A 57,671-nucleotide genomic window follows, 5' to 3' on the forward strand; every position below is an offset into this window, starting at 1 on the left:
ATCCTTTATACCAGCCTGATATCTTTTTGGGCCGGTGATCACATAAAGCTGTTGGATAGGTAGTGCCGGCCATATGCCTGCAATCAGAAAAATATCAATTGTAAAAAAAGTATTTTGATCATTAAAGCTGCGTCTTCCGGCCTTTAGCTGTATTCATATTAAAAAATGCTTGTCTTCAGTTAGCTTTTCCTTTTTTTGACTGATTTTCTATAAAGCGCAGATTGATTTTCATCAAATCAATTTCTTGGTTGTTATTTCCATAACCGTTCTCAATAGTCTATATTTGCTGTTCGATTATTTATATTCTTGCAAGGCATCACTTCTTTTCTCAACCGTTACTATCGTACAGCATTTGGTATTATTTGCCTGATGTTGATTTTTGTTTATAGTAAAAGGTTTGGTTACATACTTTTCCATACTTTGGTTGAACTCTTTTCCATCGTGATAGCTTTCGCAGTGTTTATTGTTGCGTGGAACTCGAGGAAAATGCAGGATAACAAATACCTGCATGTGGTAGGGATTTCCTATCTTTTTATTGGCGCGCTGGATTTATTACATACATTGAGCTATAAAGGAATGAATGTAATCCCCTTATCGGGATATCCTGCCAACCAGTTCTGGGTGGCCACACGTGGTATGGAGGCGGTGATTTTTTTAGGCGGTTTTTTAATGATTGGACGGAAACGAAAAATTAATACCGAACTACTTTTCCTTTTATACTTTTCAGTGTCTTCACTTATCGCTGCGAGTATTTTGGTATGGGGAGTGTTCCCTGTCTGTTTCGTGACTGGCGCTGGTCAAACCCTTTTTAAGGTGATATGTGAATACATGATCATCTTACTCTTGTTGGTAAGTTTGTTTTTGCTATACAGGAGAAGGGCTAACTTTGATCGGAAAACTTACCGCCTTCTTTCCGGTTCTATTATCGTTGCAATCTTAAGTGAATGTTGTTTTGCTACATACACGTCTAACTATGGCATGCTAAATGAATGGGGACATTATGGTAAACTGATTTCTTTCTTTTTGATTTACAAGGCTAATGTGCAAATGGCTTTTGAGAAGCCCATGGCCAGTATTTTTCGTGAGCTTAAGGCCAGCGAGACAGAGTATAAGACTTTGGCTGAAAATCTTCCGGATCTGATCATGCGTTTTGATGAAAACCTGGATTGCATCTATATCAATCAGGATATCGGCAAGCTTCCGCAATTTGCAGATTACGATGTTCAATCGTTAAGCAAACGGATCGGTAATGATTTGAGGCAGGCACTTCTAACAAGAAAAAATATTGCAGGAGAACTGGAAGTGAACAGGCAGCAAAGCCACTATTATTATTCATTCCAGATCATTCCGGAACTTTTCGATCATGCTTCTGAAATCAGGCTTTTGGTTATTTTCAGGGATATCACTATTGTCAGGAAGGAAAAACTCCATCTGTCCAAGCTTCTGGATACCCTTCCGCAACAAGTATGGACGGCCCGGGCCGATGGTACGATTGATTATGTTAACGGTGTGATCATCCGTGATTTTGCGCTTGAACCCGATTCCCCTTTTGGTTTGGGCTGGCAACACTATGTTCATCCTGATGACTTGCAGGAATGTATTAAGGTATGGATGCTTTCCCTTAGCAATGGTACCGAATACCAGGTTCAGTTTAGATTGAAAATGGCAGATGGTCAATATCTCTGGCATTTGGGCCGGGCCGTGCCTATCTTTGAAAATGGTGAGGTTGAACTATGGATTGGTTCGAATACCAATATAGACCTGCAAAAGAAAGGGCAGGAGCAACGGGATGAATTTATTTCTATTGCCTCGCATGAATTGAAGACACCGTTAACCAGTATTAAGGCATTTAACCAGCTGCTTGCCAGGACGAATGATCTTGAGCGGGCAAAATCTTACTTGCAAAAAGTAGACGTTGCTACGAATAAACTTGAAAGTCTGATTAACGATCTGCTGGATGTGAGTAAGATCAATGCAGGTAAGCTCCAGTTCAATAAAACCACTTTCAACCTCAACCAGCTGATTCAGGAGTGCTGCGAAAACCTTCAGCTAAGCGTTAATACCCACCGGATCATTTTTACCGCGAACGAACAAATAAATATATATGCCGATCGTTTCAGGATGGAACAGGTAATCGATAATTTACTCAGTAATGCCGTTAAGTATTCCCCTGGTGCGGATGTGGTAAATATTACGTTCAGAGTTGAACAGGAATCGATTATTATCGCTGTCGAAGATCATGGTATAGGGATAGGTAGTGAGGAGCTTGAAAAGCTTTTCGATCGTTATTACCGGTCAGATAATGCTGCGGGGCGCTTCGGTGGACTGGGTTTAGGTCTTTTTATTTCATCAGAAATTATTAAAGCTCATCAGGGAACATTCTGGATCGAAAGTGAGCTTGGGATAGGAACTACCGTTTACATCCGCGTTCCAATGAAAGAAATAGTGGTTAGAAATGACTTGGTTACAAAAGGGCAGAACTACAGCAATAAATACCTAACCATTAGTTATAACCATCAGCAAGACTGGATGGAAGCAAACTGGACCGGGCATCAGAATTTTAAAAGTGTGCAAAACGGGTGTCTTCAGATGATAGAGATGCTTAAAAGCTCCGGGCTTAAAAAGGTGCTTAATGATAACAGAGAAGTGCTCGGGAATTGGTCGGAGGCATCAGACTGGGTAGGAAAGGTTTGGTTTCCGATGATGATTGAAGCTGGGCTTCAGGATTTTGCATGGATTTTTTCTCCAACTATCTTTGCGCAACTTGCTGCTCAAAAAAGCTTCGATGTATCGGACGGTAGCGCTAACGTTCGCTTTTTTTACGACGTAGAGGAAGCCAAATGCTGGTTGAATGAAATCAAAAAAGATTAAGTCTTATGATTATTAGTAAGGTCTGAATTGAAGATAATCCCAACAACAGGATTTATCTTCAATATATTACTTTTTTATATCCTATCTTATTTTATGCTCCCAATCTCTGGGAAGGTGCAGATCGCATGCATTTGCCATTTCCCGCACAAATGGTAATCAGTTTCAAAAGCTTAAAACAAACGTTTTGCAGAAAACAGGCGTGCAAAATCATCAAAGGTTTTACGGAAACTTCGACCCACTGGAATGACTGTTTTATCAATCAATACCTCATGGTTGCTAAGAGCGGTTACCTGGTGCTTATTGATGACAAATGACCGGTGAATTCTTAAAAATCCTTTCTGCTGAAGATGTACGGCGAGTTCGGAAACTGACGTTTTGGAAACCATGGAAAGCTCGTTTTGAAGCACCACTTTAATATCGTTCCCGATACTTTCAAAATAAAGAATATCTTTTAGCAAAAGCTTGCGGCTAAATCCTTCTGATTTACAAATCAGGAAATCATCTTCGTTTTCCTTTTTGATATTTCTAAGGACCCTGTCTACAGATTTGAAAAAGCGTTCGAAAGTGATGGGTTTCAGCAAATAATCTACTGCTTCAAGCTCAAAGCCTTCGATGGCAAATTCCCGGTAAGCGGTGGTAAAAATAGTAGCCGGCTTTTTATTCAGCGACCTCAGAAACGCTACGCCATTGAGATCGGGCATCTGAATGTCCAGAAAAAGAAGATCCACTTCCTGCGTTTGTAAAATTCTATAAGCCTCCAGTGCATTTGCTGCTGTAGCTACCAGCTTTAGTTCCGCAATCTTTTAAATATGGCTTTCCAAAAGCCTGATAGCCAAAGGCTCATCGTCTATCACAATACAGTTGATCATGTTGTTGGAGTCTTTAATTCGGCTACTTTTAACAGGCTGTTCCATGAAAATCCGGTGGTCTGGATTGGAGTTGTAAAAAACAGATCACAACAGAAACGTTTAGAAATTAATCCGGCGAATCGTAAAAATTACTTCAAAGACACCTATGAGAATTTTTTTCGCTATATCATGGAGAAAGGTGGAAAAGAGGAAAAATTTGAAAAAGTCAGGATCATAAATGATGACGTGATTGCAAGTGTGAGTTTTAATTATTCGTTTCGTGAAGAAAATACGGTAACAAATTGGGGAAGCGAATACTGGCAACTTATTAAAGCGGAGGGGAAATGGAAAATTGTAAGTATCATTTATTCTTTCGAAAACGCAAAATTTTTCCCAGGCATTACCAGTAGGAAATAAATATCATGTTTCAAATCAACCTGCTCAGCTTTGCTTTCACAAAAACATGATCATTAAGGAAGGGTAGTCTGGTTTTCGAAGTACTAATGTAATGTAGTCGTCATTTGAACGCAAACAGCTGCCGCGATTGAATAAACATGCCTAGAGGAAAATAACAAAAGGCTATAATGACAATGAAACAGTTATTTTTTGTAAACGGGTGTGATCAGGTTCAAATGAAGAAATTTTGTTATTGATGTTATCAGACAACAACTATTAATACATCGTTTTTTAAAGGCAAGTTAAGCGTTTTTGACTTTTGATGTGAAAGATCGATCGGCTACACCAATTTAGTTATCATAGATACGATTAATGATTTGGTTCCTGTTGCTAATATCAAGCTTTTCAAAAATCTTTCTGGAATGATATTTAACTGTGCTGACGGATATAAATAACTGATCTGCAATTTCATTATTCTGTAACCCTCTTATCATTCCATTAAGAACCTGACGTTCCCGTTCCGAAAGGTTAAATTTTTCTATCAATACCGGATTGATGTTTTCCGGATTGAAGATCGTTTTTGGGTGTTCCGATATTATGGGATAGAGATAATGATTTAGAATTTCTTTACTTTTCTGGCTACCGTCAGCTGTGATGTTAATGACGATTGTAATATTGTTAGCTGTTTTCATGAATGATAGATTTTTCTTACTGTATAAGATTCAGGATCCCCCTATGTTCTGAGTTTTTGACATTTGGCCCGATTATGAATTGAAGATGTGTAATAACTTTTCTCTGGTTATCGGTTTATCTAGAATTCCTTTGATCTGCCGATACCTGATGATGCTATCGATCGTTGTCGGATCAATGAATGTAGATGATAAAATGATTGGCGTGTCAAGCATAAGCTTATCAACGGTTTCCAGAAACTTATTTTCCATACATTCAGATGCTTCATACTCCAGAAAGATCAGGTCAGTTGGGTGTGTACGGATAAATTCGGAAGCTTCATCAACTGAGATAAAGGAAAAAACGTTGAAATTTTTCGAAATGCTCTTCAGTAAAGATCTGGTAACCATATGGCTCAGTCTTTCACGCTCAATCACCATGATATTTTTAATATGCTGGTTGATAAATTTGGGTGCAATGTTAATCTTTGGAGTAGCTAACTCTGACATGTGAAATGTTTCTTCAAGCCGTGTAAGCATAACTGCCGACTGTCTGGCGAGAAGGTGGAATTCCGCTGAGAGTTTTTTGTAGATATTTTTGTTGTTGCCTGAAAAACACAAAGTGGCATCATTGATCGCGTTCAGGCCAATACTCAACGTTTTGTTCATTAATTTTGAGAAATCCCGAAGTTTTTTAATACGGGTTTGAGTAGGTGATGCATCCACTTCTCGCTTATGCTCCAGGATACAATTATATCCGATATGTTGCTGTTGGTAAAATACTTTAATTAAACGCAATTGTATATTTATGTTGTTAAATGCTATATTTATATCTACTATTTCATTACTGATGTTATGATCAAGGAAATAGTGCAATGCTGACACGGCTTTCTTATCATTAATTAACTTCGCAAATAGTGATGCGCTAACTTCAATTGTAGTATGTAATATTGTCCTAAAGAAAAATTTGGTATTTTGCGAATACTCCATAATCCTGCCAGATGAATCCAGATGCAAATAATTATCGTTCATCATGACTGGGAGAAGCGATTTTAACAACACTTTTGTTTGATTATGGTGGTTAAATTTTTGATTGATTTTGATGCGTTTCATATAATATCAATTTTCTAAGGAGTATTTAAGAGCTAACGTTGTCTATATTCGCAATAATACTTGTCAGTTTTTGCTATATTTGTTACAATTGTTTGATTATAAGTTTATGTTTGTGAAATTTTGTGAATCGACTACGTTTAAGATTGTAAATCTGCTAAAATTTAAAGCATAATGCAAGATATTATTTCAAAAAAAAGTATTGGAGAAAGATTACGATCGTTGCGATTGTCTAAACAGCTCTCGCAGGCGGAAGCCTCTGATTTGTTGGGTTTGTCAAGGAGTCATTATTCCCAGGTAGAATTAGGAAAGCAGTTTCCGTCATATGCTGTCCTCTCGAAGGTGGCCGAAGTGTATAATAAAGAATATGAATGGATACTTCATGGCGATCTTTCTGGTTCTGTTGCTGTTGCCGATGAGACAGTGGTGGTTGATGCGGCGGATCAATCGGTGTCTAAATCTCGTATAACGGGCATGGAATCAATTTCTGTCAATAGTCAGGAGGTGTTGTTGGTTAAAAGTGAAGATTTTCTGATGTATCTTAAATTTCGTGATCAGCAATCTTTTCTTTATAGTCTGCCGAAATTATATTTGCCTTTCCAGCAGCTATCGAAAGGGCCTTATCGTGCGTTCCATGTAGAAGGCGATAGGCCTGAAGTGTTGTTGTGCGATCAGGATATTGTGATCGGGGAGCTGGTAAGTGATAAATTGCGTGTCGTTTTATCAAGGATTTATATAATTGTGCTTAACGATCAGATAGTGATTGCTAAAATTCAAAGATATGATGCTGAAGGTTTTTTTGAATGTCAGTCTAGGGCCAATCAGTTTGTGAGCGATCGTATTGAAATTGAGTCCATAATGGAGATTTGGGAGGTTAAGCTGAAAATAACTTTTGCTATTACCAAAAATTTTGGACAGGGTGAGTCTTATCGTAGTGTGGACCATACCATTCGTGACTTAACCCAGGAGATCAGTAAGATCAGGGCTTTGGTCGATCGTTCTTGATACTGATTGTTGCCTTTGTTTATCGTTAGTCTTACAGAAGTCGCAACTTTTATCTAATTGGTGGGTTTGTGGGTTTTTTCTGTTTATGGTTTTGTGGGCAAGAGCGCCTGAGCTCTTGCTGTTTCCTGTCTTGTGGCTGTTTTCTGGTGCTTCAGAAACAATCTTTTTGCCTTTTAACTTGATTTGTGTTTAATGCAGCTTACCACGGCGATTGGCCTTTGGTTGGCTTTTGCTGTAAATTATTGATTTGCATTTCTGACTGGAATAAAATAGTTTGAAATAATATTGCTATTAATTTGCAATTAATTATTTCATTTTATAATTTTGTGAAATAATATGTTTCATTTTGCTTGTTGTAGCAAATTAACCAGAAAAGAAAGTCAAACCATATTTTATGCAAAGAAAATTACTAATTCTATTAATGGCATCCCTTTTATTCGGTATTTCGCCGGTATTTGCACAAGCCCCTCAGCAATTCAATTATCAGGGTGCGTTACGTAATCAGGATGGAAGTGTTGTTGCGGGAAAAAGCATTTCGTTACGACTTTCAATCTTAAACGGTTCCGAGCAGGGCGACGTGCAATATTCGGAAACAAGAAATGTTACTACTACATCATTGGGTATGTATAACGTAGCTATTGGCTCAGCTGGTGCCCTCAGCAGTTCCAATAACTTTTCATCTATCAACTGGGCACTCGGTTTAAAGTACCTAAAAGTTGAAGTTGATTTAAATGGCGGCCGAAATTTTGTTGCTGCCGGCACAACACAGCTTTTAAGTGTTCCCTATGCATTATATGCTGCAAACGCTGTTGCAGGCAAGGATGGTAAATCTGCTTACCAGATTTGGTTAGATGCAGGCAATACCGGATCTGCTACAGATTTTTTAAATTCCTTAAAGCTGTCCGGGCAAAGTGCCGGTGGTGATCTTGCAGGTAATTTTCCTGCCCCATCTGTGGTCAAACTACGGGGCATCGATGTGAGTGATGCGACCCCAGCTGCTGGTCAGGTGCTCCGATTCGACGGAACCAGATGGGTTCCTACATCAGTACCTGCCACTGCAAGTGCAGATGTGGTCACAAGCCAGCCCGATGTCATTTCCCTTTCAAATGCTACAGGTGCTGCACTTAAGGGATTAGGGATTAACCTCAAGCCTGGTGCGCCAGCTTCGTTTTTAGTAACAGACGAAACACAACAAGTTAAATGGCAGTCGGCGGCAGAAAGTGGATTGTTTAAAGGAAAAATAGCAACGGTCAGTTTTAACTCTTTAGATAATGGATCGAGCACAATCCCGGCTAATGATGTAGCTAAAGCGAAAATAACTGTAGTTGGCGCACAAGTAGGCAATTCAGTATTCCTTAATAACGCAGCAGATGAAACAGAATATTCCATCATTTCATCCTGGGTAAGTGCACCAAATGAGGTTAGCATCCGTTTGGCCAATTACCAGCCAATCCCTGTTGATATTACCGGACGGCAGTACAAACTTCTTCTCATTCAAAATTAAACAAAAATTATATGAAACAATTTTTACTAAAATCAGTCCTGATGATGGGACTGTTGTTTGCTACTGCATTTTTTGCAAAGGCGCAAAAATTTGGCGATAACCTTGGTAATCATACGGCTACTAAAGATTTGCAAATGGCTGGAAAGTCTATTTTCAATGCTGAAGGTATTGCCATCGGAACGGCTACTATCAGCAATGGAAGTGTTGCTTTGCAAATTGGCAGTGCCAATAAAGCTATTTTAATTTCTTCGGTAACGGCCAATACCGATATTGCGACACCTGTAAATGGTATGATTGTATATAATAATACCGATAACAAGTTCTATTTATATCAAAATGGTGCATGGGTTACATTTGCGCTTTCACTTAAGGCCAGTACCGACGGTATAGAAAGTGTTTCCAACGCAAATGGATATACGCTTACCCAGGTCGGACAGGAAACAGTACTTAAACTAGCGCCTGCAGATGCTACAAATCCCGGTGTCGTAACCGCTATTGATCAAACGTTTGGGGGTAATAAAACCTTTAATGGAAATGTCAGTGTAGCAACGGGTGCCAGTTTAAATGTTGTTGATGGTGCTACAACTTTAGGCGGGACATTATCTGTTGCTAAAGATGTTACCGTAGGTTCTGCATCAGTACCGGCAAATAGCATTCTGAATGGGGCCTTGAGCGTAAATGGGCAATCTACCCTTGCAGGAGCCGTAACAGGAGCTTCAACCCCTACTTCCGCAATTAAAATTGTTAATCCGGTTGATGTTTCAGCGTCGGATGTACAATCATATCTTGTAGTAGATGCAGATGGAAATGTAAAAAGAGGTGCCTCCAGTAATGCAAGTCTTGCAAAATATCAGATTCCGGTACCTCTAGGTACCTCGGCGGCATTTGATCCCGAAGGCAATTCAGGTGTCGAATTTACACTAAACATCAACGAAATTAAGGTTAACGATGCCATTGTAGTCAACTTCGCAGCTGCTGACCGTGCAAAGTTTGCCGGTTTAACCATTCTCTCTGCAACCGCTAGTGCAGATGGTACGGTTAAGGTTAACATAGCCGACTTTAGAAATCCCGCCGTAGCGGGTTACACCGTTCCGGACATTGATAGTGCAAACCTGATTGTTACCAAATACAACGCTGCAAATGTGGTATTAGCGGTTACACCAAGACCGTAATTCAAGGCAAAATATTATAATAAATATGAAAACAACGCTTCTAAAAACGATGACGGTTACAGGACTGTGTGTCCTGGCCGTAGGATTTGCGCAGGCTCAGACCCAAAAAATGGGTGATAACCTGGGTAATCACACCGCCACCCGCGACCTGCAACTTGCCGGCAAACAGATTTTAAATGCATCTGGTGTAGTAATTGGTGCCACAGTAGCAGCAAACAACAGTGTCGCCTTACAAATTACGGGGGCAGATAAGGCAATTCTGATCACTAATGTGGCCGCTAATACCAACATCGTTAATCCGCTAAACGGTATGATTATTTATAATACTACCGACAATAAATTTTATCTCTATCAAAACAACGCATGGGTAACATTTGCGCTCTCTTTAACTCCAAGTACAGACGGAATAGAGTCGGTGTCGAATCCTAATGCCTATACACTGACTCAGGTTGGACAGAATACGGTCTTGAAACTAGCACCTGCTGATGCGACAAATCCAGGTGTGGTTACCACTGGTGTGCAGACATTGGCGGGTGACAAATCTCTAAAAGGAAGTTTTTCACTGTTAACCGGAGGAAATTTAACTGTTACAGAAGGAACTACGAATCTGAATGGTAACCTTACAGTAGGAGCAACCGGTGCAGTTGTACAAACTACCCTCAATGGCGGGCTTACCGTATCAAATAAAACTACACTCAACGGAAATACAGGTACAAATTCCAGTCCTGTGAACGGAATTGTATTTTCAAATACCGTTCCGGCATTAAACACCGAAGCAGAAAACTTTTTAGTTGTAGATGCAGCCTCTGGTGAAGTAAGAAGATCATCTTTCGTGGCCAATGCGTTCTTTAAGCAAAAAGTAACTGTCCCGACATTTACATTAGGTGCGAACGAGGCTACAAAAATAGTGCTTAATGTGCCTGGCGTTCAGCAAAATGACGGTGTGGTTGTAAATTACGATGCAGCAGATCTTGCCGCCACCCCAGGTTTAGAATACATTTCTATATTGAATGCTACGGCAACCGATAATTTGCAGGTAAGTGTTGCCATTGCAGATATGAGACAAGAAAATGCAGATGGCACGCCACTGGTGCCCGCATCAACACTCTTAAGCGGTAAAAAATTCGTGGTTACACGTTACAGACAAACTCCATAAATATAGAAAATAGCGTCTGTGCGGCGGCTAAGCCAGTATAAAAGCTATTGAGGCAATCCATGACAAAAATTTACAAATTCATATTTTATGTTTTAGTACTGTTAGCCCGAACAGGTGTTTGGGCGCAGTCTAACAGCTCAAATGTGCTCAGTTCATCTGGCGGCCATGCGACTGTAAATGGAACTACTGTTGAATGGAGTGTTGGCGGGACTTCGGTAAGTTCTACGGCCTCGTTACCGAACGGGATACTATTGACGCAGGGATTTTTACAGCCGATTGACCGGATGATTCAGTTGATGCTCATTTTTGATCCCCTTGCCTCGAAGACGTATGAAGACGTAGATTTTCAACTGTTTGCACGGGCCAGTGATGGCAGTCCTGTTGAGTATACAAGTACGAATACTGATGTAGCCATTATATTAAATGGAAATACGGTCAAAATCGTAGGGGCCGGAACAGCTAATATAAGGGCAACAATAAAGGGAACCAATATCTCCAAAGATCAACTTTTGCTGGTAGACAAGGCGACGCAGATGATCACTTTTGATCTGATACCTGTATTGTACAAAGGAGATCCTGCTTTCACCATGAATGCATATTCAAACAAGGGTTTACCAATTGCTTATCATAATTCAAATCCATTTGTTGTCCGGGTTTCTGGAAATATCATTACCCCCGTTGATCTGGGCCGTTCAACGATCACCGTAAATCAGGCGGGGAACCGGAATTACAAGGCTGCAGAAGCAACACAACAAGTGCAGGTTATCAGCAGGGAAGGGGATGATATCAGCGTGCCTCTGGCCGTTACTCCAAATGGAGATGGAATGAATGATGTGTTGGTTATCAAGGGTATAGAAGACTTTCCTGATAACAATGTTGTGATTGTGAACCGAAACGGCACAAAGGTTTTTGATGTGAAAAACTACGATAACTCAGAAATTATTTTTAGTGGAAGGGGAACTTACAACGGCTCGTTTAATGGGCGTTTAAGGACCGACAACTTACCGGCAGGAACCTATTTCTATTCTATTGTATATCGGCGCGGCGGTGTAACGAAACGTAAGACGGGATATTTTGTACTAAAGTATTAGATAAATGAATAAAATAAAAGTTTTTTTGATGTTCATCCTGTTGGTCGGGTGCTTGCCATCTTTCGCTCAGCAGCAGTTCACCTATACGCAATACATTGATAATATAGCGCCTATAAATCCGGCCTGGACGACTACTAGGAAAGTTTCAGAATTTAACTTCCTGGCTCGTCAGCAATGGGTTAATGTAGATGGCGCACCCCGTACGTTTATGGCTAATGGGTCCTTTCTGCTGGAAGATATCGGATCATCGGTTGGATTTAGTTCAATGACCGACCGTGTAGGGCCTGAATCGCTGACGGAATTCAATTTATTTTTTGCAAAATCAGTGCAGCTTGAAAATGATCTTTACTTTTCCACCGCCTTGAACGGAGGTTTTCGAAATTATAATATTTTATATTCTTCTTTGCAGACCGATGATGTGCTACTTTCAAACGCCGATGTTAGAGACAACAGATTTAATGTTGGGGCAGCCATTATGGTTTACGTACCAGGGAAATTTTATGCGGGTGTTTCTATCCCCCGTATCAATCTTGGGAATGCAAAGGGAAGTTTGAGTGATGTGGGCTATTTCAGAAATTTCTATTTTGCCAATATCGGCTACCTGGCGAATTTAAGCGATGACTTTAGGCTGGAAGCGGCTTCGGTGTTAGCCTACACTTCCAATGTTCCTTTACAAGTAGATGTATCTTCTAAAATATGGATCAGGGAAACCCTTGGGTTAGGATTTAATTACCGTTCTAACAATGAACAGGCATTACTCACATCCTACAGGATAGGGCAATTTAATATGGGTTACAGTTACTCATTTGTTTTCGGAAATAAAAGAATCGCAGGCTTTCAGAACGCTACTCATGAAATTACGTTAGGTATCCGTCTCTCCAGCACTGAAAGAGATCCCAGGACCTGGTATCGTTAATTATTATAGCAGAGATGTTGAATTTGCCAACGTTGACATAGAAAGGTGAAACCCTGTTGACGGAAAGCTTTTGAAATTATAACTACCCGGTGCAAGTGCTCGGTAAACAGATAAACAGAAAAAATAAAGTTGATTAAGATGAGAATAAATTTTACAAAGATAATATGCCTGATGGCACTACTACTACTCGTCGCTACCAGTATGTATGGTCAACAACGGATGGGCGACAACCTGGGGAATCATAAAGCCACTAACAATCTGGACATGAATGGTAAAAACCTGAATCGGGTTCAAGTGGTCAACGCAGAGAACGTCGTGATTGGAACCGCTTCAGCTGTTAACAATGCTTCAATTTCATTACAAGTTAACGGGCAAAAAGCGATATTGATTCCCCGCGTGACCAATCTGCTAGATGCAACAAATCCGGCTATACCTGCGGCTAATCTGCTGGAGGGAATGATGGTTTATGATTTAACAACGCATAAGTTTTACATCAGGGATAATAACTCCTGGATAACGTATGGTTCAACGCGTTTAGCAGATGCCAATATACTGGTAGGTGATGCGACAGGTACGGCCAGGTCAGTTGCGATGACAGGCGATGTAACCATTAGCAACGCTGGTGTAACTGCGATCGGTGCTTCGAAAATCCTTACACCGATGATTGCCGATGCAAATGTAACTGCCGTTAAACTGGCTGATAGTGTTATCGCTCCATCCAAAATGAAAGTTGGAACTGCAGCAAATCAAATATTAAGAACAAATGCAACTAACCGCGCAGTTTGGGCAAACGTATCAGACCTCGGTTTTGTTGATTTGATCAGTAACCAAACCATTGACGGTGTAAAAACTTTCTCTTCTAACGGGGGGCTCATTGCAACGGGCAGTTTGGGACAGGGAACTGTACCCACTTTACCCAATGGCGTCAGGATGTCGTGGATACCCAATAAAGGTGCCTTTCAGGTTGGTTTACAATCCGGTACTGAAGGTCAGGACAGCAATATCGGACTATATTCTTTTGCCGCAGGGTCCGGAGCAAGTGCAAAAGGAGTTGCATCAGTGGCTTTGGGTATTAATACGCTAGCTTCCGGCAACAATGCTCTTGCAGTAGGTAATGCCGCTTCAGCGTTAGGGTTGGGCTCGGTAGCCATAGGCTCTAATGTGTCTTCAGGGGCAAATGCAGGATCTTTTGTATTCGGAGATAACCATACAGTGGCAGGTACTTCGGGTACCAATGATGCAGCAAATCAGATGTTGATGCGTTTTAGGGGAGGATACAAGTTTGTTTCCGCAATAAACGCGTCAAACGCCGCTACAAAAGGATTAACGATTGGTGCAGATGGCACCGCTTCATACATCGCCAACGCAAGGGCTTTATTTACCCCGCTCTCTTTGGTGGATAAAGGTTATGTAGATTCGCTTTCAGCAGCTGGCCCTTTCGTAAGCCGTTATCTGGCGCAGACAGTAGCCGGGCAGAAAACATTCAAAAGTGACAGTGGATTTGTGGCGATTGGAACTAACGGTAACGGAATCATTCCGGTTACCGGTGCAGGAACCAGGATGATGTTTTATCCGGGCAAGTCAGCTTTCCGGGTAGGGCAGGTAACCGGCACGCAATGGGATGATTCGAGTGTAGGTGCCGCTTCTACCGCATTAGGATATAATACCACTGCATCTGGCGCAAATTCAATTGCAATGGGTAGCACAGCCAGTGCACTGGCTCAGGGTGGCGTTGCTATTGGATCTAATGTTTCTACAGGAGCATTCGCCGGCTCTTTCGCATTTGGTGATAACAATACTGCAGCAGGTACTTCAGGTACCAATGATGCCGCAAATCAGATGTTGATGCGTTTTAGGGGTGGATATAAACTTGTTTCAGCGATCAATGCATCAAATGCCGCTACAAAGGGGCTTACTATCGGTGCAAACGGTGTGGCTACCTATTTAGCTAATGCAAGGGCTTTGTTTACACCACTTTCATTGGTAGATAAAGGTTATGTAGATTCGTTATCTGCAGCCGGGCCATTTGTAAGCCGCTACCTGGCACAGACGGTAGTTGGGCAGAAAATATTTAAAAGTGACAGTGGATTCGTGGCTATTGGAACCAACGGTGCGGGAATCATTCCGGTTACGGGGGCAGGAACCAGGATGATGTTTTATTCAGGTAAATCAGCGCTCCGGGTTGGACAAGTATCGGGTACACAATGGGATGATACCAATGTGGGTACAGGATCAATTGCTTTGGGTTACGATAACATTGCTTCAGGCTCAAATTCTGTGGCCATTGGTGCTAATGTGTCAACAGGATCATTCGCCGGCTCTTTCGCGTTTGGAGATAATAATACGGCTGCAGGTACCTCGGGTACCAATGATGCCGCAAATCAGATGCTGATGCGTTTTAGGGGAGGATATAAATTTGTTTCAGCGATAAATGCATCAAATGCCGCTACAAAAGGACTTACCATCGGTGCTAATGGCGTGGCTACCTATTTAGCTAATGCCAGGGCTTTGTTTACGCCACTATCATTAGTAGATAAAGGTTATGTAGATTCACTATCAGCAGCCGGACCATTTGTAAGCCGCTACCTGGCACAGACAGTAGTCGGTCAAAAAACATTCAAAAGTGATAGTGGATTTGTAGCTATTGGAACAAATGGTGCGGGAATTATCCCGGCCACGGGTGCAGGGTCGAGGATGATGTTTTATCCCGGTAAATCAGCATTCCGGGTTGGACAGGTAACAGGTACACAATGGGATGATGCCAGCATTGGTGCCGCTTCCACCGCATTAGGATATAACACCACTGCGTCTGGGGCAAATTCAATTGCAATGGGTAACACCGTCAGTGCACTTGCCCAGGGCGGCGTTGCTTTAGGCTCTAATGTGTCCACAGGATCATTTGCAGGATCATTTGTATTTGGTGATAATAATACTGCAGTAGGGACTTCAGGTACCAATGATGCGGCAAATCAGATGTTGATGCGTTTTAGGGGAGGATATAAATTCGTTTCGGCGATCAATGCATCAAACGCCGCTACCAAAGGATTGACCATTGGTGCAAACGGTGTGGCTACCTACTTAGCTAATGCCAGGGCTTTATTTACGTCACTTTCATTAGTAGATAAAGGTTATGTAGATTCGCTCTCAGCAGCAGGCCCCTTTGTGAGCCGCTATCTGGCGCAGACAGTAGCCGGGCAGAAAACATTCAAAAGTGACAGTGGATTTGTGGCGATTGGAACTAACGGTACCGGAATCATTCCGGTTACCGGTGCAGGAACCAGAATGATGTTCTATCCCGGCAAATCTGCGTTCCGGGTTGGCCAGGTAACCGGTACGCAATGGGACGATACCAGTGTGGGTTCAGGATCAGTTGCTTTGGGTTATAATACCATTGCCTCGGGATCAAATGCGGTTGCTGCCGGTAGTGGCGGAACTTCCAGTGGTAATAATAGCTTTTCATATGGTACTTCGAATAGCGCTACCGATTCAGAAGCTTTCGCAGGCGGAGGTTTAAGTACTGCCAGCGGAGCGCGATCCATGGCTGTAGGTTTGCAAGCTTCAGCATCCGGGACTGAATCATTTGCCTTGGGCAAATACGTTACTGCTGACGCTGCGCAAGCGGTTGCTATTGGGGCATTTGCTTCTACTAACGGTTTTTCCGGAGCATTTGCACTGGGTGATGGATCTGGTTCATCGGCCAACACGCTAAAATCACTTGCTGCCAATCAGATGGTGATGAGATTTGCAGGGGGGTATCGTTTCTACACATCAGCTAATCTTTCCTCGTATGTAGACATCGCTGCTGGTGCCAATGGCGTGAGTATTACGTCCGACAGAAGAAAAAAAGAAAACTTCGAGAAAATAAATGGTGAACATTTTTTGAGTAAAATTGATACCATGCAGCTCAGCAGCTGGAATTATAAGGGGCAAGATCCTAAAAGCTTCCGTCATTACGGGCCTATGGCACAAGACTTTTATCAGGCTTTTGGAAAAGATAGTTATGGCAAGATCGGAAATGATACCACGATCTCCAGCGCGGATATAGATGGCGTAAATATGATCGCCATCCAGGCTTTAATTAAAAGGACTAACCAACTTCAGGAAGAGAACAGGTTACTAGCCGAGCGCAATCATGTTTTGGTTAAAGAACTCCAGGATATCAAGGATCATGCTGCCGAAACATTCAAGTTGGTAAACCACAACCTCGATCAACAGCGTAAAGCACATGAATTACAGCTCATGGCTATCATTGAACTCCTAAAAAAAAGTAATCAAAAGGATGTTAGTGTAGCCGCAGCACAGGTGTTAGAAACAACAATGAAACATCCAGCCTACACAAATCCGATTAAAGACAGATAATCCTGATTTTAGTCTTATGGCATGATAAAACAAGTTGAATGAATGTTGGACACCTGTTTCGGTAGTTTAAGTTAGTTTCCGCATTGAACATTTAAAAAAATGGACAGAAAAATAGCTATAAAGAAGTTAGCGTCAAGAATAAATCTGATGCTTCCCTGCATATACTCAGAAGAATTAACAGCGCATGCATTAGTTATCCCTTTTCTGCAGATTGTGGGAGCTGACGAAAAAATACCTGAATCAGGTTCAGCAATCAGTATGCTGATGAAAAGGAGAAATGGCCATTCTAATTTTGCCATCTTTCAATATAACAAGCTGAATATTATGGTGGCATACAGCCACCATCAACACAATATGGATGAATGTAAGACTTTTTTAAACGATTATTGGAGAAAGTTCAGATCTAAGTTTGGCCTTATTACCAATGGTATAAAATATGAAATGTATTCTGCTGCTATGATCTACCGGAATGATTATTCCAAGCCCCTATTTAACTTTTGTATTACGACAACTCATGCGGGTAAGATTAATAGCATAATCAATCAGTATCAGGATCTTCTGGTGTTAAACTTATAATTTACATGGGAACATCAAAATTCAGTGTAACCAGTATTGAGAAAGCAAAACAGCTGCATACTCAGTTTCCGCACGAGGTGCATGAATTTTTTACTTATTTAAAATTATACATTACTTATAACGGCCATGATAATCTGGTTGAAAAGCGTTTGATAAATTATCTTGATCAATACCAGGAACAGATGGATAGCGACGCTTTGACATTTGCGTACATGCTTTTTCAACCCTCTTCAGCACGTTTTGTTGAGCATTGTATCTTATCATACGCCATCCACTCTGATAGCAGTACTTACTTTGCAGATTATGTAAAAGCCAACTATTTATAATGATATGGGCTGAATATAAATGTCGACAAAAAAGATGAAAGAAAGGTTTGGGATGATGCCCCGGCCTGAATTAACGAACACAAACTTTTTATTAATATCCTTTAAGAAATGAAAAACAAGATTTTCCTTATGATGCCATTGTTGTTCTTAACAACAATTGGTCTGGCACAAATTAAAATCGGCGCAAGCACAGGTACGCCAAATGCAGGAGCCATGTTAGAAGTGGAAAGCAGTAACCGTGGTTTCTTACTGCCCCGAATAGCTTTAACCTCTAACACCATGACACTAAATAGTGTTACCCCTCCAAATGGAATGATGGTGTTTAATACGAACACCTCTACTTCAGGAGGATTAGCCGGTACTGGTTTGTATGTGTGGAATGGCCAATGGACCCTGATATTGGAAAGTAGCGCAGCAGACCCGGCTGGTTCTTATAAGCTTTCTGCGGCTAACTCGATGACTGGGTACTTATTATGCGACGGATCTGCCGTATCGCGGACAACTTATGCGGGTCTGTTTGCGGTTATCGGGACTTCATTTGGTTCTGGTGATGGTTCATCAACCTTCAATCTACCGGATTTTAGGGGTCGTGTTTTTGGTGGTGTAGGTTCAGGTCCGGGTTTGTCTACAAGAAATTTGGGAAATTATATTGGAACGGAAACGGTAACATTAAGCTCCTCGAACATGCCCGCTCATAGCCATAGAACATCTCTGGCTGCAGATGGAAATGACGGATCATTTGGCAATACGGGTTCCACTCGCTATACTGAAGCAATAGGTGGAACACCGAACCTTAATGCTCCTGTAGCATGGACAGATTCTTCTGGAAGCAATTCTCCCTCACCATTCTACATCATGCAACCAACATTATTTGCTGGTAATACTTTTATTAAATTCTAAGTTTTACTTTTTTACTATATTTTCGAAATGTACTCACTTCCGAAATCTATGCTAATTTTTAAAAATATTGCTCATATTAATTTCCTGACAAGCCTGCTTATATATGGAATTTCTTTTGTAAGTGTTGGCCAGGTAAAAATTGCGACATCTGCAGGAACGCCAAGCGCTTCTGCCATGATTGATGTAGAAAGTTCCAATCGTGGTTTTTTGTTACCAAGAATTGCCTTGAGTTCTTCTACCATGCAGTTAAATGGTACTACGCCCGCAGATGGGATGATGATTTTTAATTCCAATGATGTTACTACAAATAACTTAAAGGGAGCAGGCGTCTATATTTACTATGGCAACTCCTGGAGACTGTTACAAGAATATAAAAATCTGGATCCGGTTGGGGTATATAAGTATTCTGCTACCAATACACTTAATGGCTATTTGAAATGTGATGGTTCTGCGGTTTCGAGATCAGGTTATTCCGCTTTATTCTCATTAATCGGAACCGCTTTTGGTAGCGGTGACGGATCAACCACTTTTAATCTGCCTGACCTAAGAGGACGCATCTATGCAAACATCGGTGCAGGATCAGGTTTACCTTATAGGTCTTTGGCGGGAATAATGGGATCTGAAACTACTTCATTAAATGAAAATTATATGCCAGTTCACCGACATCTTGAAAGTCTTGCAGCAGATGGAAATGATGGATCGTTTGGGAATACCAGGCCAACAGTATTTTCCGAGTCAATAGGTGGAAATCCTAATCTTAATGCATCTGTAGCCTGGACATCTTATGAAGGCGGTGGGCCTATCAATCTCATGCAACCAACTATGTTTGCGGGTAGTTTTTTTATTAAATATTAAGTAATTTGTAACGAATGTATAATGATTTTTTTGAAAATTTAACTTATAAACTTGAACAGCCGTTATTCAGGATATCATCTGATTTTTAAAAATCTTTTCTTCTCCGTATGGATACAACTCGGCCTAAAACCTATAAATGCAATAGTTTAAACATGATCTATCATTTTGTCTCAGGGTTTAGACTGTTCCTGATTGCTTTATAAAATATTCAGATTTACTTCAGTTAAGTAATATAATGGATCAACTTACGCTAAGTTGATCTTAATTATTTCATGCGATATCATGATACAGTGGTTATTGCAAGATCCTGGTTAAATAATGACCAGCTACCTATCTTACGTTTACTCAAAACACCGCTTTAATAATATGAGTTTTATATAATTTCGACGCGTTAATAAGTCTTTAGCCTTACAAGTTGGAAGATCATCTGCAAGTTGCTATGTTTGGGCTTAATCGTCCTATTTATCCCATGCATCCCGTTTTTCTATTACTGATTGGTGCGATATTTATATCCCTTAGTAATGTTATGCAGATATTCATTCATAGCAAAAAAAATAAATATCTCCGCATGCTGTTATCTATCTCTCTGTTTGGCATGATGTGGTTTTTGATGATTTTCTTTCTGACAGTATCTGGAGACATACAACGCTATCCGTTATTGTACAATAAGGGGCTACCGCTATATTATCTAATTACGCCATTTTTCTATCTTTATGTTAAGGGTTCGATTGATTCGGAACAATCACGGTTCAAGGTTTCTCATTTATGGCATGTGATTCCCTCGATACCTGCGCTCCTTGCCATTATTCCATATAATTTACTTAGTAAAGAGGAGCAAATAAAGGTTGTTAAAGGTTTGGTCAAAAATATGGATCAGTTGTTTATCCCTAATCCATATATCGTAAGTAATTGGCATTGGATTGTGCTACCCGGCATAGCGTGTGTATATTGTATTTTTTTGTTTTTGGATATCCGAAAGGCAAACAAAACATTAAAATTAACCACAAATGCCACCATATGGCTTTACATTTATACTGCGGTTTTAACCTTATTTTTTTTATGCACAATATCTGCAACATTAAAGGCCCAATTTGATGCCAATGGACCACTTCACGTTTTTCGTAACGGAAAATTCGTTTTTCTTGGCTGCTTTTGCGTATTTACCTTAAGCCTGCTATTTAGTATCAATTCCGATTTTGTATTAGGACGCCGTTCTCCGGATTTGTCTGATACCAGGGAAGGTTTATTTAGTGACCAGCGGTTTTTAGAAGGTGATGCACATACACTTAACCGCACCGATAATGAAAATATACTTCCTGTTTCACCCGAAATAAGACATCGGAGAAAGATAGATCATCGGCCCAAAATAATTGACCCGGTATTGGTTAACAAAGTAGAGGTACTGATGAAACAAAAAGAATTTTTCAGAAGATCCGGATTAACGATCAGTGAGTTCTCCAGTTACTGTGATGTTCCAAATCATAAGCTTAGCGAATTGTTTAATAACCACTATAAACAGACTTTTAATGCATACGTTAATCATTTACGGATTGAATATGTAAAAAAAAGACTGGCAGAAGGTGATTGGAAACGATTCACATTGGAGGCAATTTCATTAGACGCTGGCTTTGTAACCAGGAATACATTTATCGTTACCTTTAAAAAGATTACCGGTTATACCCCCTCAGCTTACATTTCAAATCTCAAGGGAGAAGATACGTGAAAATGTATCGATTTTAAATATTGATACATATAAATGTCTTTTTATAAGGTTTTTAGGGATTGATTGCCATAGTTTTGAAATATAATTTTGTGCCTGCCCTATATCGGTTTGCTGCACTCGTCTATCGCTTACTTATATTATTGTGAAATGGAGCTTAAAGCAACTATTGAAATTGATATGGATAAAGGGGAGAAACTTCTTGTGATTGTTACAAATTCCCGGGAAGATCAAGATGATCTTTACAATCAATTATTGGCAAATATTAAAGCTTTTAAAGATGGTTTAAATTCCAGTGTAGCTCATTTTGCCTATATAACTGCCGGCTACTGGGACAAAAACAATGTCATCGTCTGGCAGAAACCATTTATTGAATTAAACATCAGTGAAAACTGAGGTTGATGAACTCATTTTGTTTGATAAATATGGATTGCTTTTAAAATTTATCAGGTAAATATGCATAGTGCGAGGGATAGCATAAATGCTCTTTAGCATACAAAACAACTTTTGCCTGATCAGCTGGATAAAGTTTTGTGCGTTCATCAAACTATCCATTATGCTAGTTCGAACTAATCTAAAGTATAGCCGGTCCTAATCAATATTTTTAGAACTTTACATCAATATCTGTTAACAGGATTGTTACAGGGTCTTTATTCTTACAACTGCACAACCAGTTGAGAGGGGGATAGACAGGGATGAACGGGGATGCTCACGCATTCCCGTTTTCAAAATATCTGTATATACAATATTTGATATGAAAAGCTTTAAAATGCTTCAATTACATCCCCATAGTTCAAATCCAAAAATCTATAAATGAAAAAGCGAAGTTATTACGTCATCATAATCGCAGTTATTGCAATAATCATAATCTCCATCTGTTTTACATCTCGTTCTAAATAATACAGTATCACGTTTAAATATACACTGTTACCCAAGCAAAGCTTAAAGCATGAACTGGTACCTTGCCCGTAGTAATCTTAATCCCAACTGTGGGCAATGAGGTAAAAGATCTGTATGCCCATACAGCTAAATTGAGGAACGCCATTAGCAAAAGGTAATTTCGTTGGGGCAATATTGTGCATCTTGATACCAGGACGCGTTAACTGTTATCGAAGGCTTTGGCTACATGATCATAAAAATGCGATTATATAAAGTATATTAAATATTTACAATTAATTTTGCAAGGTTCTTTCCAATTTCATTTTCGACTTTAAATTGACTGATAAACAAGTCGAAGTTATTAATTCGATCTTGTAGATTCTGTACATATCTGTTATGGGTGATCTTTTTCCTCATGTACCACCAAATTCTTTCAATCGGATTTAAATCGGGAGAATATGGTGGAAGATAGACGAGTTCTATTCGGTGTTTATAGCGTTCCAGTATAGGTTTGAGTCTTTTGGCATGATGGTAGGGTACATTGTCCAGGACCATGACAACTTTCCGCCCATGGTATGTTTTTACGACCAGCAACAGGAAGCTGAAAAAGCTGATTGTGTTGCCCCTGTCGGCTTTGCCTGTTATCACAATTCCTGTTTCCGGCTCTATACAGCCAAAAAGGGTCTTTCTCTCTCTTTTTCGCTGCTTTTGATTGATCCTTGGCTGTTTGCCTTTTTCTGCCCACATGTAGGACACGGTAGCTGTATTTGACAGACTCGCCTCATCCTGAAAAACAATTACAGCCTTAGCTTCCCTTGACTCCCGGAGTTTTTTTTAAAGCCTCCACCTTTTCAGCTCTGTCTTCCGCTTCGGGGTAAATGCCTTTCCCTTTTTGAAACGTTAAGCCCAACTTTCTCAATATGTTATAAATCTGCGCTTTTTTATACTCGACATGATATTCTTTCTTGATGAACTCGATCAGTAAGGGTCCGGTCCAGGTGGCGCTATTATAACCGTAATCATCTGGATGCTTATTCAATAATACCGATTTTATGGACTGTAGTTCGTCGGCACGAAGACGGTTGTTTCTTCCAGGTTTCACTTTATCGATCAAGGCTTCAACACCACCCTGGTTCAGCCGGTTTACCCAATTGCAGATTGATTTGAATGAGGTTTCATAAATCGATTCTAATTCTTGGGGGCGCCTACCAAGAGAAACCTGGTAACAGGCATATAGCCTTACAGCTTGTTGAAACTTTTCGTCTTTCCGCAGAAAGGACCTAAGTTCTTCTGAAGTGTAACCCTTTATTGTCAATGCGTTCTTGCTCATGTTGGCAAGTTACAATTTTTTATTTATTTGTAATAATATATTAGACTTTATATAAGTTCATCCGGATGGCTTGGGCTTTGCTGAATTAACCCCAGGTGAGGAGGGGAGATCATTCCAATATGCTTTCACCGTACAGAACTGATCACTTCAGCAAGCCTACGCTCAATTGCCTGGCTCAAATACACTTCCTACCTTTTAAGGGATTTCATGTCTGCCAGCACTCAAATTATCAATAAATAATGTCGTTCGTACGTTGCTCCAGCTTTGGATCTTCCGGAAACTGCCGCAAATAAAATTCTTCGTAATAGGCTTTGATAATGGCTGCAAGTGGCGTAGACAGTAGTGCACCTGTTAATCCAAACGCTGTACCCATAGCCAGTAATAAGAACAGCGACGACATCGGGTGGATGTTCATGGTAGAGGACCGGAGTTTAGGCATCAAAAAATCAGAAATCAGTTCATTCAATAATAAAAAGAATACCAGGCACCAAAGCGCCGTTGCAGGGCTAACGGAAAGTGCAACCAGGGTAGGAGGGATGGCCATAATATAAAACCCTATTTTTGGGATAAGTTCAGAAAAGAAAGCCAGTGCTGCCCAAACCAATGCGCCCGGAACATTCATCAGCGTAAGAAAACCATATACAAGAACTGCTTCAATAGCACCTCCAATAAGATTGGATTTCATCCATCCAACAAGCATAATCGATGTATGTTTCATTGCATTTTCTGCTTTTTCCCGCTGTTTTAAGGGAAATACGGTTAGGTAAAGCTCAATGATGGGTTTAGGATTCCCCACAAAAAATACAACCATGCAGATAAACACGATGAATACAAAAACACCTCCAAGGATGGAGAATGAAAAATTTCCAATCCCCATAACGGTATTGCCTATGGAGGGAATTGCAGATGATATAGACGAACCTCCCTCACTCATTTCCTTCCTCAATTCAGGAAATTTACGCAACAATGAATCCAGGTAACCCGAAACGCTCGCATAATATTTTGGCAGGTTTCCAATCAACACATCCAGCTGGTTGCTCATGTGCGGTACCACCATCCAGCCAAGCAATGCCGTAATCCCAAAAATGATAAAAAATACGATCAGACAGGCCAGCCAGCGCTTCATTCCTTTTTTCTCCAGCCGACTTACCGGAGCGTTAATAATTAGTCCTAAAACGATAGCGAAAATACCCAGCAGCACGATGCTTAAAATTTTTAATAGAAACCAGAGCAGAATAATAAGTCCGGCTGTGTAAAGGATAATTGAGGTTACCGTCCTGAATATCCCGTTGTTCGATTTAATGTTCATGTATCAAACTAACCTTGTTTAATACAAAAATGTTTGACTGTAGCCTCAAAGTATTATACACATCAACCAAATGTTTCTTTACAAAGTAGATGCTTTCATTTATTCGCTTATGCCCCATAATTTCCCTGTATTATGGTGTAGATTTAACATTATTGTAAGTTAACCATACATGTGTACCCTGTTGTTATATCGGGCTCGCCTAAATTTGTCGGTAAGGTAATTAGCTTTACCAGACGCATTTCCGCTAATGCTTAAACCAGATATTTATTACATACAGATAAACAAACTTTTCCGGAATCCTAATGAAATCAATGAAGTACCTCATGTTAAGCCTAAGCCTGGTCGTGTTAAGTTTTTCGGCCATCGCTCAATCGTCTGCACAAATTGTTTGGTTGGATGATTTAGACTTAAGTAGTGCAACCCAGGGATATGGAACACCCGGAAAAAACAAAACAGTGGATGGTAAAACAATGACGATAGCAGGCAAAACCTTCGAAAGAGGTTTTGGTACGCATGCAACCAGCCAGTTAACCATTATTTTAGACGGAAAGGCAAAGTCTTTTTCTACTATGGTAGGCATTGATGATGAAGTGAAAGGACAAAAGCCAGCAGCTGAATTTATAGTTACAGGCGATGGGAAGCGGCTTTGGAGCAGTGGGGTAATGCAATTGGGTGAAGAAGCCAAATCATGCAAGGTTAACCTGGATGGGATAAAAAGGTTGAAACTGATGGTTACAGATGGAGGTAATGGCAATTATTATGATCATGTAAACTGGGCAGATGCCAAATTTGAAGCGATAGGGGTAAATACCTTTAAAACATATAACCCAATTTCCTCTATTCCTTATATATTAACGCCAAAACCAACAGCCTTTCCCAAACTTACAGGTGCAAAGGTATTTGGAATCAGACCGGGATCTCCGTTTCAGCACCGGGTTACGGCAACAGGCGAAAGACCCTTAACTTTTACTGCCTTAAATTTGCCAAGAGGACTCAAAATTGACAAGAATACTGGTGTAATTACAGGGAAGATTACTCAAAAAGGAACTTATCTCGTTACTTTAAAGGCTAAAAATGCAAAAGGTACTGCCGAAAGAAAGTTTAAAATAGTGTGTGGTGATCGCATTGCGCTCACACCGCCGATGGGGTGGAATAGCTGGAATTGTTTTGCTCACGAGGTATCTGCAGATAAGATAAAACGTGCTGCTGATGCCATGGCAAAGAGCGGGTTGGTTAATCACGGCTGGACTTACATCAACATTGACGACTTTTGGCAAAATAACCGAGATTCAAAAAATCCTGACTTACAAGGCAAATTCCGGGATGATGCAGGAAATATTATCACCAACAAAAGATTTCCGGACATGAAAGGTCTTGCTGATGATGTGCATAAACTGGGGTTGAAAATCGGTCTATACTCCAGCCCCGGCCCGTGGACCTGTGGAGGCTGTGCAGGTAGTTACGGCTATGAAAAAAATGATGCCGAAAGTTATGCCAAATGGGGTTTTGATTATCTAAAATACGATTGGTGCAGTTATGGCAACGTAATTGATGGTTTGCCGGATCATGATCCTTATAAAGTTTCATCATTATCATATAAAGGCGGCGAAAAATTAAATACCGCGGTCAAACCATTTCAAATGATGGGCGATTATTTGCGCGCCCAGTCACGAGATATTGTCTTTAGTTTGTGCCAGTATGGAATGTCTGATGTTTGGAAATGGGGAGATGAAGTGCATGGAAGTGCCTGGAGAACCACCAATGATATTACTGACACCTGGGCTAGCGTGAAAAGTATTGCACTGGCACAAGATCAAGCAGCACCTTATGCCAAACCAGGCAACTGGAACGATCCCGACATGTTGGTAGTGGGGCAGGTTGGCTGGGGAAATCCTCACCCGAGTAAGCTCAAACCAGATGAACAATATTTGCATATTAGTTTATGGAGTATGTTCGCTGCACCGTTATTAATAGGTTGCGATATGGAAAAGCTGGATGATTTTACCTTAAACCTGCTTACCAATGATGAAGTGATCGAAATCAATCAGGATCCATTGGGGAAACAGGGTATCTGTCTGCAAACCATTGGCGATTTGAGGATTTATGTTAAAATGCTGGAAGATGGAGGGATGGCCATCGGTTTCTGTAATTTCGGGACAGAGCCTGTAGATATGAATTATGCAGATTTTGAAAAATTGGGATTAAAAGGACGTTTTACCGTAAGAGATCTTTGGCGACAGAAACAAGTTGCTACAGTAGACACTAAAACTTCAAAAATAAAGCTGAATGTGCCGGCACATGGGGTGTTATTGTATAAGTTTTCAAACATGCAGCGTTATTGAAATCCGGTTGAGAAGATTTGGTTTCGCTAAGCTTCGGATTTTAGACTGCGGTTGAATGACGATGGGTAACCGTGTTTTTGCTGGCATATTTATTGTTTATGGTCTAAAATTTAAATGATTGAGATGAACAGATTAGCAATAGTGGTGATTGGACTGATGTTATGCTCTGCCTGTGGAGAACGAGCCGGCAATTCAGAACAGAAAGATAGGCAAGCTGCTGAAAATATTGGAGCAGACCAGGATGAGCATGGTTGTATCGGATCAGCCGGATATACCTGGAGCAAATTGAAAAATGATTGTATACAAATTTTCAATGCAGGATTTCGATTGAATCCGGTCGCCATTCAAAAGGATAAAGAGGTGACCAGTGCTTTTGTGCTGATGAGTGATGACCAATCCAGGATAGAGTTGTTTCTTCCGGATGATGATCAGCACTCCATACTTTTAAATAAATCCGGAGATTTGATTTATGGTAATGATAGTTGCCGTTATGATGCGAAAAAATCAGTTCTCTATTTAAAAGATCAGGTAGCCTATAAAGGCAATGTAGAGTGAAATGTCGGATCATTTTTATTTTAAAAGGGGCATCGTTTAATGGTCATTTTAACCTAAATAGCAGTTTTTTACTACCTATCTAATTTATTGGAAGCAGAAGCTATCTGTTCCTGCTATTTTGGCAAGCAGGCAATCCGTTCTACTTCCGGTTTTGCATCCGGCATACATAGCCGTTCAATCTTTACCCAGGTAGCTGCCGGAAAATTACCTGTTAAAAATTTATGGAGTTTTGATTTAAGCAAATAAACAGTTATAATGATTTACTGTTAATGCATGTCGCTAAAATTGACTACAAGTATTTGGTACCCACTCCGTAAATAATCGAAACAGTTACCTGTTTCTACACATTTATGCTAATTTTGTTTATCATGACAAATGCGGCCGAACAGGTGATAAGGATGTGAAATTAATCATGTTGTAATTGATCCGTGACCAATATGTTTCAAAATCATCAATCATTAAAAAACAAATTTTATGTCTCCATCTAATATTAAATCTCCCGGGGTTTACATCAACGAGCTTGACGCTTTTTCCAATTCGGTAGTGCCGGTTGCATCTGCAGTACCTGCTTTTATTGGTTATACACCACAGGCCATGTACCAGGGAAAATCTTATGCCCATGTAGCGCAAAAAATCTCCTCTTTTTCCGAGTTTAAAGCATTTTTTTGCTATCCCGATGCACCGGCACCCGCTAGTGAGGTGAAACAGTATAATCCGGGGTATTACCTGCTGCAACAGCAATCACAACCAACTGATCCCGGTTACGTGGTCATCAATAGCAATTATTATTCGGTTCTTCCTGATCCTAATACCATTTATTACCTTTACAATAGCGTAAAAATGTTCTATGAAAATGGTGGTGGTTACGCTTATATTGTTTCTGTCGGTACCTATGGCGCCCCATTAAATAGCCCCATGGCTTTAGGAACGCAACTGATTAATCCCAATGTAAAACTGAAAGATTTAACAGATGGATTGGCCTTATTAGTGAACGAACAGGAGCCAACCATGTACATCTGCCCCGAAGCAACTTTGCTCTCTGTAGCAGATAACGGCGCATTAATGCGAGCCATGTTACTACAGTGTAAGGAAACACAAACAGCCATGTCTGTATTTGATGTAATTGGGGGTAGAAACCCTGATCCGATTTTGTATACAGAGGATATCCAGACGTTCAGAGACAATACTGGGCAAGTTGGGCTTGATTATGGAGCAGCATATTATCCGTTTATTGGTACCACCACGATGCGAACATCAGATATCGATTATACGAATCTTTTTGGTGGTGATACGAAACAACTGGCTCCTTTGCTAAATCCGGCCGATCATCCCAATCCGGCTGCGGCTCAGATTTTAGCCAATATTGAAAATCCTTCGGGTACAAGGTTAACGGTGGCACAATACCATAATGCGCTAATCAATGCCAGCGAAACTTATCGTAATATCATCAATCAGGTGCTTGCTGTTGCCAATATTTTGCCTCCAAGCGGTGCTATGGCCGGCATCATTACCAATATCGATAACCATTATGGGCCATGGCAGGCACCTGCAAATGTAAGTATTGTTGGCGCAACATCACTTCCTATCAATTTATCAGAAAACCAGCATGCCAACTTAAATATAGATACCGTTTCGGGGAAATCAATAAACGCCATCCGCTCTTTTAAAGGCATTGGCATTTTAGTGTGGGGGGCGCGTACCTTAGATAGCAATAGTCAGGATTGGAGATATATCCCGACAAGGAGAACCATGACTTTTCTGGAACAATCGTGTAAACTGGCCTGTCGTACATATGTTTTTCAGCCCAATGATAACACGACCTGGGATGCTGTTAAATCAATGCTCAGCAGTTTCTTAACCAACATTTGGAAAGAAGGCGGGTTAATGGGAGCAACACCTGCCGATGCTTTTTCGGTAGACTGTGGCTTAGGTACTACTATGACGGGAGATGATATATTGAAAGGTATCATGACAGTGGCAATAAGTGTAGCGCCAACCCGCCCCGCGCAGTTTATCGAGTTCACGATCCAACAGCAGATGCAGGTACAGCGTTTATGATGATCTCACAATAATATTCAGTTTAAAATATAAAATGATGACAGATGATGGCAACAAGCAAGGCTCAACGTGGCCTATGCCGAGGTTTAGGTTTGAGGTAGATTTTGGAACAGAATTAAAAGGTGTAGCCTTCGAGGAAGTTTCGGGATTAAATATGGAAACACCAATCATTGATTATAGAACAGGCGATAGTCAGCATTTTTCGACCATAAAAATGCCTGGTATTACGAAGTATGGTCAGGTAACCCTGAAAAGGGGGATTTTTGTAAATGACAGGAACCTTTTGAGCTGGTTGGCCGAAATTAAGATGAATACGATTAACAGAAGAACCATCCTGATTAAGCTGTTGGATGAAAGCGGTAATGTAACCATGCAATGGTCGTTAGGCAATGCATGGCCAACCAAAATAACCAGTACCGATCTGAAATCGGATGGTGATGAGGTAGCCATTGATACCATGGAAATTGCATACGAACAACTCACCATTGCCAATGGCCGGTAAGAATATGCGGCAGGCTTTATTTTTGAATTTGCTTTCAAAGGAGAAGATGTCGCTTTTCGAGCTTAACAGTCATTTCGTCGGGGCGTAGAAGATTAGCGTTTGTTGAAGAAACCAGGACTGAATATCAGTTAATAACCATTTCTTCCGAGGATCCCCTAAAATGGAGCAAGCAAGAAAAATATCCTAATTTTTTGATGAGCAATACAACAGAAACAGTAAAAGAAGGCATTCCTGTAAAAAATGCGGGGTTAGTGTTAATTAACCATTATCTCCCAATGCTTTTTCAACGCCTAGGCCTTACCGATGCGCATGGATTTTTCTTGCAGGATAAACCGGCTGACGCCATTCAGTACCTTCAATTTGTAGCCACTGGTTTAACGGAAACCGAAGCGCATTACCTCGCCCTGAATAAGGTTTTATGCGGCGTTCAGATTTGCGGGCCTGTTGTCAACAAAATAGAAATCAGTTCGAAAGATATTGAACTGATTGAACAGCTTTTGCGGGCCGTGGCTGGACATTGGAACGCTATTGGATCAACATCTACAGAAGGTTTTAGGGGCAACTGGCTCATCAGAGAGGGGATATTGGTTGAATATGATGATAAATGGGAGCTGTTTATTGAAAAAAGAGCTTATGATTTGCTCCTGAATCAATCGCCTTTTACTTTCTCTTTAATCAAATACCCATGGATGAGTAAACCTTTGTATGTTCAATGGCCATATTAAAAATGAAAACCAGATGAATAATCGGATTTTAAGTCTTATTTTTTGACGATTCTCGCAAAAACGTGAATATGATGTTATACACCTGGGGTAATGCTTTCAGCTAAATTCCCTAAAAGAAATCTCCTCTTAAATCCCTTTTTTGCAAAGGAGTTGTATCTTTGGTTATCAACAGTCAAACTTGAAGCCTGAATTTTCTGATACTGTCCTTTGGTCCCGCCTGCTTAATGGCGAGAAAGATGCCCTGGATCAAATCTATAAGGCGCATTTTCAGGCATTATACCAATATGGGATGCGCATGCTCCATCAAGAAGATGAGGTAAAAGATTGTCTGCATAATCTTTTTGTTAAACTTTGGGAGAACAGAAAAAAACTCAATCCAACAACACAGATCCGCTATTATCTGCTCGCTGCCCTTCGCAATACCATCGTGAACCACCGGACAAAGGAATCGAAATATGAAAAAGTGGAAGCCAACGACGAATACCTTTTTGATTTAAACTTTACGCTGGAATCTGCCTATATCCGCAAAGAAGAAATACACGAAAAGACTGCAAAACTTGCTGCAGCGATGAACCAGCTCACCCCCAGGCAGAAAGAGATCATTTATCTTAAATATTTCGAAGAACTGGATTATAGCCAGATTGCAGAAATTATGGGTCTGACCACCAAGGGTACTTATAAGCTTAGCGCGAGGGCGTTGGATGCCTTACGCGAGATCATGAAAGTGGATAAAACCTCAATGGTATTGCTCTTGCTGGAATTCAACAGACTTTATATAAATGGTATTCTTAAATAAGCTAATAACCAAGCCTATGCTTATTCCACTAAGTAATAAAGCATAACGAGGTGCTATTGTACTATCCGTTGCCCGCAAGAAAATATTTTAAAAATAATTAAAATTCCATGGGGTAATTTTATTTTCTTTTCTGTTTGTATAATCGTATGGCCACCATTGGTCGCACTGTTTTATGACCAAACAAGATTACACCACCTTCACGATAAACGATTTTTTAGAAGATCCCGATTTTCTGCGTTATGTTAAATATCAGCTGCCGGAAGACGGGCTTTTCTGGGAAAACTGGCAGAAGGCACAACCTGAAAACCTGGCTGCATTTTCGGATGCGGAATTGCAGCTGCAACTAGTGCTCAGTCCAAAGCCCTTTAAAGCTTCTCCCGGTTTGGAAGAAAATCTTTTGGTCACTATTCATCAGTCTATCGCAAAGGACCACAAAAAAATAAAAATCAGCAGGCAAAAATATTTTTGGGCAGGGGGGCTGGCTGCCAGTTTAATGGTGGCATTATTTATCGGCTGGTTCCTGAATTCAACCGTGAGTATCCATACGGCATTTGGCGAACAAAAAAGGATTGCGTTGCCAGATGGTTCTGAAGTGATTTTAAATGCCAACTCTACCTTGAGTTATCCACGGGCTTATGCCTGGAAAGGAAACAGGGCGGTTAAACTGGAAGGTGAAGCCTATTTTAAAGTTAAACACCTCAATCATAACGCCGCCCATATTAAACCCGGCGAATTGTTTAAGGCGGAAACCAGCACGATAGAAGTGCGGGTTTTAGGTACTACGTTCAATATAAAGGAAAGACGTGGTATGGCTCATGTTGCGCTGGTTGAAGGTAGCGTATCGGTACGATCAGTTAAAAGCGGACAGCAATATCAGATGTATCCTGGAAATGTGGTACAGGTAAATAGTCGCAATGGTTTGCTAACAGCAGAGAAACAAGGTTCGCTACAGCAATCAGCCTGGACAGACGGTCGATTAGTCGTCAATCAAGCCACGGTTAATGAAATCCTGCGAAATTTCGAAGATGTTTATGGGTACCGGGTGATTCTGGATGATCCGGCACTTGGCGAGAAAAAGATTGATGGCAGCATTTCGATCAAAAGTGAAGAGGGCTTGCTGTTTACCCTGAGCCATATCTTAAATGTAAATATCCAAAAACAAGGCAAGGTTATTTATCTCAAACGCAGATAAATGCCCGCCCATATTATCAACAAACAACCAAACTAATCAACATGAACAAAAACTTTACCAGACCCCTTTATTTTTTACTGGTGGTATTGCTGTCTTTTGGTGCTGCTTTCCACGCGGCTGCTCAAGATCAGCAAATTAGCCTGCAACAGGCACTCGATGCCATTTCGAAAAAATACAAAACCAAGTTTGCTTACGAACACAGTATTATACAGGGAAAAACAGCCTCTGCGGCAGGTTTGAAGGCAAAATCGGTAGATGAAGCGCTGAAAAATGTATTGTATCCGAATAACCTGTTATTCCTGTATGTAAGCGAAGGAAATTATACCATCGTAAGCAGAGATGCCAAAGCATTAGCGGAAAATGCCCAAATGGCTTTACCTGAACTGAATAGTAGCAACACAACAGAATTTTTTATTTCCGGACAGGTTACGGATGAAAACAGTAATCCGCTGCCTGGAGTGACCATCAAATCCAACGGATCTAACCGGGCAGTTACTACCGACGGAAACGGAAAGTATTCGATTTTTTTGCCGAACAATACCACTTCCATTAGTTTTTCTTACCTCGGTTACCAATCCAGCAATCTACCGGTAACATCCAATACCGCCAATCTCAATGTATCGCTCACGCCTGCAGGAGGCAATCAATTGCAGGATGTAAACATCGTTTCTAATGGTTACCAGGTATTGCCTAAAGAACGTTCAACCGGAGCGGCATTTGGAGTAACTGCAGAAGACCTTAAAAAAATCCCTACCCCTAACGTGGTGCAGCGTTTAGAATCACAGGTTCCAGGATTAAAGGTTACCTTAAACTCTGACAACATATTTACTTATGGGACTACGCAGCAAGGGATCAATTCTTCAACCCGCTCATTAGGGAGGGCTGATTACAACATGGAAATCAGGGGCAATAATACCCTTAAAGGAGAAAGCTTTCCGTTGGTAGTAGTAGATGGTGCCATTATGGAATTAGATTTAGCAACTATCAACCCAAATGATATTGCCAACATTTCGTTTTTGAAAGATGCTGCGGCAGCTTCTATATGGGGAACCCGTGCAGCAAATGGAGTAATCGTAATTACAACCAAAAAAGGTAAAACGGGGCAGGCACCAACCATCAGTTTTTCCATGACGGCTGCCATAGCCAATCGTCCGGATTTGGGTTACCTTAAAACAATGAATGCTGCACAGACAATTGCTTATGAGCAAGATTTAGTGGCCAAAAATTTAATTTTTGCGCCCAGCGCGACCTCTGCTTTAAGTGGCCCTGTTGCTGAAGCAACCGACCTGACTTTCAAATTAAAGGCCGGAACGATTACTCAAGCTGCCTATGATGCAGCCATCGGCCGCCTGGGCGCCAGAGATAACCGTTCGCAAATAGATAATTACCTTTTACGGCCTTCCAACAACCAGCAATACAACCTTTCGGTAAGCGGTGGAGGTAAGAGCAGTGATTATTTCTATTCTGCTTCCTACAGTAAAGAAAATCCTTATACTAAAGGTACTGAAGGCCAGCGTTTAACTTTAGCCATGAACAATAATTTCAAATTGTTTAAAGTAGCCACATTATCGGCAAATTTCAGGGCCTCCTTCTTTAAGTATAAAACCGGCGCGGTAAGCCTTACCAATCTGTTCTCACCATCAGCCAGTACCTTTATGCCTTATAATCAATTCGTAGGTGACAACGGCAACCGCGTGGCTTATTCTACTGCTTATTACGCCGGCTGGGTAGAGAACCTGCAAAGCCAGGGTTTCCTGAACTGGAAATACAACGTGCTTGATGAGATGGATAACGTAGACAACTCACAAAATGAAAACAATTATAATTTCAACCTGAACCTGAATGTTCCGATCTTTAAAGGTTTATCTGCAAATGCTCTTTTTGCCAATGAAAGAAGCTTTGGTTACACCAAAAACTATTATAACGAATCAACTTTTTATTACCGCAATTTGGTAAACACCTACACCCCTATACCTACTTCAGGCAGAGCGGCAAACAGCATCGGACTGGCCCCAGGTAGTGGGATCTTAAGCAATATGAATGGTAGTAACAACAACTATACCTTACGAGGGCAGTTAAACTACGACCGTACGTTTGGCAATGATCACCAATTAACCATGATTGCCGGTTCTGAGATCCGCCAAACCAAAGCAGGGCAGGGAACAAATGTGCTTTATGGTTACAATACCGGAAACGGGATTTCAAGAGCGGTAAATTTCTTTACACCTTATGCCACCGTTCAGGGTTATAACCAGGGCTTGGCAGGTAATCCGACACAACAGGATAAGGTAAGAAGGTACCTTTCTTACTACAGTAACGCTGCCTATACCTATAAAGGAAAATATACCCTTTCAGGGAGTGTGCGATATGATGATTACAATAACTTTGGGGTAGATCGTAAATTCCGTGCTACGCCACTTTGGTCTTCAGGTTTAAAATGGGATGCCAAAAAAGAATCCTTTTTACAACATGAAAATTGGCTAAGCAGCTTGAGTTTGCGGGCAACTTATGGTGTAAACGGAAATATCTCCACAAATACTTATCCTTTTACCTGGATCAGTTTAGGTTCTGGCGATGCTGCTACCGGCTTACCGAATGCCAGTATTATAGCCCCGGCCAATCCGGAGTTAAGATGGGAGAAAACAAATGTGGCCAACTTAGGGGTTGATTTTGCGTTATGGGATAACCGTTTGTCGGGTTCGGTAGATGTGTACAGCAAAAGGGGGAAAGACCTGTTTTACGAGTTCCCGATTAACGGAACTTATGGTTTTACCAGTATTTTTAGAAACACCGCTTCTTTATCGGGGCATGGTATGGAGTTCAATCTGAATGGCACTATGATCCGCGAAAAGGATTATGAGTGGAACGCCGGGCTGAATTTTGCCTATAATACAAACGAGATAACCGATACGCGTTTTGTTGTCAATTCTTCTTTTTTTTCCAATCCTGCATTCGGCGGGGTGCCTTTAGATGGTTATGCATCGGATAAAATATTTGTGTTCCGCAATGCCGGTTTAGATGCCAACGGATTAACACAGGTATACGACCAGAATGGAAACAAGGTTGCCGCCAATCAGAATGTAACCTCTATTGATGCCTTAGCCTATGTGGGCCGTAAAACCCCACCATATTTTGGTAGTTTTAATACTTCATTCCGGTATAAAGCATTTACCTTAATGGCGGTAGCCACTTATCAGTTTGGTAACGTTTTCATGCGCCCAACCATTTCTGCCTATCCTTCTTCCCGCCAGGGTACCAAGTATGATCTGCATGAAGATATCACCAGACGTTGGACCAAAGCAGGTGATGAGGCCTTTACTAATGTACCAGGTGCAGCAGGAGCTTTCGCACCAATCAGTTTATTGCGCTATCAGCAATCAGACATTAACGTATTAAAGGGTGATTATATCCGGTTGCGTGAGTTATCCTTAAGTTACCAGATTCCGGTAGAAAAATTAAAATTTATGAGGGCTGCCAATGTGGGCTTCTCGGTAAGAAATTTAGGTTTGATCTGGAAAGCCAACAAAGAAGGACTTGATCCTGATTTTACCGGTAGTTTAAATTCGTCTACATTGGGACTTCCTTCGCCGGTATCCTATAACTTATCCCTTAATGTGAACTTTTAACCAAAACGATAATGACTCTAAAATATAAAATTCTTGCTTTTCTTTTAGCTACCGGCACATTGGCCGGATGTAAGAAATTCGTTGATATTAAAACCCAGGGGCAGCTGGTACCCAATCAAACTATCAATTACCGATATCTGTTAAACAATACTTCCAATTTTGAAACGGTAGCCAACCTGTCTGATTTCGCTTCGTCGGATATCAACCTGAATGACGCCGCGCAACAAACCGCACTTTCAGGATCGCTGAATTACAACTATCTGTTAGCCAGTTATACCTGGCAGCCGGTTATCTATCCTTTAGGATCAAATATTGAACAAGATCCAAACTGGATCCGTTTGTACAATAATGTTTTAAATTGTAATACCATCATTAATGAATTGCCAGGCAGCGATGGCACTCAGGCAGAAAAAGATGCCTTAACCGCTGAAGCTTTGGTACACCGGGCAGATACTTATCTGAATCTGGTAAATACCTATGCGAAACCTTACAATGCTGCAACTGCAGGAACTGATTTGGGTGTACCCTTAATCCTGGTACAAACTCTGAGTCAGAAGCTAAACCGTGCTTCTGTGCGGGAGGTGTATAACCAGATCATTAGTGATCTTACCAAAGCACTCCCGGTTTTGCCAGAAACGCAGGCCTACAATACGCTTCCTTCAAAAGCTTCGGCCTACGGCGAGTTGGCCCGTTGCTATCTTTTGATGAATGATTATGTAAACGCTGGCAAATACGCAGATGAAGCACTCAGATTAAGAAGTACCCTGAACGATCTGTCAACGATTACAACTGTGAGCAGTGCAAATTACCCCAGAAGAATCACAGATCCAGAAATTCTGTTGTCCAAGGTACCGGCTAACAGTTCTTTGAACTTTTTTCCTACTGTATTAAAACCTAGTGACGAATGGTTCAGTTTACTAGGTACTAAAGATCAGCGTTATACTTTATTTACCACGGCGGCAGCAAGCGTATCCTCCAGCTTGACCGGCAGGGTTTACACCAAAGAACGTGCGATAGGAGAGACCCGTAATGAAGGACCTTCTGTACCGGAGATGATGCTGATCCGTGCTGAAGCTTATGCACGTGCCAGTGATGCGACCAATGCAATGATCTGGGTAAACAACCTTCGGATTAAAAGATTTAAAACTGCAGATTATATACCCTTAACGGCTACTGATGCGAATGATGCCCTGAACAAGGTGATTGATGAGCGCCGCCGCGAATTTTTTGGCATTTCGCTTCGCTGGTGGGATATGCGGAGGTTAAATAATCAAACAAATTTCCAGCGAACTTACACACGTGTGTTTAATGGCACCACCTACACACTGGCGCCAAACAGTAACCGATATGTATTTCCAATTGCCGAATACTTCCGTTCATTAAACCCTGAACTGGAGCAAAACCCTTAATTTATTACTTATTCCATGGCACAGTTTTTACTGTGCCGTTAATTAAAGAACATGTCAAAAAAAATCTTGTTTCTGCATATCTTAACGGCGTTCTCCCTTGCTGTTTTTGCGCAATCTCCTTCAGCGTTTAAGGTTGCTCCTGAAAGGCCTGAAAGTGGTAAACCGTTAACCATTACCTATGATCCTTCGCAAACAGCACTTTCAGGTAAAAAGCAGGTAAATGCAGTTGTTTACCAGTATATTAATTACAAATGGAAAGCTGCTGACCTAAAATTGGAAAGCGTACAAAACCTTTGGAAAGCAACTTTTAATGTACCCGCAGATTGTGGTTTTTTGGGTTTTAAATTTACATCCGGAGAACTTACCGATAACAATAAGGAGCAGGGCTATTTTGTGATGTTATCTGACGCTAAACGAAAAGGGCTGATTGCGCCAGGTGGTTATGCCGGTTGGGGCATGGCCCGTTCACCAAAATATGGCATGGATATCCCGAATTATATCAAATTCGAAGGCATTAGCGATTCGGCTACCTATCATTGGCTTAACCAGGAAATTAGTTTTAATCAGCCATCAAAGTCTGTGCTGGCTTATCCCTACGCTTCAGCTCTAAAAAACACCTATAAAGACAGTGCAACGCCGCGTTTACAGCGGGTAATGGCTTATTTGAAAAGGCCTGAGGCTACTGAACTGGATTTATTTAACGGGCGCCGGATAGCACAATATCTTTTGAATGATAACAATCTGGCTGATTCTATTGAAAAAGTCTGGGCGCAACGTTTTCCAAAAGGAAGCCTCGCCCGGATTGCTGCCTATAAAAATATTGGACAAAGCCGTGATATAGCTACAATTTTGGCTGCCTCAGAAAAGTTTCTGGAAGATTTCCCCGAACATCAAAGCAGCCCGGAAATCGATGCCCAGAATCGGATCAGTTATGGTATGGTATATCAGAACATCATGGTGTTTGGGGCCGTGCAACATCCGAATGGGAACGAAGTGGCGCATTATGTAGATTCCTTATCGTTCGAAGCCCTGCCGAATGTGTATTATAAGCTGATCCAGATTCCTTATGATAAAGGTAATCTGAACCGCTTAAAAGAATATTCAGATCTGTTGGTGAAGAGATTTGAATACTTCAAAATACATCAGCCGGAAAGTATGGCTTATCTTTCACCAATAGAATGGCAGAAAGAATATCAACGGCTTTTTGTACTTAATGTGTCAAGGATATACGCTGGTTTACTAAATAAAGCTGGTCTTTATGCTCAGGCGCTTCGCGTTACACAAGAGGCACAACAAATTCAGCATTATAAGCAAGCTGCTATAAATAATGAGCAGGCTATTGCACTTCAGAAACTCGGAAAAAATGCAGAACTTGAAAAACTGCTCATTAAAAGTATGTTCGAAAATCAAAGTTCAACGGGAATGACGGCCATGCTCAAAGCTTTGTACATCAAAAGAAAAAAAACAGCTGACGGTTTTGAGGCTTATCTGGAGTCGCTGAAGAATCCGGTAGATTCGAAAAAAAACCAGGAAGAATTAAAAGCCCGGATGATTAAAAAGGAAATGCCGGAGTGGAGCATGAAAGATATGAAAGGAAATACCGTTACCCTGGCCAGTCTTAAGGGCAAAACCATTGTAATGGATTTCTGGGCAACCTGGTGTGTACCCTGCAAAGCGTCCTTTCCCGGTATGAAACTGGCTGTAGAGAAGTATAAAAAAGACCCGAATGTCGTTTTCCTATTTATTGATACAGAAGAATATAAAGCTGGCTTTCGGGAAGAAGTGGCCAGGTATATCAAAGAAAACCAATATCCTTTCCAAGTTTTATTTGACAACCAGAGTGAAGGCGCTAAAACCAATGACGAAGTATTCAGCCGTATAGCCAAAACCTTTAGTATTTCGGGGATTCCGCAAAAACTGATCATTGATCGAAATGGTTTTTTAAGGTTTATTTCCATTGGTTATGGCGGAAGTGCAACGGCGCTGGCCGACGAAATTTCCAGTTTGATAGAATTGACTAAAAGTGCAAACTAATGGAAAGAAGAATCGGATTGCTATTCGCGCTGCTATTAGGTGTCAATTTTGCGTTTTCGCAAAGCTATCGTTCAGAAGAAGTAACTTTTCGTAAAGACAGCATTGCTTACGGTGGCACCTTAACCATTCCAGCGGGTAAGGGACCATTTACGGCTATTGTAATTGTTTCCGGTACGGGAAAACAAGACCGTGATGGTACGATGGGTGGGCACAAGATTTTTCTGGATATTGCAGATGGATTATCCAAAAACGGTTATGCCGTACTCCGGCTTGATGATCGTGGCGTTGGTAAAACCAGCGGTGTTTACGAGCAGGCTACTACGCTCGATTTTGCTCATGATGCCCTTGCCGCGGTAACCTATCTACGGGGCCGTAAAGAAATTAACGCCAAAAAGATTGGTTTGCTGGGTCATAGTGAGGGAGGAATGGCCATCAGTCTTGCAGCGGCAAAAAGTAAACAGGTGGCGTTTCTGATTAGTATTGCCGGTTTAGCTTCAAACGGATTAGATGCCTTGATTCGACAGAATAGAGATTTGGTTGCAAACTCGCAACTTCCCGATTACGACAAAGCCCGTTCTAATCAGATCAATGAACTGATGTTTCAAACGGCCTACAAGTATGCAGACTCAGCCAATATGGAGGCAAAGTTAAATGAAACCTATCAGCTGTGGAAAGTAAAGGATGATGCTTATTTCAAATCGTTGAATCAACCTTTTGATCATTTCCGCTTTCCCGTATACAGTTATGTGAAAATGGCTACCAGTTCATGGTACCGTTTTTTTATTCAATATCATGCCGTACAAACCCTTTCAAGGATTAAGGTACCCATATTGGCTTTAAATGGTGACCGGGACCTGATGGTGGCCGGAAAGGAAAACCTGCAGCATTGGAAAGAATATCCGCGGCAGGGTGGAAATACCAACGTAGAAACGGTGCTGATCCCTAATTTAAATCACTTGTTTTTGCCTTGTATTACCTGCAATCAGTCTGAAATTTCTACCATTAAGACAGGCTTTTCAGAAGTCGCCATGACGGTCATCGTCAATTGGTTGAAGAAAAGATTTTAGATTAGTTAATGATGACAGGTCGGTAAGCAGGATTGCGCCGACCTTATCTTTTAAAATTTCAAAATAACTGATTGATATCCTCTATCCATCATATTGATGAAATTAAGTACGTTGTGCCTTTTTTGGAGGTTGTGCTGTACATAAAATTACCATCTACTTTCCTGGCTATTGCATTTACACCTTTAATTTTAATTTGATTTGAGGTTCTGATTTTAAGCGGCTCTCCATTTAATGATTTAATGGTTCCGCTAAGCAGTTTTCCGCCCTTCCATTTCAGCGATACTTCAAAACCACCTCTGGCTTTTAAGCCGGTAATATATCCATCAGGCCAGGCAGATGGTAATGCCGGCAGTAAATCAAGGATGTAAGCATCCAGACCATTTGCACAGGTATAAGATTCCATACTTTGTAGCAACATCTCCGTCATGCCGGATACGGCTCCAAAGTTTCCATCGATCTGGAAGGGTGGATGAGCATCGAAAAGATTGGGGTAGGTGCCTCCGGCATCTGCCATGATGGTTTCGGTTTGGTAAGTGGCACGCAGTTGATTGGATAGGAGCTTATGCGCATGATCCCCATCCCTTAACCTGGCCCAAAAGTTTTCTTTCCAGGCAATAGACCATCCGGTACCATCATCTCCTCTTAATTCAAGTGTTTTTTTCGCAGCCTTTGACAGTTCAGGTGTACCTAATGCGGTAATCTGCCTCCCTGGGTGAAGGGCAAATAAATGTGAAACATGCCTGTGGTGCGGATCGTTAGAGTTGAGGTCCCAGTCTTCGTTCCATTCCATTAATTGCCCGGCTTTACCAATTTTTAGAGGACTGATCTGATTGCGGGTTTTGAGTACGCGATTTTGAAAGGCTTTATCGTCATTGAGTGCTGAAGCCGCCTGAGAGACGTTATTCAGTAGATCCCAGATGATTGATTTTTCCATCGTTGCACCTTCTGTAACGCTGCCGCTCTTCTTATCATCCGTAATAAAATAATTTTCGGGTGAGGTAGAAGGCGAGGTGATTAAAAAACCTTTTTCATCTTTAACCATGGTAGCCATATAAAATTCTGCAGCACCCTTTAAGGTCGGATAAATACTTTTAAGATAGGCTTTATCTCTGGTAAACGCGTAATGTTCCCATAAATGTTGGCAGGCCCAGCCACTACCTCCGTTAAAAACGCCCCATGGCAAATCAGCTCCAGGGCTGGTCCAGGCCCAGCCATTGGTGGTATAACCGTAAAACCAGCCGGGTGTTTCCGGGCCATAATAGGTTTTAGCCGTTTTGGTTCCGGGTGCTACCAGGGTTTGGGTAAGCCTGATCATGGGCAGGTGCATCTCCGACAGATTGCTTTGTTCGGCAGGCCAGTAATTCATCTCATAGTTGATGTTTGATTTATAATCACATTTCCAGGGTAGGTCAAGCCCATCGCCCCACAAACCTTGCGAGTTGGAAGGGAGCAGATTATCGGGACGGCTGGATGAAATCAGCAGATACCTACCGTATTGATAAAAAAGCGCAGCAAAAGATGGATCAGCCAATCCGTTACCATAATTTTTAAGGCGCTGGTCGGTTGGTAGGTTTGGCACCTTATTCGATCCCAATTCAAAATTTACCCTACGGAAATATTTTTGGTATTCTTTGATGTGATTTTGTTTCAGCGTGGTATAGGATTTGGCGAGGGCATTGGCCATTTGTTGCGAAACCAGAGCGTGCGGGTCTTTTCCCTGAAACAATTTGGAATAATCAGGTACATAGGATGTTCCCGCGGTCATCATAATCAGTAACTCGTCAGCGTTTTCTACGTCTAATTCGTTACCTGATGCTTTCACCGTACCACCGCTATTTAAGATCGTCAATTGCAACTCATAGGTTAATTTGCCTCCGGCATTTCCGGTCAGGATGAGTTTGTTTGGCGCAACAAATTTGGTTTGCGCACGTTCCAACCGGCTTAAACTCAGTTTAACGCTTAAACTGCCTTTTTTCGACGCGGTTAAACGTTGGATGATTGCTTTATCTGCCGCACTTGAAAATAGTTCGCGCTGATATTGCGTACCGTCCACTAAAAAGGAAACACCGGCAGTGGCCTGATCTATGTCCAGCCAGCGGCGATAATTGCGCACTGGTTTGTTGTCGGGCAGTTTAAACTTTATATTTAAATCACCCAATGTCTGATAAGAAGCGTCATAAGGCGCAGGCGAGGTAAAATGATCTCGGGTTAACTGTTGCGCCCTTTTATAATCTTTGTTTCGGATAGTCTTCCTGATCGTGTCCAGATATTGAAAGGCACCTGCACGGTCTGCATCAGGTTGAGGATGATCAGACCATAGCGTAATTTCGTTAAGCTGCAGCCGCTCCTTTAGCGGGTCGCCAAAAATCATGGCACCAAACTGGCCGTTTCCGATGGGCAGGGCTTCTTCCCATACTTTGGCCGGTGCTGTATACCATAAAGTTTTATTATTGGGCCATTGGGATAGAGTACTTTGGTTTTGGGCATAACCAAAGCTGATATTAAATAGAATTGAAATGCCCAGAAGCCTGTTCGTTATGTTTAACTTCATTGAAAAAAGTTTATAAAATACTTGAAGTAAGTATCCTTGAATTTATTGGTTAAATGTGTTTGATCTGTTTTTCAAAGATAGTCTTGTACAGGTATTACACATTTATCTGAAACCGACATTTTTTATCACTATTCCGAGGTTAATCGTTTTTCCTTTGACACGCAAAGGCATTCAATTTTTGTTGTTGCCAAAGCCGTGTTTAGAAATGTTTATAAACAGCAAAAGTCTCAAATATTGAGACTTTTGCATAGTCATTAGGATATTTATTCAATTTGATGCGCTAAAATCGATCAGCTTTTAGCCGAGTCCATCATTTTTGCAATTGATTTTTGAATTACATCCAAGGGTAGGATAATCGTAGCTGTTCGGCTATGCCTGGCAATGTTAATGCCCATAAAGTTTCCGTTTCGATCGAAAACAGGGCCTCCGCACTCATCTGATCGGATGGCAGCATCCTGAACAAATACTTTTTCGAAACCATCAGAGCGTAAACTTCTTTTCCCTTTATAGCGCTGCGCAATGTCGCGCTTTGGTCTTTCGTTAAAATCAAGATCAACTATAGAGGTTTTATGGTTTCTTATGATTCCTAAAGTAAGGTGATCGCCCATTACCAGACCATTCATTTCCTGTTGATAAACCTGTTCGTTTGGTATTACTTTCCCGTTTATCGATATAATCTGATCACCAATTTTCAATACTTGTTCAGCAGGATAATTTTGTGCAATATCTTTCACCATCATTTTACCGGCTTCTTCAAATACTAATGCCCCCAATTGCGCACGGCTAAAAAGTAGTGGTAGCTTGATTTCTACTGTGCTTATAATCCCTGTTTTGCAATCTTCAGGACTTATAGGTGAATATAAAAATCTCCCCAGATCGACAGGACTTAGCGGTTTGCATTTGACTTTCCCGAGTTTCAAACCATGGAAATTATTGATACTGTCAGGAGCACTTAAAAGTACCAGGTCATTGTCAGGATCCCGGCTGATTACATTCAGCTGAATTTTTGCACCGTTGTACATCATCCAAGGCTGTTCGCCAAGCATGGAACTTTTACTGAGCCATAATGTCTGTTGCCGGCCTTTTTGCTCCATGCTGATTTCGGTAGCCAGGATTTGCTGTTGCGCATTGCCCTTTGTACTATGCAAGGTAGTAACCTGGTTTGTAAATTTAAGTCCTAGCTGTGAGAAATGAGCAGGCGAAGCCACCGTAAAACGCTTGCTTGCTATTAGGAGTGGAAGCGGTTCGGCTGCTGGTAACCGGCGGTAATTAACTGGTTTCTGTAGCGCACTCCAATATTGGCGAAATAGATTAACCGGAATATCAAAATTTTCATCCTCATTGACCTGAATTTTATCACGGATACCAATCAATTTACCTTGTAAATCGAATAGCGCACCTCCTGAATCCCCGGGTTCCATTTTGCAGGTAGATTCTATCAAGCCATCACCGGCATCTAAATTGGTCAAACGTCCGAAACGGAGGTTGGGTTTAGTTTGAAAAAAACTACCAGGATAGGAGATGGCCAGGCAGCCTTCTCCTAAGATCAGGGCTCTGTTATCAGCCATCATTACAAACGGCCAGGAGCCTTTGCCTTCCATTTTAAGCATCGCCAGGTCGAATTGTTTATTTTCAGCATCCAATGCAATCTTTCCTAAAGCAGTGGCTATCCCTTTTTGGCCGTCGGGGAATTCTACCCGGTACCGATGGTTAGGTTGAACAGAATGCGCAGCAGTTAATATGGTGCCATCTGAAGAAACAATTACCCCACTAAATCCTCCGAAGTCCCGATCTGCCACGGTGTCCCTGATCACCAGTTTAATGCAGGCATCAGCCACTTCCGAGCTCGTTTTACGCAACAAACTTTCTATTTTTTTTGCTGATCTGATCTCTTGCTGCGCTGGTGTCTCCACCGCCAGATGAGAAAAAAATAACAACAGGCAAGCTGTTTTTGAAAAAATTCTCATTTTTCAGAAAAGATTTGATCTAATTTTTGTGTGAGTTCCTCACCCAGAAGATTGATGGCGAGTATGTTGCCATTCCCATCCAAAAGAAAATTGGATGGGATGGATTGTAAACCATAGTATTTCAGGATTTCCCAATCTCTAACCTGTTTCCAAGGCAGACGATCTTCATTTACAGCTTTTTTCCATTTGTCAACATCATTATCACACGATATGCCCAGAATATCAAAGCCTTTTGCATGATATTTATTATAATTCTCTAATAAATTAGGATTCTCTTGTCTGCAGGGTACGCACCAGCTTGCCCAGAAATCTACCAGTACAGTTTTCCCTTTATAATCAGCCAGGGTAACCATTTTACCGTCTAAATCTGGTATGCTAAACGACTTTAATGGTTTTCCGGTTGCCGAGAGTTGTAAAACTGAGAGATCTTTTTTTACTGATATCCCTGCTGAAGATTTTCTTAAGGACTGATCAATGCCCTGGAATAGTGCATTTGCCCTGTCGTAATCTATCCTGGAACCGATGAGTAGATTTAACAGATGCAGACTTACATAGTTTTTCGGATTATTTTTGATGTATTGCTCGGCCAGGCCGCTTGAAATCATTTGTCCGATTTTAAACAGTTTTGTTTTCAATACAGTAGAATCGGCGTTACCATTGGCTATTATCGCATCCAGGCTGTCTGCCTGTTTGATTAAAGACATCCTTGCTTTTATGTAGGAATTAAATACATTTTGGGTAGGGGCACCGGTAATGCTGAGATTGATAATGGAATCCAGATTGTCTACGCTTCCGCGTAGCTTCAGTTCTCCACGTTCCGCAAAAAAAGGATAGTCGAAACTTTGCCCCTGAAAGGGAAGTTTTAATGTTGCCATAACAGGCGTATCGATTGGTGCTGTTACGGTGAACATGCCATTTTTAACGGGGATCCGATAGTTATATGTTTGCCCTTTAAGCATATAACTCAGAGATATGCTATCGGCATTACATCCGCCCACCTGGCCGCTCAACCGCATTTGTGCTTGCAACTGGCTCTTTACCGAAAAAACCAGCAACATTAAAAGAAGATAAATTTTGTTCTTCACTATTTTATTGTTAATTAATTTAATTTTTTAACCTTCTCAATAACTGCGGTCATTTCTGCTACCAGATCAGGAGTTGAACCCGCAAATCCTACACTGTTTAATCGGATAAAGCCATTGCGATCGATGATCACTTTATGAGGTATACCGCTCACCTTAAAGCAATCTGCCACTTTATTTTTTTTGGTATCCTTGTCTTTTAAATCTATATAAAGGGGGAGTGTAAAATCATGTGCTTTAAAATATGCCTGCGATTGGTCTCTTACCTTACTAAAAGATTCGCCAGTGATTTCTTTGGTGTGAATGAACAGAAATTTCACCTCCGGATCATTTTTGTATTGATCTACCAATAGCTGCATACCTGGTAGTGCTGCCTTACAGGGCATACACCATGTGGCCCAAAAATCAATTACCATGATTTTATCTTTAAAATCTTTCCATGATACCGTATTGCCGTTGGCATCCAGCAGTTCAAATTCCGGTGCTTTTTCCTTAATCAGGTTTTCACCATTATAATTCTTGTATTTGGCTTCATACTGTTTCACTCTTGAACTTTCGATAGAATCAAGATGTGCTTTTACATCTCTGTTCGGATACATGAATTGGTAAGCCCTTTTATATTCACTCTTGATTTCTTCATCCTCAGTCTCTTTGTTGATCATTTTTTCCAGTGCCGGAAAAGCTGCCCGATAATTGCCACTTTTGCTTAGTAAAATGCTGTAATGATCAATTTCATTCTGAGTAGGATTTGGCGTCAGATCTAATATCTTTTTAGCAATGATGGCCGCACTTTTATAATCTTGCTTTTGCTCCAGAAGATAACGCTTCATATTCAGGAGTACAATTCGCTCTTCTTGAGGCAATTTTTTTTGCAATAAGGTTTGGTCTACGCTTAAGACAACCTGTTTTAAAATTTTAGGGTCATTTACCAAAGCCAGTTGAGACCAGGCCATTACGCGATCCTGGTCTTTTGTTTTTTCTAAATAAGCCATGGCCTGATTAAAGTTGCCTGCTCTGGCATAATCGCCAGCCAATAAAGCATAGTTATAGCCATATTTTTGGTTGGGAAACTGCTTTTTGATGGAAGCCAATATGGACAGCTTTTTATTCAAATCTCTTTCTGCAAAAAACTTTTCCTGTGCTTTATTAAAGGCAAATTGTTCTTTAGGCATGCGTTTCGCAGCAAGTTCGTCCCATTGACTACGGGACCAGCCTTTTTCAAGCCCATATTGCGTAAGTAGCATTAGGTCTTCCTCAGATCCGGTAGCGAGTGCCGATAATTTTTGATTGAGTACCACGGTATCCTGAATGCTTTTCAGCCCTTCCAGCTCTTTTTTAAGATCACGGGTGTTTTGCGCTAATAGCTGGGTGAAACAGCTTATCGTGAGGCTTAAACAAATGATAGTTTTACGAAACATATTTTTTTTAATAGGTTAGTTTAATTGGCCCTGCGATAACTTATGGATGAAATCTCTCCAAAACCATCTATTTTCTGATCATAAGTTCCGTTAACAATAGTCCCAAGGTTACTGATCTTGAAGAAGTATACTGATCCTCCAGCCGTTTGGTTAGCGGCAACTACCAGCGTTTTGCTGTCCGTCTGATCCATCTGGATTTGTTTGATTTGTGTACCTGACGGGAAGGTGTAAAGCAGTTTTGCCGAGTTCGCGAGGATATCATACAAATAAATGCTATTGTCTGTAGCATAATATATCTGCCTTAAGGCTAGCGAAGCCGCAAATGATTTGGCGGAAGCAATCTCCGGGCTATTCAACATTTTTTGATTGAGGCGTGGCGATGCACCTGATAATGAATAAAGAAAGCGATCGCCATTGGTATCCTGCATCACAAAGAAGAAATCTTCTGATGAGTTTGTTTTGAGGCCGTCCATAGCGCCTACCATCAACATACGCGTATCTCCAATATTAAAAGGGGCAGAAGGAGAACCGAAAGTTGGTATTAAACTAAAGCTGCCGAATGGTACATACATAAAGCGTTTGTACTTGTTATCATAAAAATAGGTAGAGAATAAAGCGCTGGTGATCACTTTGGGAAAGAGGTTATAGTCTCCTTCTAATCTTGCTGAGTAAGTAACACTTGCAGGTTCGTTAAGCATGGAGGCTGCGTAAAGGCTTCCATCATTAATCAAATATTCTTCGGTTGTAAACTTTGATACACTAAAAGCAAATTTATCTTTCAGCGGTGTAAAACTAATGGTTGATTTTCCTGAAACTAAAAAATCGTTTGCACCAAAGCGGTAACTTCCTTTATCAGTAAAAAAACTTAGTCCAAAGCGGCTCCCGTCATTATTATAGAAAAGATTAGCCGCGATAGCATTTCCAGGAAACGTGGCCTGATTCACAGCGCCGGCCGGGTTATAAAATACCCTATAATCTGAACGGATAAAGCTTAATTGGGCATTTCCCGATGTCGTGTTACTCACCAGCCATCCCTTACCAAACGCGCTGTTAACCCGTACAGTATAAATCTTAAATGTGGATACACCAGTTGCTGAATTGGTAATTTTGTATTCCAGGTTATAACCATCCTTTAAAGGTGGATAACTGATTACCGCTTTTAATGCCTGAGCGGTAGACAGAACTTTTGCATCAATTCCTTCTACCGGAGAGACGGAGTAAATTTTCCACTGATAGGTAAATCCTTCTCCCGCAGGCTTGCTTTGGCTAATCTGCGGATTGATTTTAAGGGTATCAAACTGGACGATAGACAAGTTTGCATTGTCACCTTTAATCTCCAGTTCATTTAATTCCTTGTAATTGAAGTTCTGACTTTTTTTGCAGGACCATAAGGTGGCACAGCATATCAGTAATAAGCAAATGCAATATTTTATTTTTAACATGACTTAAAATGTAATTGGGTTACCGAATTCATCAATAAGAGGGCCGTTCAGCTGAACATAATCTGAAAGTGCTTTTTTCAAGTTTACCTGGATCAGAAATAATTCACCTAAATCAACCACATTAGGGTCAAAATTGGTGAGGCCCGTCACCTTGATCATAAATTTAAATTTGACTATACTAAAGTCTCCGAAGAAGAAGATTAGATTTTGCCAATAATCAGGCTCGATAAGTTGATTAGTGATGTTGACTTTCATTTTTGCAAAGTTTCTGGAAAGATCAACTGCTACTCCCGGCGCACCCGGAACCAGTTCACTCCCCGGATCGACCCCCAGCAACAGTTGAAAACTTTTGTTGAGCATTTCAGGTGTATTAAACACGACCAGCGGATAGTTAACAAAAGTTGCATTTGCCGGTAATTTGATTTCAGGCAAAATGTAATCAACATTGGGCCGGGCCGTTGAACCCGCCAAGGCTTTTAATTTGATACTGCGTGCTACACTGGCAGGTTTGCCTACCAAACGCATTTTAATGAATATGGTATCTTTTGTTTTAACCGTTGGCTGTAAGGCAAATGAATAATTGGTGCTATCAGGATTTTCGTAGTAATCAATAAAGAAGCTAATTCCATCCCGGCCTTCAAACGTCGGTATATCGTCTTTCTTGCAGCCTATTGCAAAAACAAGCAAGAATAATATCGTTAAGTATTTCATTCGTTTAGTTATAATTTGGGTTAAACTCTAATTCCTGATCAGGAATTGGCAATACATAATTAGATAGTGGAATATCTGAAGTCATAAACTGCATCCTTGTAATGTTTTTGCGTTTATAGTAATAGAATAGTTGCCCTTCAGCATGAAATTCCTTTTGGTACTCTTTGGTAATCTCATTATTTAAATTGGTTTGGCTAAGATTAGTGGCCAATGGTGTAATGTTTCTGTTTTCGCGTACCACATTCAGGTAAGTAATGCCGTCTGCTGTAGTTGATGCGCATTCGGCCAGAATGTAATACATTTCTGCCAGCCTGATCATGGGTACTAACTGATCCAAACGATTGTCGGAAGGAGCTGTACCGGGATAGGTTTGCCAGAATTTCGATGGAAATACAAAACCTGCACTATTGCTGTTATCAACTTCAATTCTTGCTAAATAGCGGATATCGGTACTACCGCCAGATCTTGCTTCATAAAGTGTTTGGTAATCATCAGAAGAACGGCGCATATTGGAAGCACCGCGAAAATAGCCGGGATCTGCCCAATTTCTCAGGTTAGCTACCCTCAGCCCAAAAATTTGTTCTGTAATGTAGATCCGGTCTCTGCTTTCGGCTGCAGCCGTTGCATCTGCGAAGGTTACAAACGGGAATTTGTTGGCATCAACTACCAGTTTTGCTGCGGCAAAGGCTCTGCTTTTATCACCGGCAAAAAGGTAAACTCTGGCCTGCAAGGCTTTAACCGCATAATAATTCATCTTGATGCTGCGGTTTGCCTGGCCATTGACCACCGGATCTGATGTGGCCAGCAGTTGTTCGGCTTCAGTCAAATCTGCAAGTATAGCCAATACCGTATTTTGTGTGGTCAAAGGTATTGAAGTATATTGGTTCACCTCTTTTTTGTAAGGAATGGCTTTTTTTGTGAGTCCACTTACATATTCCGGTCCAAATAACCGCAGCAGTTCGAAATGCATATAAGCGCGTAGCGCTACCGCTTCACCACGAATCCGGCTGTAAGCCGAAGTACTTAATACATCACGTCGCTTTTCCGTATTTTGAATCACCTTATTGGCACCGGCAATAGCGTTATAACCATTGCTCCAGATCGAATTTCCCAATCCAGTCACCTCCTGTGAGTTGAAGTTGAATTTAGAAGTATCATAAAATCTGGAGTTGACAGGGATATTATAATTCTGTGCCAGGGCAGATGTAAAGCCCATGGTCAGATTGTCGCCAAATAGATTTTGGGAAGCAAATAGCGAATATACGCCATCTAAAGCCTGTTGAAAGCCCAATTCCGAGTTGAATAGCTGGTTTTCAGAAACGGATGATTTTGGATTTACGTCAAGATATTTTTTGCATGACGTTAGCATAGCGGTTAAACAAACCAATATGGCTAATAATTTTTTATAGTTCATGTCTTTTAGTTAAAAACCTGCTCTTAAGGTTAAGGAATATGTTCTGGCAAAAGGGTTGCTGGTACCGCGTTCTACCTGTATAGAACTTACCCTGAAAAGATCGTTCGTAATGGCCGTAAGCTGTAAACTGCGCAAACCAATTCTTTCCAGAAACTGTTTTTTGTAAAAAGTATAACCCAGTGATGCAGAACTCAAAATCAGGTTATCATCATCCTGTACAAATCTTGAAGTCAGCTTGGTTTGACTTGGATTGGCCGTAATTCTTCTGAATTGACTTACATCACCTGGTTTTGCCCAACCTAGGTTATAAGCCCTTTGATCTACATTGAATTTTGGATCAACAGATTCCACACGATCTACCAAAGTCTGGTTATACATTTGTCCGCCGAATTGGTAGTTAAAGATCAGATTAACCTCAAAACCCTTATGCGAAAAGCTGGTACCGAAGTTTCCATTCCAGAGTGGCTGACTGATTCCTACCGGTACTTTGTCTGCTACATTCCAATCCAGGGTAGTTTCTCCCGATTTCGTTAGAAATACCTCAGAACCAGTAGTAGCATCTATACCTAATGAACGTACAGCAAAAATGGTATTAATGGATTGTCCTTCTACCAGTTGAAGATTGGGTTTCACCTGATTTGGATTTCCGTTATTCAATAGATTGTTCGATGACAGAAGCGCGTTTGAAATTTTTCTAAGCGAGTTTCTATTCGTAAATCCATTCACATTAACCGTCCATAGTGTCCGGCTGAACGGATTTTGCAAGATGGTATACCTGGCGTAAAACTCGAAACCTTTGTTTAATAATTCTCCAAAATTTTCGGTATAAGAATTAAATCCGGTTGAAGGGGCCAGGGTAATCTGTGTTACGGCATTTTTGGTATTCTCCCGATACAACTCAAACCTTAAGTTTAAACGGTTTTGTAACAAATCGGCATCAAGGCCAATATTGGCTTTCAATACATCCTGCCAGCTTAAAAAATCATTTCCCATGCCTGCAAGTGTAGCACCAATATTACCAAAATAAGCGCTTCCCGCATTAACATTGTATCTGAATTGAGAAGCGTAGGATGGCACATTAAGCGAACCGGTAGAGCCGTAACTTCCTCTGATTTTCAATCGGTTAACAAAATCGTTTTTCTGGAAGAAAGATTCATTATGGATATTCCAACCTGCCCCTACAGACCAAAATGTACCAAAACGTTTTTCGTTGCCATATTGTGAAGAGCCATCCCTTCTGTAAGAAACACTGGCCAGAAAGCGGTCGTCGTAGATGTAATTTCCGCTATAGAGCAAACCCACACGGCTAATTGTATTTTCATCACCAACCGGGCGACCACTGTACTGTGTAGCATAGAGTATATCGTCTAATTGATCTGTTAATAGGCCCGTTGCAGAAAAGGTATTATAAGATGAGGTACTGCGAGATAAATTTAAACCTAAGTTAGAAAACAACTGGTGTTTCCCAAATATGGCATTCCAGTTTGCCGTAGTCAAACTTTCATATCCCATACTGTTATTGGTACTTAAATCATAACTTCCTTTTAGGTTCAGATCGGTTACATTATTAAACCTGGTGCTTTGCGCAGAATAAAATAAATCATTACCACCACTTTGTTTATTAATGCTTAAACTGCTTTCTACATAAATAGATTGTGTAGGCTTGTAGCGGGCACTAAAGTTATCGGAAAACCCGAAGTAATTGGCGCTATTTATAGAATGCAGGGTGGCATCGTAAAGTGGATTTGCCGTCTGGTAGCTGAATCCAAGAAAGTTCAGGTCTTCTACCATTCTATTGGCGTTTCCCTTATTATCATAAGGGGCCCAATACGGGTTCATACCTACATAATCTGCAAAATTACCATAGGGTGATTCATTAGATTTGCTCTGGAAAATACGCAGGGAATTGCGGAACTCGAATTTCTTTTTAAAATAATTTAAGTCAAACTGACCTGAATAATTGGTACGGTCCTGACCTTTCATTACACCTGATTGAAAGTCGCCTGATACTTGAAGGGCATAACGGATAACTGTATCACCACCCTGGGCATAAACAGAGGTACGGTTACTATAGCCATTTTGTGTGGGGATAGACAACCAATCGGTGTTTACACCTTTGGCATAAGCTTTATAGCGTTCGTTATAAAGCATATCAAGACTGCTTTGCAAAACATTTGATGTAGTGGTATACAAGCCAACCCGTTTTTCAAAATCGAGCTTTTGTTCAGCATTAAGAAGATGGTATACCGAAAGATCTGGCGTGGTGAGGCGAAAATCGTGGGTTACATTAACCTGAAGTTTGCCGGCAGCAGGGGTAATGGTTGTAATTACAATCACACCGTTGGCACCTCTCGATCCATAAAGTGCGGTAGCAGAAGCATCCTTGAGCAGCGTTACGCTTTTGATTAAATTCATATCAAGGTCAACGATACGCTGCAGGTTTACTTCAAAGCCATCCAGAATCAGGAGTGGAAGCGTTGGAATAGATGACAGTTGCCCCGAAAGGTTTGGAAAGGAATTTTCCCCACGGAGTTGAATATTGGGTAACTGGTTAATATTGCCGCCCGTTACATTGTTGGGCACTATCCTGAATGATGGATCAAGTGCACCAATAGCTGCAAATACGCTGTTGGCACTCACTTTTTTCAGTTCTGCACCGGTTAGGGTATTCGCTGCACCGGTAAAATTTTCTTTGCGCTGTGTAAAGATACCGTTAATAACAGTTTCATCTAAACTTACGGCCTGTTCTTCCAAAAAAACACTGAAATGGCGTTCGGCTCTAATTTCAACTTCGGCTGTTTTATAGCCTATGTATCTAAATTCCAGCACTTTGGCGTTTGCTGGCATATTGAGTTTGAAACGGCCATTGTTATCTGTTTGGGTCTGGGTTTTTGTACCCCTTATAGAAACAACAACTGATGGTATTGGATTGCCCGTTTTACGGTCTCTAACCACACCATCCAGGGCATCATCATTTCGCTGGGTTTTATTGGTTAGTATCACCGTTTTATCCTGAATGGTATAGGTAATACCTTGTGGACTTAAAATTGATTTAAGTGTGGCATCAATAGATTGGTCTTTCAGGTTTGCAGTAATCAGCTTAGCATCTGAAATGATTTTATCAGAATAAACAAAATTATAGCCAGTCTGGCTTTTAATCATCCGGAAAACTTCCGAAAGCGGTTGGTTAGAGACACTTAGTGTAATCCGCTGCGCAAAGGTATAAGCGCTAACCTGTAAAAAAGATAAGATGAGCAGAAAGTGGAACAAGGTAACTGCCCGCAAAATTCTGGGACGCGCAACATGATGCCCGGCCATTTTATTGGTCTTCATTAAGTTAGTTTTGGTTTAATAGTTGATAGTCGATTTTTGGTTTGATTCTGTAATTTTTGCAGTCTACAAAAATTAAAATTTTGGTCTTTAGGTTAGCTTTTTGTCATATGTTGTATATTAATATTCTTTATTTTATGAGTTAAATTTATCTTATTGCATAGCTGATACCACTACACGGTTACCTATGGTTTTAATCTTAACGGTTCCGGTAGCCTGAAGGATGTTGAGTACGCTATGGATGTCTGAAAATCTCGAAATGCTGCCACTTATCTTTTCTGACGGTATATCACCTTCATAAATAATGTTTACATCATACCATCTCGAAATCAGTTTCATGATGGACCTGATATCCTGACTGGCAAAAACGAATTCATTATTTTTCCAACCCGTTGCAGCCTCAATATTGGCAGTTGCTTTTTCAATGCTTCCATTACGTACCGTTCCTTTTTCACCTGGTACGAGTATAACCTTATCCCTGTTGGTGTTCATGCTGATTTTTCCCTGTACGAGTGTGGTTATTTCCTCGTCGTCATTTTCATAAGAACTCACATTAAATTCCGTTCCCAACACCTTGATGTCGTGTCCGCGGGTGCTTACCACAAAAGGATGTTCACTGTCGTGAGCGACTTTAAAATAAGCTTCTCCACTTAATTTTACCTTCCTGACTTCCGCATTAGCCAGGTTGGTAGTGTAGGTAAGGCTCGAAGCAGCATTGAGCCATACAGAAGATCCATCCGGAAGTTCTACTTTAAAGGTTTCGCCCTTTGCGGTAGCGAGGGTATTTATTTTTAACGCATCGGAAGTTTCATCTTTTACCTGGTATACCAATTCTCCATTGGCTGTCTTTGTAATCTTTACACCAGCTTCTTCGGCAAAAACACCATTTTTCAACTGGCTTAATCTGATTTGCTTTCCATTTGCCAGCGTTAGGGTTGCGCCAAAAGTACCTGGTGTTATTTGTTCTTTTTGGTTTTGAACCAGGTGCTCCTGAATTGAGTCGCGATTATAAAGCTTAAACAGACCAAACAGTACGAGGATTATCGCAGCAGCTGCCACAAATTTTGGCCATAGCTTACGCTTAACCGCAACACCGGTTGCCGGAAGTTTCGCCCAGATTTCCTGTCCGATAAGTTCCATATTATCCGGATGCTCAACATCGGCAACGGTATTGGCATATGTATTAAACCAGGCTTCAATCTGGATTTCTTCTGCTGGTGTACAGTTACCCGTGTTATAACGGTTAAGCAGTTCCTGAGCATATTTAGTTTGATCTTCAGTCATTGTTGGTCAGTAGATACTGGCTTAACGACTAAGTAGGACGAAAGTCCCATGCGGAATGAAAAAAAAATTAAAAAAAGATAAGATAGGTATTCATGGTATCGCCCAGCTTGTTTCTGAGGGTTTTTAAAGCAGTGCTGAGTTGATTTTTAACGGTTTTGTTGGAAATCTCAAGTTCATCCGCAATTTCCTGATTGGATTTATATTCTTTGCGACTCATTTCAAATATCCGTCGCATCTTTTCCGGCAAGTGCTGAATTTCTCGTTCAATCTGATCGTACAGTTCCTTTTCAATATACAGTCGATCAGGCGTGGCATGGTTAAGCTGTATAAAACTCGTTAAAGATTCCAGATATCTGTTTTCTACTTTAGTGCGTTTAACCAGATCAAGAATCCGGTTCCGGGTAAGCGTGTATAAATAAGCTGCAAGTGGTACGTTTGCATTTTGGCTTTCTCTTTTAGCCCATAAAATCGTGAAAACCTCCTGTACTACATCTTTTGCCACATTTTCATCTTGCAGCATCTTACGCGAAAAGCGGTATAATACCTGCCAGTAACGGTCATAAATTTCCTTATATGCGCTGCTTCTTCCAGCTTTTAAAGCCGTTAGAAGATCACTGTCGCTGGCGAATAAGGGTGTTGACATTAGTTGTGGGTTGGTAATGAACGACTTAATCAGGTAGCAATCTAATTTATCGGTAATTCTTGCAAATGTGAATGATAAAGCTGTAGTGCTGCCGCAATTATACGGATTTATCCGTACAAATATACGCTACTTTTACGGATTTGGCGCAACGCTGCAATTTAGAGTTTGTAGCTAAATAAAGTCGTGGTATGTTTATAGTATATTTCTCGGGCTAATGGACGTATTTAATCGCAAGGTCAAGATTATCAAATTTATACGTAATTAAGCTATTTACAAACGATAAACGATGAAGTTGTATTTTATGCGATTTCCTGGACAAATTTTAAATCATTTATCAAATAAACTGCATTTAAAGTCATGTTGAAAATCTTAAAATGTCGGATTTGTACAAAAAAAAGTCTTATTTATTTAATTTTTTTGGTTTAAAGTCGATTAATTTTGGTTGGTATATATGTATCTGGAGATGCCTTAGTTTTAACCAAATAGATCAAACAGATTAGCATAGCCCCATTTCTGCTGAATAAGGCTATGT

The 57,671-nt window shown here is 40.9% G+C and carries 42 protein-coding genes; 26 read left to right on the forward strand and 16 right to left on the reverse strand.

Features of this window, described 5'->3' with window-relative positions:
- The first annotated feature begins 306 nt into the window (after positions 1 to 306).
- Positions 307 to 2,871, forward strand: a complete 2,565-nt coding sequence (locus tag QZ738_RS14025; protein ID WP_293788385.1) for an MASE3 domain-containing protein — start codon at positions 307 to 309, stop codon at positions 2,869 to 2,871.
- 170 nt (positions 2,872 to 3,041) lie between these two features.
- Here the strand turns inward: QZ738_RS14025 and QZ738_RS14030 are convergent, their stop codons facing one another.
- Positions 3,042 to 3,671, reverse strand: coding sequence for a LytR/AlgR family response regulator transcription factor (locus QZ738_RS14030; RefSeq protein WP_367268595.1), 630 nt, complete (start codon positions 3,669 to 3,671; stop codon positions 3,042 to 3,044).
- 9 nt (positions 3,672 to 3,680) lie between these two features.
- Between QZ738_RS14030 and QZ738_RS14035 the strand changes: the two genes are divergently transcribed.
- Entirely contained in the window at positions 3,681 to 4,136 is a 456-nt protein-coding gene (locus tag QZ738_RS14035; protein ID WP_293788386.1) for a hypothetical protein, read from the forward strand.
- A gap of 329 nt (positions 4,137 to 4,465) precedes the next feature.
- Here the strand turns inward: QZ738_RS14035 and QZ738_RS14040 are convergent, their stop codons facing one another.
- The gene (locus tag QZ738_RS14040) at positions 4,466 to 4,807 is read right to left on the reverse strand and encodes a response regulator transcription factor (RefSeq protein ID WP_293788387.1); all 342 of its coding nucleotides are present in this window, start codon (positions 4,805 to 4,807) and stop codon (positions 4,466 to 4,468) included.
- Positions 4,808 to 4,879: 72 nt separating this feature from the next.
- Positions 4,880 to 5,896, reverse strand: coding sequence for a hypothetical protein (locus tag QZ738_RS14045; protein WP_293788388.1), 1,017 nt, complete (start codon positions 5,894 to 5,896; stop codon positions 4,880 to 4,882).
- A 171-nt stretch (positions 5,897 to 6,067) separates the two neighbouring features.
- Here QZ738_RS14045 and QZ738_RS14050 point away from each other — a divergent pair, with 171 nt between their 5' ends.
- The 13 genes from QZ738_RS14050 (at position 6,068) to QZ738_RS14110 (ending at position 21,869) form a co-directional block, all read left to right on the forward strand.
- Positions 6,068 to 6,898, forward strand: a complete 831-nt coding sequence (locus QZ738_RS14050) for a helix-turn-helix transcriptional regulator (protein ID WP_293788389.1) — start codon at positions 6,068 to 6,070, stop codon at positions 6,896 to 6,898.
- Positions 6,899 to 7,292: 394 nt separating this feature from the next.
- Positions 7,293 to 8,402, forward strand: coding sequence for a hypothetical protein (locus QZ738_RS14055; protein ID WP_293788390.1), 1,110 nt, complete (start codon positions 7,293 to 7,295; stop codon positions 8,400 to 8,402).
- 11 nt (positions 8,403 to 8,413) lie between these two features.
- Positions 8,414 to 9,574, forward strand: a complete 1,161-nt coding sequence (locus QZ738_RS14060) for a hypothetical protein (protein ID WP_293788391.1) — start codon at positions 8,414 to 8,416, stop codon at positions 9,572 to 9,574.
- A gap of 25 nt (positions 9,575 to 9,599) precedes the next feature.
- On the forward strand, positions 9,600 to 10,730 hold the full coding sequence (locus QZ738_RS14065) for a hypothetical protein (RefSeq protein WP_293788392.1): 1,131 nt from the start codon (positions 9,600 to 9,602) through the stop codon (positions 10,728 to 10,730).
- Positions 10,731 to 10,789: 59 nt separating this feature from the next.
- Positions 10,790 to 11,821, forward strand: a complete 1,032-nt coding sequence (locus QZ738_RS14070; RefSeq protein WP_293788393.1) for a gliding motility-associated C-terminal domain-containing protein — start codon at positions 10,790 to 10,792, stop codon at positions 11,819 to 11,821.
- Positions 11,822 to 11,825: 4 nt separating this feature from the next.
- Positions 11,826 to 12,737: a PorP/SprF family type IX secretion system membrane protein gene (locus tag QZ738_RS14075; RefSeq protein ID WP_293788394.1), complete on the forward strand. Its 912-nt coding sequence runs from the start codon at positions 11,826 to 11,828 to the stop codon at positions 12,735 to 12,737.
- A 171-nt stretch (positions 12,738 to 12,908) separates the two neighbouring features.
- Positions 12,909 to 17,096: a tail fiber domain-containing protein gene (locus tag QZ738_RS14080; RefSeq protein ID WP_293788395.1), complete on the forward strand. Its 4,188-nt coding sequence runs from the start codon at positions 12,909 to 12,911 to the stop codon at positions 17,094 to 17,096.
- A 99-nt stretch (positions 17,097 to 17,195) separates the two neighbouring features.
- Positions 17,196 to 17,672 (forward strand): hypothetical protein, encoded by a 477-nt coding sequence (locus tag QZ738_RS14085; RefSeq protein ID WP_293788396.1) that lies wholly within the window; start codon positions 17,196 to 17,198, stop codon positions 17,670 to 17,672.
- 5 nt (positions 17,673 to 17,677) lie between these two features.
- Positions 17,678 to 17,998, forward strand: a complete 321-nt coding sequence (locus QZ738_RS14090) for a hypothetical protein (protein ID WP_293788397.1) — start codon at positions 17,678 to 17,680, stop codon at positions 17,996 to 17,998.
- Between the two features lie 108 nt (positions 17,999 to 18,106).
- Positions 18,107 to 18,898 (forward strand): phage tail protein, encoded by a 792-nt coding sequence (locus QZ738_RS14095; RefSeq protein WP_293788398.1) that lies wholly within the window; start codon positions 18,107 to 18,109, stop codon positions 18,896 to 18,898.
- A gap of 48 nt (positions 18,899 to 18,946) precedes the next feature.
- Positions 18,947 to 19,753 (forward strand): phage tail protein, encoded by an 807-nt coding sequence (locus QZ738_RS14100; protein WP_293788399.1) that lies wholly within the window; start codon positions 18,947 to 18,949, stop codon positions 19,751 to 19,753.
- Between the two features lie 568 nt (positions 19,754 to 20,321).
- The gene (locus tag QZ738_RS14105; protein ID WP_293788400.1) at positions 20,322 to 21,476 is read left to right on the forward strand and encodes an AraC family transcriptional regulator; all 1,155 of its coding nucleotides are present in this window, start codon (positions 20,322 to 20,324) and stop codon (positions 21,474 to 21,476) included.
- Between the two features lie 147 nt (positions 21,477 to 21,623).
- Positions 21,624 to 21,869 (forward strand): hypothetical protein, encoded by a 246-nt coding sequence (locus QZ738_RS14110; RefSeq protein ID WP_293788401.1) that lies wholly within the window; start codon positions 21,624 to 21,626, stop codon positions 21,867 to 21,869.
- Between the two features lie 762 nt (positions 21,870 to 22,631).
- On the opposite strand, the gene QZ738_RS14115 is transcribed toward QZ738_RS14110, so the two are convergent.
- The 3 genes from QZ738_RS14115 to QZ738_RS14125 form a co-directional block, all read right to left on the reverse strand.
- Positions 22,632 to 23,150, reverse strand: a complete 519-nt coding sequence (locus QZ738_RS14115; protein WP_293788436.1) for an IS630 family transposase — start codon at positions 23,148 to 23,150, stop codon at positions 22,632 to 22,634.
- A 7-nt stretch (positions 23,151 to 23,157) separates the two neighbouring features.
- Positions 23,158 to 23,682, reverse strand: coding sequence for a helix-turn-helix domain-containing protein (locus QZ738_RS14120; RefSeq protein ID WP_293788402.1), 525 nt, complete (start codon positions 23,680 to 23,682; stop codon positions 23,158 to 23,160).
- A 229-nt stretch (positions 23,683 to 23,911) separates the two neighbouring features.
- On the reverse strand, positions 23,912 to 24,991 hold the full coding sequence (locus QZ738_RS14125) for an AI-2E family transporter (protein ID WP_293788403.1): 1,080 nt from the start codon (positions 24,989 to 24,991) through the stop codon (positions 23,912 to 23,914).
- Positions 24,992 to 25,302: 311 nt separating this feature from the next.
- On the opposite strand from QZ738_RS14125, the gene QZ738_RS14130 reads away from it, so the two are divergent.
- The 11 genes from QZ738_RS14130 to QZ738_RS14180 all read left to right on the forward strand — a co-directional run bounded on the left by QZ738_RS14130 (position 25,303) and on the right by QZ738_RS14180 (position 41,297).
- Complete coding sequence (locus tag QZ738_RS14130; RefSeq protein ID WP_293788404.1) at positions 25,303 to 27,333, forward strand: NPCBM/NEW2 domain-containing protein; 2,031 nt, start codon at positions 25,303 to 25,305, stop codon at positions 27,331 to 27,333.
- Between the two features lie 123 nt (positions 27,334 to 27,456).
- A complete protein-coding gene (locus QZ738_RS14135; protein ID WP_293788405.1) occupies positions 27,457 to 27,888 on the forward strand; it encodes a hypothetical protein in 432 nt (143 codons plus the stop codon).
- A gap of 474 nt (positions 27,889 to 28,362) precedes the next feature.
- Complete coding sequence (locus tag QZ738_RS14140; protein ID WP_293788406.1) at positions 28,363 to 29,946, forward strand: phage tail sheath C-terminal domain-containing protein; 1,584 nt, start codon at positions 28,363 to 28,365, stop codon at positions 29,944 to 29,946.
- A 34-nt stretch (positions 29,947 to 29,980) separates the two neighbouring features.
- Positions 29,981 to 30,448 carry a phage tail protein gene (locus QZ738_RS14145; RefSeq protein WP_293788407.1) on the forward strand — a complete coding sequence of 156 codons (468 nt, stop codon included), beginning with the start codon at positions 29,981 to 29,983 and terminating at the stop codon, positions 30,446 to 30,448.
- A gap of 137 nt (positions 30,449 to 30,585) precedes the next feature.
- Positions 30,586 to 31,173, forward strand: coding sequence for a contractile injection system tape measure protein (locus QZ738_RS14150; protein WP_293788437.1), 588 nt, complete (start codon positions 30,586 to 30,588; stop codon positions 31,171 to 31,173).
- A 178-nt stretch (positions 31,174 to 31,351) separates the two neighbouring features.
- Entirely contained in the window at positions 31,352 to 31,969 is a 618-nt protein-coding gene (locus QZ738_RS14155) for a sigma-70 family RNA polymerase sigma factor (RefSeq protein WP_293788408.1), read from the forward strand.
- Positions 31,970 to 32,141: 172 nt separating this feature from the next.
- Positions 32,142 to 33,161 carry a FecR family protein gene (locus tag QZ738_RS14160; RefSeq protein ID WP_293788409.1) on the forward strand — a complete coding sequence of 340 codons (1,020 nt, stop codon included), beginning with the start codon at positions 32,142 to 32,144 and terminating at the stop codon, positions 33,159 to 33,161.
- Positions 33,162 to 33,202: 41 nt separating this feature from the next.
- Positions 33,203 to 36,787, forward strand: coding sequence for a SusC/RagA family TonB-linked outer membrane protein (locus QZ738_RS14165; protein ID WP_293788410.1), 3,585 nt, complete (start codon positions 33,203 to 33,205; stop codon positions 36,785 to 36,787).
- 11 nt (positions 36,788 to 36,798) lie between these two features.
- The gene (locus QZ738_RS14170) at positions 36,799 to 38,196 is read left to right on the forward strand and encodes a RagB/SusD family nutrient uptake outer membrane protein (protein WP_293788411.1); all 1,398 of its coding nucleotides are present in this window, start codon (positions 36,799 to 36,801) and stop codon (positions 38,194 to 38,196) included.
- Positions 38,197 to 38,247: 51 nt separating this feature from the next.
- On the forward strand, positions 38,248 to 40,230 hold the full coding sequence (locus tag QZ738_RS14175; protein WP_293788412.1) for a TlpA disulfide reductase family protein: 1,983 nt from the start codon (positions 38,248 to 38,250) through the stop codon (positions 40,228 to 40,230).
- The gene (locus tag QZ738_RS14180; RefSeq protein WP_293788413.1) at positions 40,230 to 41,297 is read left to right on the forward strand and encodes an alpha/beta fold hydrolase; all 1,068 of its coding nucleotides are present in this window, start codon (positions 40,230 to 40,232) and stop codon (positions 41,295 to 41,297) included. Before QZ738_RS14175 ends, QZ738_RS14180 begins: the two co-directional genes overlap by 1 nt.
- A gap of 88 nt (positions 41,298 to 41,385) precedes the next feature.
- Here QZ738_RS14180 and QZ738_RS14185 read toward each other — a convergent pair whose 3' ends face one another.
- The 10 genes from QZ738_RS14185 to QZ738_RS14230 all read right to left on the reverse strand — a co-directional run bounded on the left by QZ738_RS14185 (position 41,386) and on the right by QZ738_RS14230 (position 57,139).
- Positions 41,386 to 43,848, reverse strand: coding sequence for a glycoside hydrolase family 95 protein (locus tag QZ738_RS14185; protein ID WP_293788414.1), 2,463 nt, complete (start codon positions 43,846 to 43,848; stop codon positions 41,386 to 41,388).
- A 290-nt stretch (positions 43,849 to 44,138) separates the two neighbouring features.
- The gene (locus tag QZ738_RS14190) at positions 44,139 to 45,815 is read right to left on the reverse strand and encodes a trypsin-like peptidase domain-containing protein (RefSeq protein WP_293788415.1); all 1,677 of its coding nucleotides are present in this window, start codon (positions 45,813 to 45,815) and stop codon (positions 44,139 to 44,141) included.
- Positions 45,812 to 46,900, reverse strand: a complete 1,089-nt coding sequence (locus QZ738_RS14195) for a TlpA disulfide reductase family protein (RefSeq protein ID WP_293788416.1) — start codon at positions 46,898 to 46,900, stop codon at positions 45,812 to 45,814. Before QZ738_RS14195 ends, QZ738_RS14190 begins: the two co-directional genes overlap by 4 nt.
- 14 nt (positions 46,901 to 46,914) lie before the next feature.
- On the reverse strand, positions 46,915 to 48,315 hold the full coding sequence (locus QZ738_RS14200; protein WP_293788417.1) for a redoxin domain-containing protein: 1,401 nt from the start codon (positions 48,313 to 48,315) through the stop codon (positions 46,915 to 46,917).
- Between the two features lie 20 nt (positions 48,316 to 48,335).
- Complete coding sequence (locus tag QZ738_RS14205; RefSeq protein ID WP_293788418.1) at positions 48,336 to 49,757, reverse strand: PKD-like family lipoprotein; 1,422 nt, start codon at positions 49,755 to 49,757, stop codon at positions 48,336 to 48,338.
- Between the two features lie 3 nt (positions 49,758 to 49,760).
- Positions 49,761 to 50,468, reverse strand: a complete 708-nt coding sequence (locus tag QZ738_RS14210) for a DUF4843 domain-containing protein (protein WP_293788419.1) — start codon at positions 50,466 to 50,468, stop codon at positions 49,761 to 49,763.
- A 4-nt stretch (positions 50,469 to 50,472) separates the two neighbouring features.
- Positions 50,473 to 51,882 carry a RagB/SusD family nutrient uptake outer membrane protein gene (locus QZ738_RS14215; protein WP_293788420.1) on the reverse strand — a complete coding sequence of 470 codons (1,410 nt, stop codon included), beginning with the start codon at positions 51,880 to 51,882 and terminating at the stop codon, positions 50,473 to 50,475.
- Positions 51,883 to 51,891: 9 nt separating this feature from the next.
- Entirely contained in the window at positions 51,892 to 55,215 is a 3,324-nt protein-coding gene (locus tag QZ738_RS14220) for a SusC/RagA family TonB-linked outer membrane protein (RefSeq protein WP_293788421.1), read from the reverse strand.
- A gap of 150 nt (positions 55,216 to 55,365) precedes the next feature.
- Positions 55,366 to 56,496, reverse strand: coding sequence for a FecR family protein (locus QZ738_RS14225; protein ID WP_293788422.1), 1,131 nt, complete (start codon positions 56,494 to 56,496; stop codon positions 55,366 to 55,368).
- Between the two features lie 67 nt (positions 56,497 to 56,563).
- Positions 56,564 to 57,139: an RNA polymerase sigma factor gene (locus tag QZ738_RS14230; RefSeq protein ID WP_293788423.1), complete on the reverse strand. Its 576-nt coding sequence runs from the start codon at positions 57,137 to 57,139 to the stop codon at positions 56,564 to 56,566.
- Positions 57,140 to 57,671: the final 532 nt, after the last annotated feature.

This window comes from uncultured Pedobacter sp., assembly GCF_913776295.1.
Taxonomy (GTDB): domain Bacteria; phylum Bacteroidota; class Bacteroidia; order Sphingobacteriales; family Sphingobacteriaceae; genus Pedobacter.

Bases quoted from the DNA above. Each gene is read 5' to 3' on its own strand.
- QZ738_RS14035 (WP_293788386.1), top strand. From the start codon at position 3,681: ATGGCTTTCCAAAAGCCTGATAGCCAAAGGCTCATCGTCTATCACAAT.
- QZ738_RS14040 (WP_293788387.1), bottom strand. From the start codon at position 4,807: ATGAAAACAGCTAACAATATTACAATCGTCATTAACATCACAGCTGAC.
- QZ738_RS14045 (WP_293788388.1), bottom strand. From the start codon at position 5,896: ATGAAACGCATCAAAATCAATCAAAAATTTAACCACCATAATCAAACA.
- QZ738_RS14050 (WP_293788389.1), top strand. From the start codon at position 6,068: ATGCAAGATATTATTTCAAAAAAAAGTATTGGAGAAAGATTACGATCG.
- QZ738_RS14055 (WP_293788390.1), top strand. From the start codon at position 7,293: ATGCAAAGAAAATTACTAATTCTATTAATGGCATCCCTTTTATTCGGT.
- QZ738_RS14060 (WP_293788391.1), top strand. From the start codon at position 8,414: ATGAAACAATTTTTACTAAAATCAGTCCTGATGATGGGACTGTTGTTT.
- QZ738_RS14065 (WP_293788392.1), top strand. From the start codon at position 9,600: ATGAAAACAACGCTTCTAAAAACGATGACGGTTACAGGACTGTGTGTC.
- QZ738_RS14070 (WP_293788393.1), top strand. From the start codon at position 10,790: ATGACAAAAATTTACAAATTCATATTTTATGTTTTAGTACTGTTAGCC.
- QZ738_RS14075 (WP_293788394.1), top strand. From the start codon at position 11,826: ATGAATAAAATAAAAGTTTTTTTGATGTTCATCCTGTTGGTCGGGTGC.
- QZ738_RS14080 (WP_293788395.1), top strand. From the start codon at position 12,909: ATGGCACTACTACTACTCGTCGCTACCAGTATGTATGGTCAACAACGG.
- QZ738_RS14085 (WP_293788396.1), top strand. From the start codon at position 17,196: ATGGACAGAAAAATAGCTATAAAGAAGTTAGCGTCAAGAATAAATCTG.
- QZ738_RS14090 (WP_293788397.1), top strand. From the start codon at position 17,678: ATGGGAACATCAAAATTCAGTGTAACCAGTATTGAGAAAGCAAAACAG.
- QZ738_RS14095 (WP_293788398.1), top strand. From the start codon at position 18,107: ATGAAAAACAAGATTTTCCTTATGATGCCATTGTTGTTCTTAACAACA.
- QZ738_RS14100 (WP_293788399.1), top strand. From the start codon at position 18,947: ATGCTAATTTTTAAAAATATTGCTCATATTAATTTCCTGACAAGCCTG.
- QZ738_RS14105 (WP_293788400.1), top strand. From the start codon at position 20,322: ATGCTGTTATCTATCTCTCTGTTTGGCATGATGTGGTTTTTGATGATT.
- QZ738_RS14110 (WP_293788401.1), top strand. From the start codon at position 21,624: ATGGAGCTTAAAGCAACTATTGAAATTGATATGGATAAAGGGGAGAAA.
- QZ738_RS14120 (WP_293788402.1), bottom strand. From the start codon at position 23,682: ATGAGCAAGAACGCATTGACAATAAAGGGTTACACTTCAGAAGAACTT.
- QZ738_RS14125 (WP_293788403.1), bottom strand. From the start codon at position 24,991: ATGAACATTAAATCGAACAACGGGATATTCAGGACGGTAACCTCAATT.
- QZ738_RS14130 (WP_293788404.1), top strand. From the start codon at position 25,303: ATGAAGTACCTCATGTTAAGCCTAAGCCTGGTCGTGTTAAGTTTTTCG.
- QZ738_RS14135 (WP_293788405.1), top strand. From the start codon at position 27,457: ATGAACAGATTAGCAATAGTGGTGATTGGACTGATGTTATGCTCTGCC.
- QZ738_RS14140 (WP_293788406.1), top strand. From the start codon at position 28,363: ATGTCTCCATCTAATATTAAATCTCCCGGGGTTTACATCAACGAGCTT.
- QZ738_RS14145 (WP_293788407.1), top strand. From the start codon at position 29,981: ATGATGACAGATGATGGCAACAAGCAAGGCTCAACGTGGCCTATGCCG.
- QZ738_RS14160 (WP_293788409.1), top strand. From the start codon at position 32,142: ATGACCAAACAAGATTACACCACCTTCACGATAAACGATTTTTTAGAA.
- QZ738_RS14165 (WP_293788410.1), top strand. From the start codon at position 33,203: ATGAACAAAAACTTTACCAGACCCCTTTATTTTTTACTGGTGGTATTG.
- QZ738_RS14170 (WP_293788411.1), top strand. From the start codon at position 36,799: ATGACTCTAAAATATAAAATTCTTGCTTTTCTTTTAGCTACCGGCACA.
- QZ738_RS14175 (WP_293788412.1), top strand. From the start codon at position 38,248: ATGTCAAAAAAAATCTTGTTTCTGCATATCTTAACGGCGTTCTCCCTT.
- QZ738_RS14180 (WP_293788413.1), top strand. From the start codon at position 40,230: ATGGAAAGAAGAATCGGATTGCTATTCGCGCTGCTATTAGGTGTCAAT.
- QZ738_RS14185 (WP_293788414.1), bottom strand. From the start codon at position 43,848: ATGAAGTTAAACATAACGAACAGGCTTCTGGGCATTTCAATTCTATTT.
- QZ738_RS14190 (WP_293788415.1), bottom strand. From the start codon at position 45,815: ATGAGAATTTTTTCAAAAACAGCTTGCCTGTTGTTATTTTTTTCTCAT.
- QZ738_RS14200 (WP_293788417.1), bottom strand. From the start codon at position 48,315: ATGTTTCGTAAAACTATCATTTGTTTAAGCCTCACGATAAGCTGTTTC.
- QZ738_RS14205 (WP_293788418.1), bottom strand. From the start codon at position 49,757: ATGTTAAAAATAAAATATTGCATTTGCTTATTACTGATATGCTGTGCC.
- QZ738_RS14210 (WP_293788419.1), bottom strand. From the start codon at position 50,468: ATGAAATACTTAACGATATTATTCTTGCTTGTTTTTGCAATAGGCTGC.
- QZ738_RS14215 (WP_293788420.1), bottom strand. From the start codon at position 51,882: ATGAACTATAAAAAATTATTAGCCATATTGGTTTGTTTAACCGCTATG.
- QZ738_RS14220 (WP_293788421.1), bottom strand. From the start codon at position 55,215: ATGAAGACCAATAAAATGGCCGGGCATCATGTTGCGCGTCCCAGAATT.
- QZ738_RS14225 (WP_293788422.1), bottom strand. From the start codon at position 56,496: ATGACTGAAGATCAAACTAAATATGCTCAGGAACTGCTTAACCGTTAT.
- QZ738_RS14230 (WP_293788423.1), bottom strand. From the start codon at position 57,139: ATGTCAACACCCTTATTCGCCAGCGACAGTGATCTTCTAACGGCTTTA.